General features: G+C 57.5%; 44 protein-coding genes and 1 pseudogene (1 of these 45 running past the window's edge). 30 read left to right on the top strand and 15 right to left on the bottom strand.

Annotation, left to right across the window (positions count from 1 at the left end):
- Positions 1–1,465 carry the 5' portion of a GumC family protein gene (locus ACR0D6_RS20665; RefSeq protein ID WP_480766924.1) on the bottom strand. Its footprint begins 77 nt before the window's first position, so 1,465 of the gene's 1,542 nt are visible here — the first part of the coding sequence; it begins with the start codon at positions 1,463–1,465; the stop codon falls past the left edge of the window.
- 1 nt (position 1,466) lies between these two features.
- Positions 1,467–2,324: an AAA family ATPase gene (locus tag ACR0D6_RS20660; RefSeq protein ID WP_170656572.1), complete on the bottom strand. Its 858-nt coding sequence runs from the start codon at positions 2,322–2,324 to the stop codon at positions 1,467–1,469.
- A 668-nt stretch (positions 2,325–2,992) separates the two neighbouring features.
- Between ACR0D6_RS20660 and ACR0D6_RS20655 the strand changes: the two genes are divergently transcribed.
- The 6 genes from ACR0D6_RS20655 (at position 2,993) to ACR0D6_RS20630 (ending at position 11,565) form a co-directional block, all read left to right on the top strand.
- On the top strand, positions 2,993–3,682 hold the full coding sequence (locus ACR0D6_RS20655) for a sugar transferase (protein ID WP_480732061.1): 690 nt from the start codon (positions 2,993–2,995) through the stop codon (positions 3,680–3,682).
- A gap of 72 nt (positions 3,683–3,754) precedes the next feature.
- Positions 3,755–6,205 (top strand): tetratricopeptide repeat protein, encoded by a 2,451-nt coding sequence (locus ACR0D6_RS20650; protein ID WP_480766923.1) that lies wholly within the window; start codon positions 3,755–3,757, stop codon positions 6,203–6,205.
- Positions 6,206–6,303: 98 nt separating this feature from the next.
- A complete protein-coding gene (locus ACR0D6_RS20645) occupies positions 6,304–6,936 on the top strand; it encodes a polysaccharide biosynthesis/export family protein (RefSeq protein WP_480732056.1) in 633 nt (210 codons plus the stop codon).
- A 67-nt stretch (positions 6,937–7,003) separates the two neighbouring features.
- Positions 7,004–8,506, top strand: coding sequence for a hypothetical protein (locus ACR0D6_RS20640; RefSeq protein ID WP_480766922.1), 1,503 nt, complete (start codon positions 7,004–7,006; stop codon positions 8,504–8,506).
- A gap of 164 nt (positions 8,507–8,670) precedes the next feature.
- Entirely contained in the window at positions 8,671–10,272 is a 1,602-nt protein-coding gene (gene xrtD, locus ACR0D6_RS20635; RefSeq protein ID WP_480766921.1) for a VPLPA-CTERM-specific exosortase XrtD, read from the top strand.
- A gap of 189 nt (positions 10,273–10,461) precedes the next feature.
- Positions 10,462–11,565: an acyltransferase family protein gene (locus ACR0D6_RS20630; RefSeq protein ID WP_480732050.1), complete on the top strand. Its 1,104-nt coding sequence runs from the start codon at positions 10,462–10,464 to the stop codon at positions 11,563–11,565.
- A 12-nt stretch (positions 11,566–11,577) separates the two neighbouring features.
- On the opposite strand, the gene ACR0D6_RS20625 is transcribed toward ACR0D6_RS20630, so the two are convergent.
- Together ACR0D6_RS20625 and ACR0D6_RS20620 are read right to left on the bottom strand one after the other, a co-directional pair.
- Positions 11,578–12,834 (bottom strand): glycosyltransferase family 4 protein, encoded by a 1,257-nt coding sequence (locus ACR0D6_RS20625; RefSeq protein ID WP_480766920.1) that lies wholly within the window; start codon positions 12,832–12,834, stop codon positions 11,578–11,580.
- Positions 12,821–14,083 carry a nucleotide sugar dehydrogenase gene (locus tag ACR0D6_RS20620; RefSeq protein ID WP_480766919.1) on the bottom strand — a complete coding sequence of 421 codons (1,263 nt, stop codon included), beginning with the start codon at positions 14,081–14,083 and terminating at the stop codon, positions 12,821–12,823. Before ACR0D6_RS20620 ends, ACR0D6_RS20625 begins: the two co-directional genes overlap by 14 nt.
- 333 nt (positions 14,084–14,416) lie before the next feature.
- Between ACR0D6_RS20620 and ACR0D6_RS20615 the strand changes: the two genes are divergently transcribed.
- Positions 14,417–15,967: an oligosaccharide flippase family protein gene (locus ACR0D6_RS20615; RefSeq protein ID WP_170656584.1), complete on the top strand. Its 1,551-nt coding sequence runs from the start codon at positions 14,417–14,419 to the stop codon at positions 15,965–15,967.
- Between the two features lie 2 nt (positions 15,968–15,969).
- Here ACR0D6_RS20615 and ACR0D6_RS20610 read toward each other — a convergent pair whose 3' ends face one another.
- Positions 15,970–17,136, bottom strand: coding sequence for a DegT/DnrJ/EryC1/StrS family aminotransferase (locus tag ACR0D6_RS20610; protein ID WP_480766918.1), 1,167 nt, complete (start codon positions 17,134–17,136; stop codon positions 15,970–15,972).
- 199 nt (positions 17,137–17,335) lie between these two features.
- On the opposite strand from ACR0D6_RS20610, the gene ACR0D6_RS20605 reads away from it, so the two are divergent.
- Complete coding sequence (locus ACR0D6_RS20605; RefSeq protein WP_480766917.1) at positions 17,336–18,589, top strand: PepSY-associated TM helix domain-containing protein; 1,254 nt, start codon at positions 17,336–17,338, stop codon at positions 18,587–18,589.
- A 75-nt stretch (positions 18,590–18,664) separates the two neighbouring features.
- On the opposite strand, the gene ACR0D6_RS20600 is transcribed toward ACR0D6_RS20605, so the two are convergent.
- The gene (locus ACR0D6_RS20600) at positions 18,665–20,098 is read right to left on the bottom strand and encodes a lipopolysaccharide biosynthesis protein (protein ID WP_480732039.1); all 1,434 of its coding nucleotides are present in this window, start codon (positions 20,096–20,098) and stop codon (positions 18,665–18,667) included.
- A 278-nt stretch (positions 20,099–20,376) separates the two neighbouring features.
- On the opposite strand from ACR0D6_RS20600, the gene ACR0D6_RS20595 reads away from it, so the two are divergent.
- From ACR0D6_RS20595 to ACR0D6_RS20575, 5 genes are all read left to right on the top strand, one after another.
- On the top strand, positions 20,377–21,303 hold the full coding sequence (locus ACR0D6_RS20595; protein WP_170656592.1) for a glycosyltransferase family 2 protein: 927 nt from the start codon (positions 20,377–20,379) through the stop codon (positions 21,301–21,303).
- A 45-nt stretch (positions 21,304–21,348) separates the two neighbouring features.
- Positions 21,349–22,791, top strand: a complete 1,443-nt coding sequence (locus ACR0D6_RS20590) for a protoporphyrinogen/coproporphyrinogen oxidase (protein ID WP_480766916.1) — start codon at positions 21,349–21,351, stop codon at positions 22,789–22,791.
- A gap of 3 nt (positions 22,792–22,794) precedes the next feature.
- The gene (locus ACR0D6_RS20585; protein WP_480766915.1) at positions 22,795–23,538 is read left to right on the top strand and encodes a polysaccharide deacetylase family protein; all 744 of its coding nucleotides are present in this window, start codon (positions 22,795–22,797) and stop codon (positions 23,536–23,538) included.
- Between the two features lie 94 nt (positions 23,539–23,632).
- Positions 23,633–24,604, top strand: coding sequence for an NAD-dependent epimerase/dehydratase family protein (locus ACR0D6_RS20580; protein ID WP_170656598.1), 972 nt, complete (start codon positions 23,633–23,635; stop codon positions 24,602–24,604).
- Between the two features lie 34 nt (positions 24,605–24,638).
- Positions 24,639–26,168 (top strand): GMC oxidoreductase, encoded by a 1,530-nt coding sequence (locus ACR0D6_RS20575; RefSeq protein ID WP_480766914.1) that lies wholly within the window; start codon positions 24,639–24,641, stop codon positions 26,166–26,168.
- A 15-nt stretch (positions 26,169–26,183) separates the two neighbouring features.
- On the opposite strand, the gene ACR0D6_RS20570 is transcribed toward ACR0D6_RS20575, so the two are convergent.
- Positions 26,184–27,296 (bottom strand): formylglycine-generating enzyme family protein, encoded by a 1,113-nt coding sequence (locus ACR0D6_RS20570; protein ID WP_480766913.1) that lies wholly within the window; start codon positions 27,294–27,296, stop codon positions 26,184–26,186.
- A gap of 41 nt (positions 27,297–27,337) precedes the next feature.
- Positions 27,338–28,582 (bottom strand): glycosyltransferase family 4 protein, encoded by a 1,245-nt coding sequence (locus ACR0D6_RS20565; RefSeq protein ID WP_480766912.1) that lies wholly within the window; start codon positions 28,580–28,582, stop codon positions 27,338–27,340.
- Between the two features lie 240 nt (positions 28,583–28,822).
- Here ACR0D6_RS20565 and ACR0D6_RS20560 point away from each other — a divergent pair, with 240 nt between their 5' ends.
- Positions 28,823–29,965 carry a glycosyltransferase family 4 protein gene (locus tag ACR0D6_RS20560; RefSeq protein WP_480766911.1) on the top strand — a complete coding sequence of 381 codons (1,143 nt, stop codon included), beginning with the start codon at positions 28,823–28,825 and terminating at the stop codon, positions 29,963–29,965.
- 9 nt (positions 29,966–29,974) lie between these two features.
- On the opposite strand, the gene ACR0D6_RS20555 is transcribed toward ACR0D6_RS20560, so the two are convergent.
- Together ACR0D6_RS20555 and ACR0D6_RS20550 are read right to left on the bottom strand one after the other, a co-directional pair.
- Entirely contained in the window at positions 29,975–30,895 is a 921-nt protein-coding gene (locus ACR0D6_RS20555; RefSeq protein WP_170656608.1) for a glycosyltransferase family protein, read from the bottom strand.
- Positions 30,892–31,947 (bottom strand): Gfo/Idh/MocA family protein, encoded by a 1,056-nt coding sequence (locus ACR0D6_RS20550; RefSeq protein ID WP_480766910.1) that lies wholly within the window; start codon positions 31,945–31,947, stop codon positions 30,892–30,894. Before ACR0D6_RS20550 ends, ACR0D6_RS20555 begins: the two co-directional genes overlap by 4 nt.
- 162 nt (positions 31,948–32,109) lie before the next feature.
- Between ACR0D6_RS20550 and ACR0D6_RS20545 the strand changes: the two genes are divergently transcribed.
- The 4 genes from ACR0D6_RS20545 to ACR0D6_RS20530 all read left to right on the top strand — a co-directional run bounded on the left by ACR0D6_RS20545 (position 32,110) and on the right by ACR0D6_RS20530 (position 37,199).
- On the top strand, positions 32,110–33,195 hold the full coding sequence (locus tag ACR0D6_RS20545; protein ID WP_480766909.1) for an NAD-dependent epimerase/dehydratase family protein: 1,086 nt from the start codon (positions 32,110–32,112) through the stop codon (positions 33,193–33,195).
- Positions 33,196–33,241: 46 nt separating this feature from the next.
- Positions 33,242–34,417 (top strand): glycosyltransferase family 4 protein, encoded by a 1,176-nt coding sequence (locus tag ACR0D6_RS20540; protein WP_480766908.1) that lies wholly within the window; start codon positions 33,242–33,244, stop codon positions 34,415–34,417.
- Positions 34,418–34,637: 220 nt separating this feature from the next.
- A complete protein-coding gene (locus ACR0D6_RS20535) occupies positions 34,638–36,002 on the top strand; it encodes a nucleotide sugar dehydrogenase (protein WP_480766907.1) in 1,365 nt (454 codons plus the stop codon).
- A gap of 99 nt (positions 36,003–36,101) precedes the next feature.
- The gene (locus ACR0D6_RS20530; protein WP_480766906.1) at positions 36,102–37,199 is read left to right on the top strand and encodes a UbiA family prenyltransferase; all 1,098 of its coding nucleotides are present in this window, start codon (positions 36,102–36,104) and stop codon (positions 37,197–37,199) included.
- A gap of 15 nt (positions 37,200–37,214) precedes the next feature.
- Here the strand turns inward: ACR0D6_RS20530 and ACR0D6_RS20525 are convergent, their stop codons facing one another.
- Positions 37,215–38,222, bottom strand: a complete 1,008-nt coding sequence (locus ACR0D6_RS20525; RefSeq protein WP_170656620.1) for a replication initiator protein A — start codon at positions 38,220–38,222, stop codon at positions 37,215–37,217.
- Between the two features lie 401 nt (positions 38,223–38,623).
- Between ACR0D6_RS20525 and ACR0D6_RS20520 the strand changes: the two genes are divergently transcribed.
- The 3 genes from ACR0D6_RS20520 (at position 38,624) to ACR0D6_RS20510 (ending at position 42,968) form a co-directional block, all read left to right on the top strand.
- Complete coding sequence (locus tag ACR0D6_RS20520; protein ID WP_480766905.1) at positions 38,624–40,036, top strand: AAA family ATPase; 1,413 nt, start codon at positions 38,624–38,626, stop codon at positions 40,034–40,036.
- Positions 40,037–40,091: 55 nt separating this feature from the next.
- Positions 40,092–41,015: a ParB/RepB/Spo0J family partition protein gene (locus ACR0D6_RS20515; RefSeq protein WP_480766904.1), complete on the top strand. Its 924-nt coding sequence runs from the start codon at positions 40,092–40,094 to the stop codon at positions 41,013–41,015.
- Between the two features lie 540 nt (positions 41,016–41,555).
- Positions 41,556–42,968, top strand: coding sequence for a hypothetical protein (locus ACR0D6_RS20510; protein ID WP_480766903.1), 1,413 nt, complete (start codon positions 41,556–41,558; stop codon positions 42,966–42,968).
- On the opposite strand, the pseudogene ACR0D6_RS20505 reads toward ACR0D6_RS20510, so the two are convergent.
- Positions 42,956–43,108, bottom strand: a pseudogene (locus ACR0D6_RS20505) (transposase); the annotation flags it as partial. The gene ACR0D6_RS20510 and the pseudogene ACR0D6_RS20505 overlap by 13 nt on opposite strands.
- A 186-nt stretch (positions 43,109–43,294) precedes the next feature.
- Here ACR0D6_RS20505 and rfbC point away from each other — a divergent pair.
- The 4 genes from rfbC to rfbA are packed head-to-tail and all read left to right on the top strand — an operon-like array spanning position 43,295 to position 46,609.
- Positions 43,295–43,855 (top strand): dTDP-4-dehydrorhamnose 3,5-epimerase, encoded by a 561-nt coding sequence (gene rfbC / locus ACR0D6_RS20500; RefSeq protein WP_480766902.1) that lies wholly within the window; start codon positions 43,295–43,297, stop codon positions 43,853–43,855.
- Positions 43,852–44,892 carry a dTDP-glucose 4,6-dehydratase gene (rfbB, locus tag ACR0D6_RS20495; RefSeq protein ID WP_480766901.1) on the top strand — a complete coding sequence of 347 codons (1,041 nt, stop codon included), beginning with the start codon at positions 43,852–43,854 and terminating at the stop codon, positions 44,890–44,892. The genes rfbC and rfbB overlap by 4 nt, the downstream gene beginning before the upstream one ends.
- A complete protein-coding gene (gene rfbD / locus ACR0D6_RS20490) occupies positions 44,889–45,740 on the top strand; it encodes a dTDP-4-dehydrorhamnose reductase (RefSeq protein WP_480766900.1) in 852 nt (283 codons plus the stop codon). The genes rfbB and rfbD overlap by 4 nt, the downstream gene beginning before the upstream one ends.
- A complete protein-coding gene (gene rfbA / locus ACR0D6_RS20485; protein ID WP_480731999.1) occupies positions 45,737–46,609 on the top strand; it encodes a glucose-1-phosphate thymidylyltransferase RfbA in 873 nt (290 codons plus the stop codon). The genes rfbD and rfbA overlap by 4 nt, the downstream gene beginning before the upstream one ends.
- A gap of 213 nt (positions 46,610–46,822) precedes the next feature.
- Here rfbA and ACR0D6_RS20480 read toward each other — a convergent pair whose 3' ends face one another.
- A complete protein-coding gene (locus ACR0D6_RS20480) occupies positions 46,823–48,316 on the bottom strand; it encodes an NAD(P)/FAD-dependent oxidoreductase (RefSeq protein ID WP_480766899.1) in 1,494 nt (497 codons plus the stop codon).
- Positions 48,317–49,064: 748 nt separating this feature from the next.
- Here ACR0D6_RS20480 and ACR0D6_RS20475 point away from each other — a divergent pair.
- From ACR0D6_RS20475 to ACR0D6_RS20460, 4 genes are read left to right on the top strand one after another with little or no spacing between them, the layout of a single operon-like run.
- Positions 49,065–50,036, top strand: a complete 972-nt coding sequence (locus ACR0D6_RS20475; protein WP_480766898.1) for a glycosyltransferase family 2 protein — start codon at positions 49,065–49,067, stop codon at positions 50,034–50,036.
- Positions 50,033–51,250, top strand: coding sequence for a GNAT family N-acetyltransferase (locus ACR0D6_RS20470; RefSeq protein ID WP_170656638.1), 1,218 nt, complete (start codon positions 50,033–50,035; stop codon positions 51,248–51,250). The genes ACR0D6_RS20475 and ACR0D6_RS20470 overlap by 4 nt, the downstream gene beginning before the upstream one ends.
- A complete protein-coding gene (locus ACR0D6_RS20465) occupies positions 51,247–52,290 on the top strand; it encodes a lipid II:glycine glycyltransferase FemX (RefSeq protein ID WP_480766897.1) in 1,044 nt (347 codons plus the stop codon). Before ACR0D6_RS20470 ends, ACR0D6_RS20465 begins: the two co-directional genes overlap by 4 nt.
- On the top strand, positions 52,287–52,967 hold the full coding sequence (locus tag ACR0D6_RS20460) for a polysaccharide deacetylase family protein (RefSeq protein WP_480766896.1): 681 nt from the start codon (positions 52,287–52,289) through the stop codon (positions 52,965–52,967). Before ACR0D6_RS20465 ends, ACR0D6_RS20460 begins: the two co-directional genes overlap by 4 nt.
- Here the strand turns inward: ACR0D6_RS20460 and ACR0D6_RS20455 are convergent.
- Entirely contained in the window at positions 52,957–54,321 is a 1,365-nt protein-coding gene (locus ACR0D6_RS20455; protein WP_480766895.1) for an O-antigen ligase family protein, read from the bottom strand. The genes ACR0D6_RS20460 and ACR0D6_RS20455 overlap by 11 nt on opposite strands.
- Positions 54,322–54,434: 113 nt before the next feature.
- Entirely contained in the window at positions 54,435–55,706 is a 1,272-nt protein-coding gene (locus ACR0D6_RS20450) for a right-handed parallel beta-helix repeat-containing protein (protein ID WP_480766894.1), read from the bottom strand.
- Between the two features lie 500 nt (positions 55,707–56,206).
- On the opposite strand from ACR0D6_RS20450, the gene ACR0D6_RS20445 reads away from it, so the two are divergent.
- The coding region (locus ACR0D6_RS20445; protein WP_480766893.1) for a right-handed parallel beta-helix repeat-containing protein at positions 56,207–57,671 on the top strand (1,465 nt) is incomplete at its 3' end.

The raw sequence follows: 57,671 nt of genomic DNA, 5'->3' as shown, positions 1-57,671 counted from the left end.
AGACCCCTGCGGGAACACCAATCAGAATTGCCAAAATAACCAGAACCCAGATAAGCCGGTACCGTATTTTCTCACCTCGGGAGCGCACATAAGGGATGGTTGCGATTGGCCAGACCTCAAGCTTGTTGATCAGGTCTTCCGGCCGGCGCGCGGACCGGTTCAGGAGTTCCAGCAAAACGACAAGCCCCAGCCCCAGCATGATGCCAAAAGCTGTTCCTCCGCCAGCAATCATCAGGCGATTGGGTTTGGAGGGCTCGGTTGGCGCGGACGGATGTTCGATCACGGAGATGCGCTGTCCCTGGGACGTCACTTCGATCCGTTCTCCGGTCGAGGCTTCCGCCAGGCGGGCGATGGCGGCATTATACTGGGACTGGATGTTATCATGGTCGCGCTGCAGCTCTGCAAGCGTGATCGCATTGGCCGGTGTCTGGTCGATTGTCAGCGTCAGTTCTCCAAGACGCTCTTCAATCACGACCCTTTGATCCTGAAGCGATGCAATCTGTGAATCGATTTGGGCCAGTTGAATGTCGAGAGCCGAGTTACCCGTCTGCGCATCCGGTTGCGTGGGATTGGCCGCCTGCTCAGCAGCAACGATCTCTTCCAGTTTTGCGATCCGGGCGCGCAGCAATCTGATTTGCGGATTGTTCTCAGAATAGATGACACGTTGATTGTCGAGCTGCGTCTGCAACTGACTCAGCTGTTGCTGCGCCGGGGTCAGGTTTTGCTGGGCGACACCGACAACCTGCCCGGTCGAACTATAGATCTTTACAAGCTTTTCCCGTTGCCCCTGGAGCGCAAATATCTGCTGGTCCGTTTGTTCGAGATTGGTCTGCATTGCCCCCTGCTGCGCCAGCCGGAACTGAAGACTGTCAGGCAATGCGCCCGAGTTCTTGTTCTTGAACTCGAGAATCCGGGCGCTGCGCTTGTCGAGTTCGTCGTTCAGGCGATCCACTTCCTGCTCGAAGAATTCAAGCGTATCCGAGGCCCGCTCCTTACGATAAGACACGTCAAGTTTCTGGATTTCGGTCAGATATTCGTTCAATACACCGGCCGCAATCTGACCGGTCCTGGCTTCATAGCTGATCGTCATCAAATTGGCCTGGTTGAGGCCAGTGCTGATCCAGATGGATGTTTTGGCACGCAATGCATCCACGATCTGATCCGGGCTTGCCTCGGACTGATCCTGCAGCACGTCGAACTTGCGGGAAATGTCCAGAAGAACCGGTCGGGTCAGTAGGCGCTGCTCGACGATCTGAAGCTGTTCCGCTGCGGGTGTCGTCACGGTACTGGCCGCCAGATTGCCCGGAATCTGAGGGGATTCAACGATCAGCCGCATTTGCGAAACATAGGTGGGCGGCAAGGTCATTGCGACGATGATCGAAACCGCCGACACGATCATGGCCACGATGAGGAAATACGGAAAGCGCCTCAGAAAAATGGAAATGTAATAGCGAACCGGGCCCATCTCAGACTGTCAGCTCCTTCTCAAGGGAATTCCCACCAAAGAATACACCGTCGTTGATCACTTGATTGACGACCTCTTCGTCCACTTTCTCCGCCTCATTTGTCCAGGCATAGAGCAGGGCAAAATCGCAGAACTGATTCACGAGGCGCGGCACACCATGAGTCCGGTGAAAAATCAGCTTGCAGGCTTCCTCGGTGAACTCCTCGCCTGAACCACCGGCAATCTTCATCCTGTGACTAATATAGTGCTCGACCGAAACCTCATCCATCCGCTCCAGATGAAAACTTGCGGCTACCCTTTGTGTCAGCTGACGCATCTTGGGGTCCAGAACCAGATCCCGCAACTCGGGCTGACCCACCAGAACAAGCTGGATCAACTCATCCGTGTTGGAGTTGATGTTGGTCAGCATGCGGACTTCTTCCAGACCCTCGACGGTCAGGTTCTGCGCCTCATCAAAGATCAGGACCACCCGCCGCCCTTCGGCATATTCCGAAATAAGAAAATCCTGCAGCGCCTGGAACATCTGCACATAGGTTGCATCTTTTTCGATCGGCAGGCCCAGGGCATGCAGCACCCATTGCAGCAACTCTCCGCGTCCGCCCTGAGCATTCGAGATCAGTCCGACCGTGATCGAGTTTTCCATGTCACTGAGGAGGTGCTGGATCAGGGTTGTTTTCCCGGCGCCGATCTCTCCGGTCAGGACCGTGATCGGCGCGCAGCTCATGATGCCGAACTGCAGGATCGAGTAGCCGCGCTTGTGAAGGGGCGACCAATACATGAACCCCGGATCCGGCAGCAGCGTGAACGGCCGCCGGTCGAGCCCGAAGAAATCTAAATAGAATCCATCGCTGGAAGCCATGGCGCCACGGTCGCCTTCCGCTTTGTCAAAATTAATCCTGGTTTCCCGGAGATTACCCAAACTTGCACCCTGAACCACCAGCAAATCCTTACACAATGCAGAGATATCACACGAACCAACAAATACTTGGCTCTTATTCTGCCACAACATCAAGGCGGCAGGCATCACTAATTTCCTTAGGCGATACATTGGCCTCGCTGGTGCCCCAATTGAAACAGTTTTCCACAATTGTTTCCCTGAATCGCCCCAAAAAGCCGGGATACTATGATTGGAGGTGGTCGACGATTCTCAATGTCCTGCCACTCCCGATTTGCCCCTCTCACAGCATCAAAACCAAGAAAGCCGCCTTATTGCGCCGAAATGTTGCACAATCACGCTGATTTCATCCTGTTTCCGACACAGCCGCCTTGTACTGAAAGTGCTTTGTGCAACCATCATTTCATGGGCTTAAGACGCGCTGAGGGGTGATTAATGTTTTGCAAGCCAGTGGGAATTTGTTAACAATTAACAAAAGGAGGCTTGCCGAGCATGGAATACGGGCAGAGTCTGAAATAGACATAAAAATATAATAGATTTTGTATAAAATTTTGAGGCTTAGTGCTGAGTGTAAGTGGTCTCTGGGTGTGTAGGTGGTTCGTGAGTATTTGTGTGTGTTGGGGGTTTGTATAGTGACAAGTCATTCAAAAGAGGTTGCCAACGCTGGCGTTGGCTACTCTAAAATTCCTGCGATGCCGACCTCGGCGCACTATCCGGGGTTTTACAAAAGCATGGGAAAACGCATCCTCGATATTGTGTTCGTCCTTGTTTCGGCGCCGATCGCCGTGCCGCTGGTGCTGATCTTTGCCACGCTGCTTGCCTGTCAGGGTGCGACCCCGTTCTACCGGCAGCAACGGGTCGGTAAGAACGGCAAGATTTTCAACCTGCTCAAACTGCGCACCATGGTGAATGACGCCGAGGCGGTTCTTGAAAAGCATCTGGCGGACAATCCCGAGGCCCGGGAAGAGTGGAACCGCAACCAGAAGCTTCGCAATGATCCGCGCGTCATCAAACTGGGTTCGTTTCTGCGCAAGTCTTCGATGGATGAACTGCCGCAATTCTGGAACGTTCTTGTCGGTGAGATGTCCATGATTGGTCCCCGCCCGATGATGGTGAACCAGCAGAAGCTGTATCCCAGCAAGCTCTACTATGCCATGCGCCCGGGCATCTCGGGGTTGTGGCAGGTTTCCAGACGCAACAACTCTTCATTTGCCGAACGTGCGCACCACGATATCGAGTATTGGAAGAACATGTCGTTTGGCACCGATCTTTCCATTCTGACCCGGACCATCTTTGTCGTTTTGCGCGGCACCGGCTGTTGAGGCCGAGGTTCGCTCCGGGCGTATCCGGCCAGCCGCGAACCTTTCGTGACTGATTTTTGCGGGAGTGCAGCAATGAGCAGAACCGGGATTTCCATCGGTAAGCGTCTGACAGCTGCCCTTTTCGCTGCGACCCTGTTTCTGAGCGCCTGCGACTCGGCCGAGGAGCGGGCAGAGGCGCATTTCCAGGCGGGGATGGCCCATCTGGAGCAGGGGGATGTCGAGCGCGCGCTGGTCGAGTTCAGGAATGTCTTCAAGCTGAATGGCCGGCACAAAGAGGCTCGCCTGACCTTTGCTCGGCTGGAGCGTGAGCGCGGCAATATCCCGATTGCCTATGGTCAGTACCTGCGGCTGGTCGAACAATTCCCGGATAATTTCGAAAGTCAGTTCGCCCTGGCCGAAATGGCGCTGGAAGTGGGCAATTGGGAGGACGTGAGGCGCCATGGTATCGCCGCTGCCGAGCTGGAGCCCGAAAATATCGAAGTCCAGTCCATCAACAACACTTTGGCTTACACCGATGCGGTTCGGGATGGCAGCGCTGCGGGTACGGACTTTGCCGTGCATACTGCGCGCGAACTGATCAAGGAACGCCCGGATCTGATGACCGCGCGCAATATCGTGATCGACTCCCTGGTCCGCAAACAGGATTGGTACGATGTGCTGGACGAGGTCGATGCGGCTCTGGTCGTTGCCCCGAAACAGGACAATCTTTATGCGATCCGGATTCGGGCGCTGCAGGAACTGAACAAGCCTGCAGAAATCGAAAAACAACTCAGAAGTATGATGCTGATCTACCCCGACGACCGGGGTGTAGAGCAGATGCTGGTTCAGCACTATATCGATCGGGACAATCTGGATGCCGCCGAGGCGGTGCTGCGGGAGGAAGTGGTTCCTCAGGCCGAAGACTATCACCCGGCGCAGCGACTGGTTGCGTTCCTGAATGAATATCGCAGCCCGCAGGCAGCGATTTCCGAAATGGACGCGATTATCGCGCAGGGCGGACCGAACACCCCGAAGCTCAAGACGATACGGGCAACGCTGAAATTTCATTCGGGTGATGAGAAGACTGCGCTTGCCGAGATGAAAGAGCTGGTGGGAAATTCCGAACGCACCACTCAGACCCGTGAAATTGAGGTGGAATTCGCCCGGATGCTGTTTCAGGCCGGCAAGTCCGAGGAAGGCCGCGCCCTGATCGAGAAGATCCTCTCGGAGGACGCCACACAGGTGGATGCACTCAAGTTCAAGGCGGCATGGCTGATCGAAGAGGATAATACCGGTGACGCCATCGCCCTGCTACGTGAAGCACTTGGCGAGGCTCCGCGGGATCCGCAACTGATGACCCTGATGGCCGGCGCGCACGAGCGCAATGGCGACCGGGAGCTCATGGGTGAAATGCTGGCGCTTGCGGCGGAAACATCTCAGGGCGCGACAGTAGAGTCGCTGAGTTATGCCCAATATCTGATTGCGGAGGGCGATCTCAAAATCGCCGAAAGCGTTCTGATCAATGCCCTCCGTCGAAACTCGGACAACCGGGAACTTCTGCCGCTGCTGGGGCAAATCTATCTGAGAATGCAGGATTGGGGGCGCCTTGAGGCCGTGCTGAACTCGCTCAGCGATCTGGACGAAGCGGAGGCGCAGCGTGTTTCCAAGGAACTCAGGGCTCAAATGCTGTCAGCTCAGAACCGGTCGGATGACCTGACGGACTTCCTGAACGAATTGGCGGACGATCCCGAATTTGGCCTTCCAGCCGATATCGCGCTCATCCGTTCGATGCTGGCGCAGGGCGATGCACAAGGCGCCTTCGGGCGTCTCGACCAGAAGCTTGCGGAAAACCCCGGTTCACTGCCACTGCAATTCGTGAAAGCGCGTGCGCTGACCAGTGAAAGCAAGCTTGATGAAGCTAGGGGGCTTTATCGCAAAATCCTTGCGGATTATCCGGACACGGCACAGGTCTGGGTTGCGCTTCATACGCTGGAAACCCGCCACGGCAAGCCGGAAGATGCCAGGGCCGTGCTGTCTGAGGCATTGAATGAACTACCTCAGAGTCCGGAAGTGCTGATGCTTCTTGCGGCAACTCATGAACGCGACGGGGATCTGGATCAGGCAATCGCCGTTTATGAGAAGCTCTACCCGCTCAGCAACCACTCGTTGGTCGTGGCCAACAATCTGGCAAGCCTTCTGACAACCCACCGCAGTGACGATGAAAGCCTGCAGCGCGCCCAAATCCTAGCGCGGCGCCTGCGCGGTACACGTATTCCCGCGTTTCAGGATACATATGGCTGGATCGCCTATCGGGTCGGCAACTACGACGAGGCGCTCATCTATCTCGAGCCTGCAGCGCGCGCCTTCCCCGATCAGCCGCTGGTTCTGTATCATCTGGGCAAGGCCTATGCCGCCCTTGACCGAAACGAAGATGCCCTGCGCACATATCAGGCGGCCCAGGCCCTTGGGCATTTTCCGGATGTCACATCTGCGCTTGAGGATGAAATTGAACGGCTGCGCACAATAAGTGACACCGGCCAATAAGCGTGCCGGTGAATCCGCTGCATTTCTGCCGCAGCCTGCAACCGACGAGACTCCTGTGGATTGTTTCGTGAATTTGAAAAAGGCATAAGGGGGAAAAAGTGAAAGATTTGAACATGCGGACAGTTATCGGATCATTTATCGCTCTCATCATCTCTATGATGATTTCAACGGGTGTTTCTGCACAAAGCTCCTCATATCAGATACAGCCAGGTGATGCGCTTCAGATTGAGGTCCTTGAAGATCCGACTCTGAACCGGACCGTTCTGGTTCTGCCGGACGGATCAATCAGCTTTCCGCTTGTCGGCGCGGTGCGTGCCGCAGGCCAGTCGGTGAACGGGTTGAAGAACTCGCTGACGTCCGCGCTTTCGAGCAATTTCAATACACCGCCGACCGTATTTGTCTCGATTGCATCGCTGGCGCCACCGCCGCTGAACCAGGGGACTGTTCCAACGGGCCCAACGATCGACATCTTCGTGACTGGCGAAGTCGGTTTGCCAGGCAAACTCCTTTCCAGCAAGGGAACAACCATTCTTCAGGCTCTGGCCGAGGCCGGGGGACTAACAAGATTCGCGGCCCGCAAACGTATCGAACTGCGGCGGGCAGACAAAAAAACAGGCGTGATGACCAAGTTTATCTATAACTATGATGGCACGGGCAACAGTATTAGTGGTGGCACAGTACTCAAGACCGGAGACGTTATTGTAGTGCCAGCACGCCGCTTGTTCGAATAGGGGCTAACAGGTGGGGAAAATTGGGAAAAGGCTGTCCTTTGCTCTGGCAAGCGGGGCAGCCTGCGTCATGTCATTTGCGCCGGCAGCCGGACAGCAAACGTCCAATCAACAGACTACTGGCCAGCAGACTACCGGTCAACAAACGCCCAACCAACTGACATCCAATCAGCAAACACCCAGCCAGCAGCTGATCAGGCAAAGGGCATTGCAAAACCCGGCGCGAAGGCTGGCCCTGCCTGCCGGACAGCAACTTGGGACCGGCGAGGGGCTGAGCGTCACGCTCGATTACCTGTCGACGTTCAGATATGATGACAATCTCCGGCTGACCAATCCATCACTCGGTTCAACATCGCGGTGGGAGAACCTCCTCGGTATCGGGGTCGTGAATCAAACGCCAGATTCGACCCTGACATTTGACCTCTCGGGGCTCATTCGGATTTATGACGAACCGGTGCTTGGATCGGACACGGAATTCAACGACCCGCTCACACGGTTGACCTATCTGCGCGACCGGGCCAACAGCCGCTTCAGCGGATTGCTTGAATACCGCTCAACCGATCTGAACTTCAACCGCTCACTCACAGACATCAATCAGGATGGCATTATCGATGCCGGCGATGTTGTCATTTCCAGCGGTGATCGCGCCGATGGCCGGATAAACCTGGATTGGCAAACCGGCCTCAACGATCCGCTCGGCTTTCAGCTTACATACAACCGTTACGAGCGCACCTACACAAACACGACCGATCCGGACCTGTTCGACAACGAATACGACGATTTTGCTGCAACTGTTCTGCTGCGCTTCTCTCCGGTTTTGCAGGGGAATGTGAGCCTGGGCTATATCGGCTATACGGCCGAAGATCAGGAACGGACTGACAGAAAGACGACGACTCTGTCTACGGGCATTTCGTATGATGTTTCCGCGGTTACCACGATCAATGCAGATATTGGTGTAACCCAGGTCGATGAAACGCTACGGACGTTCAATACCAATACTGTGGACGAAGATTATGTCGCGCGCTTTTCCTGGTTCAGAGAGCTTCCGGATGGTTCTGTGAATGCCCTGCTTGATCATACTTTTGGCGTCAACGGAGCCAGAACGAATGCAACGGTTGGCCGTGATTTTCAACGGCCCAACGGATCGTTCGATTTCAACATCGGTCTGACGCATGGCCCATTCGGGGAAACGACCGTTATCGGCGATCTCAACTATGTGTATACGGTCAACAGATCACAGATCACCGCGACAGCACAGCGTCGGGTAGACACCAGCACGCAAAGCCGGGAAACCCGCCAGACACTGGCCTATTTCGCTTATGACTATTTCATCAATCAGGATTCCGCCCTCTCGTTGAGCATAGATTATGTGGATCAGGAAGAAGAAGGCCCCGGCCCGACCGATCCGCTTTCACGCACAAACATCACCGCCGCTTATACCCGCGCGATCACCAAGGACTGGGCGATGACCCTCGGGTATCAATACCTGATCGATGAGCAGCGTCAGTCAGCGCAGGCAACCGGGAGTTCCATCTATTTCACGCTGGGGCGACGGCTATTCCTCAAACCCTGACGCACCCAATGATTGTTTCCCGTTTGTAGACAAAGTTATCTGTACTGCAGCACCTTTCCGGTTCGAAGTCAAAAATCCCGAGGTAACTGGCCGGAAGCTTAAGAACCCGATCATTTCGTGCATGATGAACACCGAATTTTGGCCTCGATTCGAAGGAACGGACCATGCAGGCCAGCGGCAAGGCGCTTGATACTGCCCGGATTACCCAGTCGGCCATAAATGCGGCCGGGTTGTTTTGGTTTGTCCTGCTCATGGCCGGGTCAATGCCGATTTTCTGGCTCGGGCTTGTCTCTCTGGGCGCAGCCTGGAGTACGCCCGAGTACAGCCACGGACCGCTGATCCCGGTCATCTCGCTTTATCTTTTTCTGCGCGAGCTGCGTAATTACCCCCCACCCAACCCCACTATCGATGATCGCTGGCCAGGTGTGATGGTGATCGCACTGGCACTGGTCGTCGCTGTTCTGGGCAATCTGGCGCGTATTCCGGATATCGTCACTTACGCGATGATTATCTGGACAGGTGGCCTGGTGCTGACCGTATTTGGCTGGGAACGCGGCAAATACCATCAGTTGCCGGTGCTCCATCTGATCTTCATGCTGCCCCTGCCACAATTCGTCTATTGGAAGCTCACGATTTTCCTTCAGTGGGTTTCGTCGGAGCTTGGGGTCTGGTTCGTGCAGATGGCTGGCGTCTCGGTTTTCATCGAAGGCAACATCATCGATCTGGGGGTCTACAAATTGCAGGTGGCCGAGGCCTGCTCCGGGTTGCGCTACCTGTTCCCGATCCTGAGTTTCTCATATCTTTTTGCTCTGCTTTACCGCGGCCCTGTCTGGCACAAGGTGGTTCTTCTGGTCTCGGCTGCTCCGCTGACCATTCTGATGAACTCCATCCGCATCGGCGTTATCGGTGTTCTGGTTAACTATAACGGCATAGAGCAGGCCGAAGGATTCCTGCATTTCTTCGAGGGCTGGATCATCTTCCTGCTTTGCGTGTTCGTTCTGTTCCTGATGGCGATCGGATTGCAGCGACTTGCCCCCAATCCGCAGCCTTTTACTGAGGCGATCGATCTGGATGTCGAAGGGCTTGGCGCCATCGCTCTGCGCGTCCTGAGAATCCGTGCCTCGGTGGCTCTGGCGGCTGCGGCGCTTTTGACCCTCGCTGTCTCTGTCACCTGGATGCTGCGGCCTGCCTCTGAAGTGCAGCCCATCGAACGCGATCCCTTCGTTCTTTACCCACGCCAGCTTGGTGACTGGTCCGGATCGACCGCCAGCCTGGATCCCGAGGTTGCACAGACCCTTGGTGCCAGCGATTACCTTAATGCCAGCTATATCGACACCGGTTCCGGCGATTTCGTGAATATGTTCGTGGCCTTCTACGACAAACAGACCGATGGGGAGGGTATTCATTCGCCCGAGGTCTGCCTGCCAGTTGGTGGCTGGGAAATCTTCAGTCTTGAGCCCTACGAGGTCAATCCGGGCAACACCCCTTATGGCAGTTTCACCGTCAATCGCGCGGTGATCCAGAAAGAACTGTCAAAGCAGTTGGTCTATTACTGGTTCGAACAGCGCGGCAAACGCATGGTCAACGACTTCCGCGCCAAGATGAGCGTTATTCAGGACGGCTTTACCATGGGCCGTACCGATGGGGCGCTGGTGCGTTTTGTCACTCCGATCCTGGCCGGTGAGACCGAGGCGGATGCGGATGCACGGCTGCAGCGGTTCATGGAACCAAGCCTCAACCGCCTGCCGCGTTTCGTACCGTTCTGATGTAGGCGACAATGATTTAACGAAGGGAAATTTGGAGACGTTTCCCAATTCAATCACAAGGTTGTTTCCGCAACCTCCGGCAAAGTTTCAAGATATTTGGAGTAATGATTTCATGGATATTGTATCAATAAGCTGCCTGCCGATAAGCGCATGTTACACGAATACTGCAGTCAGCCCGGGAAAACGGAAATGAAAGAACAGGTTGCGAGTGTGTGTCCCGAAAAAACGGCGCCTCGCATCGCGGATCGGTCAGAGGGGCGGGACAACAACTTCAATCTGATCCGTATTTGGGCGGCTATTCTCGTTCTCGTGTCGCATGCCTATCCGCTAAGCTGGGGCGCTGAATTCGGGCAACCTTTTGAATCCGTACTGCACGGGCTTTCGCTCGGCATAATCTGTGTGTGGGCTTTCTTTGCGATCTCGGGGTTTTTCATTACGCGCAGTTTTGATCGGAAACCGTCCGCAACGGCATTTCTGACTGCCCGGGCCCTGCGGTTATTTCCCGCGCTCGCCATGGTGACCATGATCACCATTCTGATCGCCGGATTTCTTCTGACACAGGCACCCCCTTCCGTTTTCTGGGCCGAGGCGGGCGACTATTTCATCCGCAACATGCTGTTGTTCAAGCTGCAATATACCTTGCCCGGCGTATTCGAAGCCAACCCCTACGGGGCCGCGATCAACGGCTCGCTCTGGTCACTCTCATACGAAGTCACCTGTTATGTCGGCGTTTTGATATGCGGCCTTCTGGGGTTTCTCGGACACAAGAAGATCTTTGCCGTATTGGTAGTGCTGTTTCTGTGTTTCTATACACTGGTCGTCGCTTTTATCGACGTGAACCCACGGATTGAGGTACTCACACGGCTTGGACTGCCCTTTCTTTCGGGAATGGTGCTTTATATCTGGCGTCACCATATTCCCTTGTCCTGGGCATTGTTGACCGGGCTGACCGCACTGGCTTTCGCGGCTTGGTTCACACCGTTGTTCCTGCCGGTTTTTGCCGTCAGCCTATCTTATGCAGTATTCTTTTTCGGCTATGCCAGAGTTCCGCTGCTTTTGAATTACAACAAGCTGGGCGACTATTCTTACGGGGTCTATATCTACGCCTTCCCGATCCAGCAGCTGGTGGCACAATCAGGCGTGACGACGCCTGTCATAAATATGGCGATTTCACTGCCCTTTACCCTGCTCTGTGCAGTGCTTTCCTGGCATTTCATCGAGGCCCCGGCCATGAAGCTCCGGCGCCGGAAGAAAGCACCGGGGCATATTGAAACCAAACAAGCCGCCGAGTAGCGGGTCAGGGTTTTACCCCTTCCAGATCCGCTTATATGCCGCGATCAGGGCAGGCACCTGGTGGGGCCAGGCCATCTCGGACTCGACACGGGCGCGGCCATAGCGGCCCATTTCGGCACGTTGCCCCTCATCCGCCAAAAGTTTGGCGATCTTGTCGGCCATATCCACCGGATCGTTGGCCTTTGCATAAAGCGAGGCTTCCTGCGCCGAGAACCGGCCCTCTGTCACGTCGAACTGCACGATGGGCTTTTCGAACGCCATGTATTCGAGGATCTTGTTCATGGTGGACTTGTCGTTCATCTCGTTCACCCGGTCCGGGTTCACGCAGACATCTGCGGTCGACAGGATCTCGAACAGATCATGATCCGGCGCGCGACCGGTGAAGGTGACGAAATCCGAAAGCCCCATTTCTTCGGATTGCTGTTGCAGCTTGTCCAGACTGGGACCGCCGCCCACAAGGCAGAACTGGATATCCTCGCGTCCCTGGGCCTGCACCAGATGCGCCACGGATTCCAGCAGCAGGTCGATGCCTTCCTGATCGCCCATCACGCCGACATAGCCCACCATATACTTGCGACCGTTGCGCCAATCGGGGTTCGGGGGCAGATGCTGCAGGCGGCTGAGGTCCGGACCCGAGCGGACGACAAAGACATCCTCGGGCGCCATGCCGCCGCGTTCGATGGCGATCTTGCGATAGCTTTCATTGGTGGCAATCGACACCCGGGCCGAGGCGAAGGTCAACCGCTCGAACGTCTTCATCAGCTTCCAGAAGAAGCCGCGCTTGTCGAACTTGGCCTCATAAAGCTCGGGGTTGATGTCGTGGTGGTCAAACAGGTAGCGCACGCCGAACAACTTGAAGGGCAGCGCCACCAGAAAGATCAGATCGGGCGGGTTGCAGCCATGGATGACGTGAAAACCGCGCGTCATCTTGATCCGCAACGCCAGCCAGCTTTCCCAGAACAGCGCCGCGCCATATTCCAACAGATATCCCAGCGCACCACTGGCATCCAGCGGCAGAGGATGGCGATAGACCTTGATGCCTTCATCCTCCCACACGCGTTCCTCATGCCCCTTACCGGTGGGGCAGATGACCGAGACCAGCGCGCCGGCGGCGGCCAGCGTCCGCGCCTCCATCCAGACACGGCGGTCGAAGGGTACGGGCAGGTTTTCGACCACGATCAGAACCTTCAGCCCTTTCAGGGGCTGGCTCTGGCGCAACTCATCAAACGTGATCGGCTGAACGGCGGGCGGTGGGCTAGTCATATTCATAGGTTCGCACCACCTCTGTATTACCGAGGTTCAACTCGTTCACGATACGGTTTGATCCGATCACCAAATCCCAGGGTCCGGCCTCGGCCGTGGCACGATCCACCAGCAGGCTGCCCATCGTCGGCAAATGGGTAAAGGCATAGCCCAGATTCTGCCCCCGCAGGTCGGCTGGCCGGACTGCCGGATCATAGACCGACAACGCATACCCGCCTTCCAACAACCGCCGGGCGATATCAACATTCGGGCTTTCGCGCAGATCATCGGTTCCGGCCTTGAAGGCCAGCCCCGCCATCAGCACCCTGCCTCCTTCGGGCAGCCGGGCCATGATGTCCTGCGCCTGATAGGTCTTGTGCGCCTGATTGGTGTGCAACAGGCTGTCGATCAGATGCGTATGTGCCCCAACCTCGCCCGCGATATGCTGCAGCGCGCGCACATCCTTGGGCAGGCACGATCCCCCAAAAGCCCCCCCCGGGCGCGTGTAATAGGGCGAGATGTTGAGCTTGGTATCGGAAACGAAAATCTCGTGCATGGTTTTGGCCGACACCCCCATCTGGTGACAGATACGGCCGATCTCATTGGCAAAGGCCACCTTTACCGCGTGCCAGGTATTATCCACGAACTTAGTAATCTCGGCCTCTTCGTAGGCCGTATAAAAGACCGGAGCATCCAGACCTTCGTGCAGGGCATCCATCACGTCGGACCGGTTGCCGTCCCTGGTCCCCACCACGATCTTGGGCGGGTTGAAGAAATCATCAACTGCCGACACTTCGCGCAGGAATTCCGGGTTATACACGATCTCCACCGCGTGTGTGGCCCTGTCCCCCAGATAACTGTTGAAAATCGGTTCGACCAATTGACGGACGGTGCCGGGCCGGAAGGTCGACCGGTATGCCACCGTCAGCGGCCGCACCCGGTCGGGCGACACGGTTTCGGCAATTTGGCGGGTCACCTCGGCTACGAAACTCATGTTATGCGACCCGTCAGTGGAACTGGGCGTGCCCACACAGACAATGGCCAGGTCAACATCCGAAAGGTCAGGGATTTCGACCACAGCCCGGATCAGACCTTTGGCAAGCGCCGCCGTCAGCAGTTCGTCCACCTTTGGTTCCTTGATCGGCGGATGGCCGGAATTGATCTCGGCGACCTTGTCGGCATTCACATCGATGCCGATCACCTCATGTCCTTCACGGGCCAGACAACAGGCCGCCGTGAACCCCACATACCCCAATCCGAAAATCGCGATTTTCATACTCTCACACCGTCTTAAATACTGGCTACCACAGCCCGATTGTTTCCGAATTGAATACAGGACAGCACATACTTGATATCCTTACGCGTTTAGAGGTCAATTCTGTCCTGGATTGGACATCTTTCTTGAAATGTCGCGCTGCCTTCTGACACTGAGTGAAAAACATGCAATCTTGTCACAAAATGAATGTTGCTCTTTGGACTGACTACCAGCGACTTACCTTTATTGCCACAATGGCAAATCTTTAAGTGCGGGAAACTTTTTTTCAGGAGTAATCAGGAAACACTAGAGCGCTAATTTGTAGTTTGTTGCGAATGTGGAAAGTTTGAAAATTTGAAACGCTCTGTTGAATCTGGGCCGGACACTCATTCCGGCACACCCGACCGCGGCACCGCCCTCACCAAGGGGGCCGCGACCCTGTTCGCCTCAGGTGTCTTCAGTCAGATTCTGGGTCTTGTAACACTTGCCGTGACCGCGCGGCTGCTGACGCCGACGGATTTTGGCGTCATCGCCTATTTCATAATCGTTGCCGCGTTTCTGGAAATTATCCAGCGCGCTGTATCGATGATCCTGATCCGCCAGCCCAACATAACCGACGACCACCTGAACACGGTGTTCACCATGCAACTGCTGCTTGGAGTTTCCGCAGCAGTTCTGATCTGGGCCAGCGGCCCGTTGATGGAGTTCTTCGGCCTGGCAGAGCTGACCTCGCTCATTCCGGCGCTGTGCGTCATCGCCATTGTGAGCTCCGTCAAAAGCACACGTTTCCCCCTGCTGGAACGGAATCTGCGCTTTGGTTTCGTGGCGGGCGAAGAAACGATCAGCAGGATGGCATATACACTTCTGGCGGTTGGCCTTGCCTGGCTCTGGCGCGATTTCTGGGCCATCGTAGTGGCCAGCATCATCACCCAGGTGATCCGGGTGATCTGGAGCTTTTCCGTTGCCCCCATGCGGCCCAGGCTGACACTGAAATGCTGGCATGACTGCATCAATGTATCGTCATGGTCACTGGGTGTTCAGATCACGCAATTCCTGATCAACAACATGCCCCAGATCATCATCGGAGGTACGCTGGGTCTTGCGGATGCGGGTATTTTCAGAATTGGCTATCGCATCGTAACCCTGTTCACCAGCCAGATCATCGGGCCATTGGAACGGGTGATCTATCCCGGCCTTGCCAGCGCCGCCAGGACCATGGGCACCGACCGGCAGGCTTTTGAACAGGCCAATGCCATTCTGCTGGGCATCATCGTCCCGGCCAGTGTCGGCATGGCTCTGGTTGCAAACCACCTGATCGTTGTCGTTGCCGGTTTCGAATGGCTGGCAGCATCGCAAGTCATCTGGGTATTGGCCCCACTGAAAGCAATGGAAACGCTGCAGGCCAATGTCCGTTCCGCAAGCTATGTGCAGGGCGATACAAAACGCCTGTTCCTGCGCAACAGCATCCTTCTGGTTGTCACGATCCTATTCATGCTTCTGGGGTCGAACCATGGCTTCCTGGGCGCGATCCTCGGCTCTGGCGCCGGCAGCCTGTTTGGGATTGGGCTGGCGCTTGTCATGGCCAGAGATTTTGGAACCGGAGGATTTCTGACGCCTATCCTGGTGGCCTGGCGCACCTTTGTATCCACCTTTGTCATGCTGGCCGCAGTCCTGTTTGTCAGCAGCGCCTACGGCAGTGTCGACGCCGTGGGCTGGGCTTATGAAACGGTGGATGATCTGCCCCTGTTGCGTATCAGATTCTCGGTCAAGGTGCTGGTCGGCGTTTGCGCCTATGTCGGAACGCACCTTCTGCTCTGGCGCCTTTCCGGGAAGCCGAAAGGCTTTGAGAGCCTGGCACTGGAGCTTGCATCCAAAATCAGATCCAAAGCTGCGAAAGCGCTCTGATCTCAGGCCGAAAGCTCTTGGCTCAGTTCGGATACGATATAGTCGATATGCGCTTCGGACAGATGTTGGTGCAGCGGCAGAGACAGGACATCATTCTTGAGCGCCATTGCCTCGTCCTGACCTGTCCAGTCGAGATTGCGATTGAATCCTGCCCACCAGGGTGTTGCATCGATCCCCTTCTTTTGCAGCCCTTGCACAACCCGGTCGCGCCCGGCCACCAGGACCGGCACGTTCAACGGGCAGGTCGTGGGCGCAAGCTCCGGTACAAGCATGCGCGCACCGGCCACACCATCAAGAATATCCCGATAGCGCCGCCAGTTTGCCTGCCTTGATGCAATGGTTTTGGAAACGGAAAATGCCCGCAACGGACGGGCCGCGAACGCGCTCATCCCGGCATCGCGCAGGGCCGGGTCAAAATAGTAATGCCCCGGGATATCCTCCAGCGGACCATCTGAGGAAGGCGGTTCAACCGCCACCTGATCTCTGCCGCGCAGCGCCTGCAGTACCCCCCTTGCACGTTTTGGCCCCAGCACATTCGCCAACCCGGCGCGCGCCAGCGCTTTGGCAACCGTCTTGCGCGGGGCGGGCTGCGAAAACGGATGGGTGGTGTTTAAATCCGGCGCATTGATCACCAGTGCTCCGCCCCCCAACACAGGCACGAATTTGTAGAAACAGAACACCGCGACATCACCCGTATGACCTTCGGCCGGGGTGGCGCCACTCAGAAGGCTGAGAGCGCAGTCCTCGATCAGCCGTAACCCGTACCGGTCGCACAGCGTACGCAACTCTGCCAGCAAAGGCTGGATCACACCAAAATAATGCGTCACATAAATCGCCCGTGTCCGCTCTGTTATTAGCGGCGCGATCCGGTCAGGATTGGCAATCAGGTCTTCAGCAACCGGATAAAGCCGGACCGAAACACCCGCATCGATCAACGGATCAAGCTCCGATCCGCAGTTATAGGCCGGAGCAAGGACCTCGTCTCCGGATTGCAGTTCCAGCAAATCGCATGCTGCCCGGATCGCCACACGGGTATTATAGCTCCAGGAGACGGATCGCCCTCTGAACAGCGCGGTATACCCACCGGCAGCATCCCGGCGGAACAGATTGGAGAACTGCATCTGCGGATCACCGCAATAAAGCGCGTTTTGACGTGTATCGGCGGTCATGCCTGCTCTTCTGTTTCAGTGGCTCCAGCGAATCCGGCTTTCGCCTCAATGCCTGCGATCAATAAATCCGCCATCATGATAGGGGTGCAAAAGAGCATATTGTAATCTCAACCGTGCAAAAAAGCATTTCAGTCGCATTGCCTATCAGGCGTCAATCTCATTTAGTGTTCAGGAAGCTCATTAGCTACCAGTCATTCATATGAACCGAAAAATCCGCAACCGGCTATTCACATTTCACACATGGCTTGGCCTGCACCTGTCAATCTTTTTTGCCTTCATGTTTCTGACAGGCACATTGCTCGTTTTTGGCAATGAGCTGGAATCGATTGCCCGACCGGCGGTTTGGACCACCATCTCTCAAAAGGAACGTACCGCCAGCTTTGGCATGATCTATGACAGTATCAAAAAGGCGCATCCCGACAGCACAATCCTTGCCATTGAAAAGCGCCCTGCCCCCTGGTTCGTGGATCGGACCTACAGCCGCACGGAGCGGGGAAAAAATGTAAGCTATTGGACGGACCCCAAAACCGGGGATGTTGTTCAAGAGACCGCCGATACAAATTTCCGCAACATTCTGCGCGATCTCCACGATACGTTTCTGACAACGAAACGACCCGTCTATCTCCTGATTTGTGCCTCATCCGTTCTGCTTCTGTTTCAGGCCGTAAGCGGCCTCATCACTTACCGGCGCTTCTGGAAAGGCCTCTTTCGCTGGCCAAACCGCTCAGGTGGACTCAGGCCCTGGGCCGGTGGCACTCACCGGCTTTTGGCGGTCTGGGCAGTACCACTGCTGGTCATAACTGCGATAACCAGTTTCTATTTCCTGCTGTTTGACCTGGGGTTTGATGGCACGACACCAAAACCCCTCCCCCCCGCAGACCGCGAAACCGCTCTGCCGGGAGGCTTCAATTCAGCGACCATTGATGCCGCCGAAGAAAAGGCCCGTGCCGCACTTCCGGATTTCAAGCCGGCGGTCCTGATCATTCCCGGCCATAAATACGGCAGTCTCAATTTTGTCGGCCATCAGGCCGGGTTTTCGGAATTCAGTGGCGCGAGCACAGTATCCATTGATCCTGGAACCCTCGAAATTCTTGGGGCCTTCACGCCGGATGACTCTGGTGGAATGGCGCGCTGGCTGCACTTGATGGAAGTGCTGCATTTCGGCACATGGGGCGGGACATTTTCAAAAGTGATTTGGTTTCTTCTGGGTCTCACGGCCTTTGGCGTCGCCTGCAGCGGTGCACTGATATTTGCCGCCAAGCTGACCCCGAACGCCACAAATTTTGGCCCGGTCAGGCGCATCTGGCGTGGGATGGGGCTGCTTCGATGGGCATATCTGGTGTTGTTGCTGGGCATCCTGATCGTTGCCTATATGCGCTTCAGCCCCGCATCTTATGCAAATGTGGAACCCGGGCCGCCTGATGCCTTCAGCCCGGACATACAGGCCACCTAGTGAATCCCGGCAACACGAAGAGCACAATTTCCACCTGACCGGAACCTGATGCACCAGCCCGGTAATCCGATCCGTTCATGTCTGCCCGGCCAGCACTTTGAGCAGGGTAAACCTGCTTCGCATGAGCAAAAACGCAAGCGCGGTGTAGATTGCCACCCCGGCCAGCGTCCCGGCAATCAGCAACGTGATTTGCGGCCAACCGTTCAGGACCCGCACACATCCCAGAACGCCCACCACCATGATCCCTGCCGTTGCCAGCGGTAAGGCGTGAAGCGAGACGAGGCTCAGAACCGGTTGCCCCGAGATGGCAGCCAGATTGGCGAATTTGAACGGCCATACGATGAGAAACGCCGCCACAAAACCGGCTGTCACAACCGTCAGCCCATACGGCGCGGCAAGGGTGATCGCCGCAGCAGCCAGCGCCACCTCGATCCAGGAAAGCAATGCCAGCCGCCCGGCCTGTCCCGCGGCCAGGCAAAAGGTCTGCTGCACCTTCTCGACGCACAGATACATACCAAAGACCGACATCAGACTCAGGACCGGGGCCGCCGGAGCCCATTTCTGACCGAAAAGCAGCACCAGCGCCGGTTCCGACAGAACCGCAAGCCCGGCAAAGGCCGGGAAAGCCACGAACCCGGTCAGGCGCATGACATCAAAAAGCAGCTCCACTGCCTGCCCCCCGCCTCGTGCCACTGCCCCAAAGGCGGGCTGTGCAACGGTACGCAAAGGTGTGATCATGAGGAACGAAGCAATCTCGACCACTCGCCATGCGATCGAATAGTACCCGGCCTGCACCGGCCCCAGCATCGCGCCGATAACCACTGCGGGCGATTGTACCGCAGCCAGTTCAGCGGCGCGCAATCCGATGATCCGGTGACTGAAATGCAAAATGTCGCGCATATGCTCCCGCGACACACGAAGGGCTGGCCGCCAGGACACTGCGCCCCAGGCCATTATGATATTCGTGGCAGTCATCGCTAGCCGCTGACCGACCAGGCTCCAGACACCGTAACCCGCCAGTGCCATGCCAATTCCGACGACCCCGCCAATGGCCGCCCCCAGTGCTGCGCGCAGCGCCAGAACACGAAATCGCATCTCACGCCGCAGGATCGCCACCGGCACGGCCGTCAGCGAAATCATCAGCACTGTCGGCGACAAACCGATCAGCAGCTGACCCGCAAGTTCTTCTTCGTAGAACACCGAAACCGGCCCTGCACCCAGATACAGCAGTACGGTCAGAACGGCCCCCAGCAGCGCCAGCAGCCAGAACACCGAATTCAACCGCTCGGACGACAACTCCTCATGAGTCAGCAATATCTCGGAGATGGATTCACGCACCAGAAATTCGGAAAACAACACAAAGGCGGCCGCCATCGCCAGCAGGCCAAAAGCTTCGACCCCCAGAAGCCGGGCGAGAATGGCGAAAATGATGAAATTGAACGCCTGCTCGACCCAGATCCCGGCAGACATCCAGGCAACCCCGCTGGTGAAATTCTGCCGCCCTGACATCGGCCCTCTTCCTATAACCTTTTCCATCCGCATCCGGCTGTTTGCCGGGTGATAACGGTCTCAATACGTTCGCACCTGCTGTATGCAGTGTGAACAAGTACAAAACTTGACGTCGAAACGGTCGAATTTGGTCAAATTTATTGACTATGTTCAGTCTGTGCGTGTTCGAATACTATACAAGTACAGGGAATTACCCCCGTAGCGGTCCTTATGCCACACATGTCATGCGGGTGGGCACGGGACAGGATATATTGAGTGAATAAAGGGTTTCTATTTTCATGAACAAAGTCGCAGAGCGGATCGACGCGGGCAGTGCCGCGACCGATGAGCCAACTATGGCGAATACAACAGGCATGAGCCTGAGCGTGGTCATCCCCGCCTATAACGAAGAAAACGCCGTCCGCCATACTGTCGAAGATGTGCGCAGCCATCTCGAGCCGCTGGGTATTCCATACGAGATCATCGTGGTGGACGATGCCAGTCAGGACAACACCCGCGCCGAGGCCGAAGCCAGCGGCGCCACCGTCACATTCAACGATGTCAATTCCGGATATGGTGCCAGCCTCAAGCGCGGCGTGCGGATGGCGCAGTATGAATATGTGGCGATCCTTGATGCCGACAGCACCTATCCCGCGCGGTACCTGCCGGGCATGCTGGCCATGTGCCGCGATCAGGATATGGTGGTGGGTGACCGGGGCGCCGCGATGAAGAACGTGCCGCTGTTGCGGAAACCGGCCAAGAAATTCCTGTTCGCCTTTGCCTCGTTCCTGGCCGAGCGCAAGATCAACGACCTCAATTCCGGCCTGCGCGTCTTTCGCAAATCCGAGCTGATCCCGTTCCTGCCGCTGCTGCCGCAGAACTTTTCCTTCACCACCACGATCACGCTGTGCATGACCTCGAACGGCAAGCGGATGATCTATACGCCGATCGAATACGGCAAGCGGGTGGGAAAATCGAAAATCCGGCCGATCGACTTTCTGAACTTCATCATCCTGATCCTGCGCATCAGCACTTTGTTCAATCCGCTCCGGGTCTTTATCCCGCTGGGGTTGGCGTTTTTCGCTCTGGGCTTTTTCAAGACAGTTTATGACCTGACTCAGTGGAACCTCAGTGAAACCGCTGTGTTCTCGTTCCTTGCGGCGATCATGATCTGGTCGCTGGGACTGATCGCCGACATGATCTCGCGTCTGCATCTCAGACCCTGACCGGACATGACACATACATTCCGAGCCAGCAAAGGAACTGCGCACGTGACGGACGTTTCCCAATCCGATGGCAGCGGCGGCAAGCCTGACATTATCATTCTGGGCGCCGGTCCCGCCGGACTGGCCGCCGCCCATGCCCTTGCCGGTCAGGCCAAGGTGACCGTGATCGAACGCGCCCCCATTGCGGGCGGCAATTCGGCCTCATTCCCGGTTGAAGGCGTGATCTGCGACTATGGCTCGCACCGGTTTCATCCGGCAGCAGAACCCGAGGTTCTGGCCGATGTGAAAGCCCTGCTGGGTGACGATCTGCTGCTGCGTCCGCGCCATGGGCGCATCCGGCTGGGTGGCAAGTGGATTCACTTCCCGCTGAAACTGACCGATGCGCTGATGCGCCTGCCCAAGCCCTTTGCCGCGTCGCTGATCGGGGACATGGTGCTGAAACCTTTCCGCAAGAAAAATCAGGGGGCAGAGACATTCTCGACCGTGCTTTATGACGGGCTGGGACCGACGATTTCGGACAATTTCTATTTTCCCTACGTGCGCAAGCTTTGGGGGCTGGATCCGGACAAGCTGGCGGTCAAGCTGGCAGAACGCCGGGTCGGCAGCGGATCGGTCGGCAAGATCCTGATGAAGATGCTGCGCCTGTTGCCGGGGTTGCGTAGTGAGACCGCCGGGCGATTTTTCTATCCGCGCAAAGGGTTCGGGCAAATCTCGGACGCGATGCAGGAGAGTGCACGCGCATCCGGTGTTGAATTCCTGTTCAACACCGAGATCACCGGGATCGACCGGGACGGCGACCGCATCACCGGCCTGACGATCCGCGAAGGCGAAAACGAACGGCAACTGACCGGCGACCTGATCCTGTCGACCATTCCACTGACCGGGCTGACACGCCTGATCGACGCGCCTCCGCCCGAGGTGGTCGAGGCCGCCCGCGCGATCCGGTTCCGGGGCATGATCCTGCTGTATCTGGTGCTTGAGACCGACCAGTTCACCGAGTTCGACGCGCATTATTTTCCGGAACTGTCGATCCCGATCAGCCGCATGTCGGAACCCAAGAACTATAACGCCAGTGGCGAGCCAAAGGGTGTCACTGTGCTGTGCGCCGAATTGCCCTGTGATCCGGATGAAAAGTGGTGGTCCATGTCCGACGAGGAGCTGGGGCAGGAGTTCACCAAATGGCTGGGCCAGCTGGGTCTGCCGGTTACTGTGCCGGTGCGCCGCTGCGAAACCCGGCGGCTGAGCCACGCCTATCCAGTTTACGATGTGGGTTACGAGGCGCGGTTCGATACGGTGGACCAGTGGCTCTCAGATCTGGACGGATTGCTCGTATTTGGACGACAGGGCCTGTTCGCCCATGACAATACCCATCACGCCTTTGCCATGGCCTATGGGGCGGCAGATTGCATTGATGACAAGGGCCAGGTCGACCGCGCGAAATGGCACAATTATCGCGAGGTCTTCGCCACCCATGTGGTGGAAGACTGACCCATGCCCGACTGGCAGGCCGATATCCTGATGTATCACTCGATCTCGGATGCGCCGGGGCCGACCTCGATCGCGCCTGACATCTTTGCCGCACAAATGCAGGCACTGGCCGCGTCCGGTCTGCCGGTAGTGACGCCGGACGCTCTGGCCAATCCGCCCGACCGCCGCGTGGTCATCATCAGTTTCGATGACGGATTTGCCGATTTCGCCGATACCGCCTGGCCCATCCTACGCGATCACGGGTTCTGCCCGATTGTCTATCTGCCCTCGGGCCTGATGGGCGCTGCGGACAGCTGGACCGGGGGCAACACTCCGCCCCGTCCCCTGATGGATTGGGACAGAGTCGCAGCACTGGCCGGTGAAGGGGTCTGTTTTGGCGCGCACAGTATCAGCCATTCCGATCTTTCCACGCTGGATCCGGAAACGCTGGAGGAGGAAGTGACCGGATCGGGGCAGGACATTGCCGCGCGGCTTGGCCAACCGATCCGACATTTCGCGCCCCCATACGGTGCATCGAACAACAGCGTACTCAGGCAGATCGCGCAGCATTACGACACCTCAGTCGGCACAAGGCTGGGTGTGGCCGGACCGGGGGATGACATCCACGATCTGCCCCGGCTTGAGATGTTCTATTTCACCGACATCGCCCGCTGGCGGGCTCATCTTGCCGGGCGGGGCAGCCCATATCTTACGACCCGCAAAATAATGCGGAACGTCCGTGCAATGGTGCGGGGAAAATCATGGTGAGCAAATTCTTTTCTGCCCGTAGCTATGGCCGGACACATGGGCAGACGCGTAAAATCCGGCAAATTGGTTCTCAAAAAGTGACTGGTACAAACACATGCATATTCTGGTTACCGGCGGCGCCGGGTTCATCGGCTCTCATCTGACGGAACGGCTGATCAGCGAAGGTCATCGGGTCACGATCCTCGATGATCTTTCGACCGGGCTCATGTCCAATCTTGCCACTGTGGCGGATCATCCGGAGTTCACCTTTGTCAAAGGCAGCATTCTTGACCGGCAACTGGTCGCCGAGTTGGTGCGCCCCGCCGATGTCGTCTTTCATCTGGCCGCAGCCGTTGGCGTCAAGCTGATCATGGACGAACCCAGCCGATCAATCCTGACCAATGTGGCAGGAACCGAAAACGTGCTGGATGCTGCGCTGGTGAACAACACGCACACCTTCATCGCCTCAAGCTCTGAGGTCTATGGCAAGAGCACGAATTTCCCGTTTCAGGAAGAAGGCGACCTGACTATTGGCGCCACGCGCAACCTGCGCTGGTCCTATGCCTGCGCCAAGACACTGGACGAGTTTCTGGCGCTGGCGCATGCGCGGGAATCCGGCCTGCCGGTCACGGTTCTGCGGTTCTTCAACACCACAGGCCCCCGACAGACGGGGCGCTATGGCATGGTGCTGCCAAACTTTGTGAAGGCCGCGCTGGAGGGCGCCCCACTGATGGTTCATGGCACCGGAGAACAGTCGCGCTGTTTCGGCCATGTGGCCGATGTGGTCGAAGCCATGTGTCGGCTGATGATCCTGCCGGACGCGCGCGGCGACGTCTTCAATGTCGGAACGGATCAGGAGGTCACGATCCGCGCCCTGGCGGAACAGGTCATCCGGACGACCGGCTCTGCCTCGGAAATCCAATGCGTTCCCTATGACACGGTTTATCCCGAAGGGTTCGAGGATATGCAGCGCCGCCTGCCCGATGTCTCGAAACTGGAGCGTGTCACCGGGTTTCGCCCGATGCGTTCGCTGCAGCAGATCATTGATGACATTGTCGTCGAAATGAAACGTCCGGTCTCCGCATGAACGGACAGACGCCGATCCAGACAGGTAGCGCGCCGTGACCGATCTGGTGATCGGGTCCGGCCCGTCCGGGGTCTCGGTGGCCACTGCCCTTCTGGACCGTGGCCGTCAGGTTCTGATGCTGGACGGCGGCCGCAAGCTTGAAACCGCAGCGCAGGAGCGCCGCGATCATCTGGCAGCCTTGGACCCGGACGACTGGTCCGCCGCCGATCAGCAAAGCTGGCAGGCGCCACAGTTCGATACACCGCCCGGACAGGTACGCAGGTTCGGTTCGGATTTTGCCATGGTGCCGGGTGAAAAGACGCTGGTTTCGACCCAAGGGATCGGCTTGCGCGCCTCACATGCCGAAGGCGGGCTGTCCAACCTCTGGGGCTCGGCCGTATTGCCGAACCGTGCCGCCGATATCACCGACTGGCCATTTGGTATCGAGGATCTGGCACCACATTACCGGGCGGTCGCGAAATTTCTGCCCGTGAGTGGCCAGGTGGACGAACTACAGACCCTGTTCCCCGCCTTTTCGATGCAGGAAAGAGTGCCACTGGCCCCATCGCCACAGGCCGAGCGAATGCTGGATCAACTGAGCCGCCACAAAACCGGGCTTGCAGATCTGCACACCCGCGCAGGCGCGGCGCGATTGGCCGTCGATCCCGGCTGCCGGTATTGTGGCCAATGCCTGCACGGCTGCCCGTGGGGGCATATATATTCCGCCAGACAAACCCTCGGCGATCTGCGGCATCACGCTGCCTTCCGCCATCGCGCCGGTCTTGCCTGCAGGTTCGAGGAACACGGTGACCACGTGACAGTGCTGCTGGACAGCGGTGAAACCTTGCGGGCTGATCGTATCTTCATTGCCGCCGGTGTTCTGGAAACGGCGCGTCTGCTTCTGACATCATCTCCGGACCCCACGGCAAGTTTGCGGCTGCAGGACAGTCAGCATTTCTTTCTGCCCAGCCTGCACCGCTGGCGCGCACCACGCCGCGTCGACCAGAGGCCCTATCACACCTTGCCGCAGATTTTCATCGAACTGGATGATCCGGACATTTCACCAAACCTCGTGCATGCCCAAGTCTATACATGGAACGAATTCTACGCCCATGATCTGATCAGCAGTTACGGTGCCAGATTACCGGGTTCTGCCCCCTTGTGGAGGATGCTGGCCCGGCGGCTGATCGTGGCGCAGGCCTTTCTGCATTCGGCACACTCGGCCCGGATCGACCTGACACTGTCCACTGATGGGCGGCTTGCACCAACGGTGATAGACAATGACGAAACCGAAAAGGTTATCGGGTTGGCCACATCCCGGCTTTCACAGGTTTTGAAACTGGCGGGGCTTTCGCCACTCAGCTTCGCCCGCCGTCCGGGTGATGCGGGGTCTAGCTTTCACGTGGGTGGGTCGGTTCCGATGGCCAGAAAACCCGGTTCGGGACAGGCCGATATTCTGGGGCGCCCCAAGGGTTTGTCGCGGGTGCATCTTGTCGACGCCTCAAGCCTGCCCAGTATTCCGGCAACGACCATCACATTCTCGGTCATGGCCAACGCCCATCGCATCGGCACGCTGGCCCCCTGACACCGAAGCCTGCCGTCAGTCCAGTTCGCGGACGATCCGGATCGCATGTCCGTAGTCGCGGTTGTTGTAATGCGGATCAACACGATATCCTGATCGGCTTTGCCAGGCAGATGAAGCCGCTTCACCACCACGAAGGGTTCGGAATTCGCACACCTCCCGGGAATTAGGAGAGCCGTCGCGCTTTGCGGAAGTATGGTACGCCTCGTAACAATCCTCGACCCACTCGAAGCCGTTTCCGTGCATGTCATACAGGCCGAAACCATTGGGCGGGTGCATTCCAACCGGCGCCGGGCGGCGTTCGGTCCATATGGACGAGCAGTTGACGCAAACGGCATTGTTGTTTCCCACGTCATTTCCCCACGGAAAGCGCGTTACCGTCCTGGCCCGGGCGGCATATTCCCATTCAGCGTCTGCCGGCAAACGATAGGTGTGCCCCGTCTTCGCGCTGAGATAGTCGACATAGGCCTTTGCATCACGCCATTCGACAATCGTCATGGGCTGCTCATCACGATAATCCGCCTCCAGATCGGGAAAGTACGGATCCCGTCCGGTTATCGCCAGCCATTCTGGATCTGCCTGAGCCTGCCGCCATTGCCCATAAGTGATCTCGTACCGGGAAAACGCTAATGCCTGGGGTATGCGGACCAACCGCCGCGGACCTTCCTGATTGGCAAACTTGAGGTTCTGCCGAAGCGGCGGAAACTCAAACAGGTGCATATAGCGCCCTTCTTCGAAAACCGGCGTACCGAGCAGAAAATAGCCATGAGGAACCTCGACCATTTCAGGGCAGTCTGCGCAATCCTGAAAAACGCGGCCCGCTACAACCAGTTCATCACCGGGCTGGCGCAAGGGCAGAAACTGAGACGTTACAAAAAGCGCCACGCGCTTGATACGTGAAAGATCCGGCTCGGGCAGGGTTTCATGCTTTTCGGTTGCCCTCATGACGGAATCGAGATCACGCAAAGCCGCATTGGCAATCAGCGTCGTTGCGATCGCGCCAAGCACCAATATTGCGATAATCGAAAGGCCCAGAAACACTATCCAGAGCAACCGCAACGCCCGACGTGCAATGCGCCAAAACAACGAGTGCCTGATCGCTTCGCCGCCCGAAGCGCTGTGAGACACCATAGGAAGCCCCCCCAGGTTTCCATGGCACTATACCTTATTTTCTACCTAAACCCAAACTCGAACGCTCCTGCTTCCAGCGACCGGGCCAGTGACCGGTCCCCTTTTGCATGCGCTGCTCGGGCCAGCGCGGCGCCATAAGATTGAAGCACCGAGGGCTCGTGCCAGATATCGATGAATGCCTTGCGCGCGGCAGCTCCCTGCCCTGCGCGGCGATCCGGCTGGTGCTGCAGATCGCGCATCGCCGCAATCAGATCCTCTTCGGTTTCAAAAAGCGATCCGCCCCCTGCCCGCTCGACAATCTCGGGGAATGGACCCAACCGACGGGCAATCACCGGCGTTCCCAGACGGAAGCTTTCGATCAGGATAATGCCGAAGGTTTCATAACAGACCGACGGCACGATCAGCCCGATGGCGCCCCGGTAATAGGCGTTGAGTTCCTCAAGCGTCTTGCGACCCAGAAATTTGATCCGGTCATTGCCCGCAGCCTGTTTTTTCAGCTCATCCGCATAGTCGCCATCACCAAGTATAAGCAGATCGGCATCGGGATAGCGGTCAAAGGCCGGGAACACGTCCTGCAGCCCTTTGATCTTTTCCAAACGCCCGACAAACAGGAAATAGGGGCGCTCATGCGCTGCCGGTTCCGGCAATGCGTCCTGGTCGATATCGGGCAGGAAATACGGCAGCACCTGCATGTCCTGACGCAGGCCGAATTCACGGTGTTTGGCGCGGCTGAATTCGCTTTTGGCGATAATAAGATCCATATGATCCAGCGCCCGGTCCAGCGCGCCGGTGTAACGCCACAGCTGCGGTGGGCGCCTGTAGCTCAGCACACAGCGCAGGCATTGGCGCTCGTCGCACAGCTCGCGCCCGTGCCGCCACAGAACATGGGTGGGGCAGACCAGCCAGTGCTCATGCGCCTCATAGACCTTCAGCCCCTCGCCCATCGGCAACAGACCCGGTCCGCCGATCAGGGATGTGTTGTTGTGCCAGATGATATCCGGCTGCCGTTCGGCCAGTATTTCGCGGATGTGGCCGGCATGAACAACCGGGCGGCCAAGCTGCTGGGTCAGCAGGTTCGACATCATGCCATTGCGGCTGCGCAGCCCGATCCGCCGCACCCCGTCGGGGTCGCCCTCGGGCTGAGGTTTGCCGCCAAGGATCAGATAGCTGTCCTCGTCATGCACCACCGTCACATCGTGTCCCCGCGCCACCAGCGCCCGAGCCATGCGCTGAATCCCCACGGCGTCACCTCCAAAGGAATAGGGCGGGTAAAATGTGGTGAACATCAAAATGCGCAACGACTGCATGCGAAATATACCAGATTACCAATGACTTTCCGGTATGAAACACGATCCGGGCAACAATCGAAAGGCACAAGCCGTGCGATTGCCCGGATCGCACCCGGTGTTGCGGACATGCTGCAAATACATGCGGGCTGGCACAGGCCGTGACCACAGCATGTGCAAATGCGGCGCACATGCTATGATCGGGAAATAGTTCAGAAATTTGGCCCGAAACCACTTCAGATGCAGACCGATCCCCCCCGAGAACCCCTTCATGTCGTCGAAATGGGCACCCAGTTCGGCATGGGTGGCATCACCCGCCATATCCTTGGTCTGAGCGACTGGCTGCAGGCGCGAAACCATCGCGTCACACTGGCGGGAACGGCCGATATCTGGGCGGGGCCTGACCGGCAATCGGGGTTTCTGGACCTGCCGACCCGCTATGTCGCGGGCGACGGGGGCAGCATCGCCAACCGGCTGCGCCATACGGCGAGCGCAGCCTTGCGGCTGCGGCGTTGGCTGGCGGAGAACCCGGTCGACCTGATCCATTGCCATGAATCCGCGCCCGCGCTGGTCGCCAATCTGGCCCGCACCGGGCGGCGTATTCCGGTGGCTGTCACCTATCACGGGTCCGAGCCCGAGCGGATCGCCGCATTCGGCCGGATTGCCGCAAAATGCGATCTGGTGATCACCCCCAGCCACCGCTCGGCCGAGGATCTGGCCACCATCGGCAATGTGCCTCAGGACAAGCTGAAGGTCATCGGGCTGGGTGTCACTCCTCCGCCCGAAGACAGCCCAGAAGAGATCGCAAGGCTACGCACCGACCTGCTTGGAGATGGCGACAGGGTGATCGTCACGCTGGCCCGCCTGCTGCCGCAGAAAGGGATCGACATCCTGATCGACTGCGTCGCGCGGATGAAAGAGACCCATCCCGGTTACCGTTTCATCGTCGCAGGAGACGGACCGGACGAGGCGCAGCTGCATGCGCTGGCGCAGGAAAAGGGCCTCGGCAAGCACCTGCGTTTCATTGGCCGCACGGACAAACCGATCCGGCATTTGCGCGCGGCTGACCTGTTCCTGCTGACCTCGCGGTGGGAGGCGCTGCCCTTTACCATCGCCGAGGCGTTTCAGGCCGGAACCCCCGCCGTGGCCACCGCCTGCTCGGGCGTGGTCGAACTGATCGACGACAGTGTCGGCGCGGTTGTCCCCATCGGCGATATCGACGCGATCTGCGCAGCCGTTGCGGATGTCCTGTCAGACGAGGACCGCCGCCGCGCCCTTGCGGAAAATGCCCTGAAACGCAGCCAGGAAGACCGGTTCGATCCGGATTGGGTGCACCGCCAGTTCGAAAAGACCTATTACGATCTGGCTGACCGCCAAGGGTGACACCGCCTATCAGGGGCGTTTGGTGATGTAGCCCCAGACCTCGCCCAGCGTCCATGCCGTTGACAGCAGCATGACATAAGGCAACGTCTTGAGATATCGCATGCCCCGCCCCTTGCTGGCCTGCAGCTTGTAGTGACGCACCCAGAGCAGCGGCGGGATCAGCGGCCCCGCCAGGATCAGCATCAGGCGTTTTGCGTTGCTTTGATTGCGCACCCGGATCTCACCAAACAGACGGCCCCAGTCGAACCGCTCGGGCAGCAATTCCCGAAAGGTTGCCTTGGGGCGATGGTGATGTACGACCACCTCGTTCGACAGCCACAATTCCTCGCCCTGTTCGATCAGGTGCCAGTGCACGATCGGCTCGTGATAGCGGTCTTTCCACAGGTGCTGCGTCTCATCCAGCGCCTTGCGGCTGTAGGTCAGGTTCACATCCGAAACCCAGTCGGCAGGGCCGGTTTCAAACGGTCGCCCGTAACGACCGAAATCGGTGACGTAAAAGGCCCAGTTCAGCGGGCTGACCGGCTCCATGCATTCAATCGCGCCGCCGATCACGTTCTTGCCGGTTTCCGCATACAGCCGCACGATGGTGCGCGCCCAGTCCGATTGCGGTAGGCCCCGATCTTCAAGAATGCCGATGATATCACCCGTGGCCGCGGCCAGCCCGGCCGAGCGGCGGCGATCATAAAGCTCGTGCTTGCCCGCCTCGGACGTGATCGGGCGGATAGGGTTGATCACGCCAAGGTCCAGAAACCGCACCTCGGGGTAGTCATCGGCGTATTGGGCCACATCCGCGACGCTGGCGTCATAGGGAATGATCACATCCAGCGGCGGCGGGTCGTCAAAACTGCGCACCGCTTCGAGGAAATCCCGCACATAGCTGCCGCCTTGCACGATGGTCAGAACGATGGAAAGGGTTGGATCGCTGCTCATCGGATTTTCATGTCCCCTAGATTGTCCAGTTCAACCGGCTGTCCGCTGCGCGAACTTTCCGGCACGGCGGCGGCGATCTCGACCGCGCGCAGACCGGCATGACCATCGGCGCAGTTCAGGCCGGTCTCGCCCCGGGTCAGCCGGATGAAATCGGCCAATTCCTCGCCAAAGGACAGGATGGCGGTCGTCTTCCAGGATTTCAGTTTTTCGCGCACCATGATTTCCGGATAGAATTTGCGCACCCGCTTGGGTGCTCCACCCGGCTTGTCCATGGTGATGACAAGGTTCTGCATCGGCGCATAGGCCCCGCGCACCATACCGTGCGATCCGTAAACCTCGATCACACTCTGATAGCCTTTCCAGTCATTCCAGCAGGCCTGATAGATCGCCGCGATGCCGTCGGGGTTCTTGAAGATCGCCATTGCGTTGTCTTCCGACCCCGGCACATTCCAGACCGTGTTGCTGGTCACCCCATAAACGCTGGTGATTTCGCCCAGAATGAAGCGCGCCATATCGGTCATGTGGATGCCCACATCCCACAGGGCGCCACCCCCGGAAAACTCGGCCTTGTATTCCCAGTCGTGGGTGAAATGCCCCAGACCGTCATGGCCGCCATAGATGCGGACATGATCGATCTCTCCGATCTCACCGGATGTCGCGACTTCTTTCACATGGGCAAAGGAAGGGTAGTAACGCATGTTGAACCCTGCCCCCAAAGCCTTGCCCGCCTTTTCCGCCGCCGCAACGATCCGCCTTGCTCCTTCTACTGTCGGAGCCAGTGGTTTTTCGGTCAGCACATGCAGCCCTTCGTCAAAGGCACGCAGGCACAGCGGTTCACGTACATGCGCGGGGGTCGAGATCACCACCGCATCCATCGGCGTGGCAAAAAACCGGTCGAGATCGGTAAAGGCCGGCGCGCCGTCCGCCACAGCCACGGCGCGATGAAACTCCAGATCCAGAACCGCCGCCAATTCGGCGTCAGGAGACTCGAGAATGTTCTGAACCCGCATCTGGCCGATCTTTCCGGCCGCCCCGATCACACCGATCTTCATTCAATTCCTCATTAACAATCGCGGGCGCGCAACAGGGCTACACCCGGCATCTCTAACAATAATTCACCTTCAAGCGGAGTAGCATAGGCTGTGCCCCTGCGCTAGGTTTCTCAAAGACAACGCATCGCCGGGGACCGTGGATTTGACGAAGGACAAGAGACCGTGACAGCCGCCGGACCGGACAATCTCAGCGGCAAGGCCGTCTTCGTGACCGGAGCTACAGGTTTTGTCGGCAAGCGGCTTGTTCCAGCCCTTCTTGAGGCTGGCGCCAGGGTCACCGCATTGCTGCGCAGCCGTCACGGGGCGCAGGCGCTTGAAGCGATGGGAGTGCGTGTCATAACCGGTTCGCTTGACGACGGGGTCGCCATGGAATCCGCCCTGCACGGGCAGGAGGTTCTGTTTCATCTTGCCTATGACATGCGTGCACCAGCCGCCGGCAACCTTGCCGCTTTTGACGTACTCAGAACGGCAGCGGATGCCGCAGGGATCGGGCGGATCATCCATATCAGTTCCATCGTCGTCTATGACGGCTGGCCGCAGGATGACCTGACCGAGGACAGCCCCCTGTCCGGGACCGGGGGTACGCCGTACCGGCAGGCCAAAATGGCCATGGAACAGGCTCTAATACAGGGGAATTGCCCGGTTGCGATTCTGCAGCCAACGCTGGTTTACGGCCCCGGAAGCATGCTCTGGACTGATCGGCTGGCCGACTGGATGGCGGCGGGTAGCGTGGTTCTGCCGGACCCTGAAGGGCTGTGCAACGCAGTTTTCGTCGACGATCTGGTTCAGGCCATGCTGTGTGCGGCACGGCTGGAAAATCTGGGGCAGGAGCGGTTCATTATCTCAGGCGCTGACCCCTTTGCCTGGTCGGATCTGCTGGCCGGTTACGGCGATATCATGGGCCGGGGCTCGGTGCGTCACATCCCGCTTGCAACGCTAGAGGCCGGGTTGCCGCCTGAGGAGCAGGGCGAAGTGCCCGATACACCTCCGCTGGCCGCCCGGATCAGCGCCGCTGCGCGAACCTGGATCGGCAGGGAAAGGTTTGAAAAATTGGTGCGCGCGGTGAAACGGCGGCTGCCTGCGCAGGGCGAAGTATATCCTGATCGTTACATGCTGGAGCTGTTCTCGACCCGGGGGCACTGCCGGATCGATCACGCCCGCGCCCGGCTGGGCTATGCGCCCGTTCATGACCTTGAGGCAGGGCTGGCCGCCACCCGCGCCTATCTTGAGTCCAAGTTTGGAAAATAATTACCCTTTATAATAAGTTACCATTCAATTTCAGGGACGAGTAAATTTGATCCATATCGCCGTTGACGCAACACCTTGGGACAATGAACGCGGCTTTGGCCGGTTCACACGTAATCTGATCACCGCTCTGGCGGCTCGCGATAGCGGTTTTCGCTACACGCTTCTGTTCGATCAGGAACCGGCGCGGCCGGTGCCGGATGGGGTGGAAACCCTTGTTGCAGGATCTGAATTGTCGATGTCCGAGGCCTCATCGGGGGCCAGGGCCCGGGGCGGGGCTGACCTGCTGACGATGGCCAAATCGGCACGGCGGATTGACTGCGATGCCTTCTTTTATCCGGCGGTTTATTCCTATTTTCCCCTGCCCGCCCGGCGCCCCACGGTGGTGTGTTATCACGACACCATCCCCGAACGCTTTCCCGACCTCATCTTTCCCAAACGCCTGAATTTCCGGCTGTGGCAGGCGAAATGCTGGCTAGCCAAGATGCAGGCAACCCGGGTGATGACGATATCGGACGCCTCGGCAGATGATCTGACACGCATCCTGCGCATTCCCCGTGACAAGATCGACATCATCACCGAAGGGGCCGAACCCGTCTTTCGGCCCATCCACGAAAATTCGGCTCTAACACAGGTCAGAAAGGCCTATGGCATTCCGCCTGATGCACCGCTTCTGGTCTATCTGGGCGGCTTCAACCGGCACAAGAACGTGCTGCGCCTGATCGAAGCCATGCCGGACATTCTTGCACAGGTGCCGCAGGCGCGTCTGGCCATTGTCGGGCGCACGACCGGGGCGCGGTTCTGGGACAATATCGAAGACCTCAAGGCCAGCGCCGCTGCCGATGCGGCCCGCTCGGAAAGCATCGTGTTCACCGGTGAAATCGACGATCCGGATCTGGCCGCCCTGCTGAATACCGCGGATGCGCTGGTCTTTCCCTCGCTTTGGGAAGGGTTCGGCCTGCCCGCACTCGAGGCAATGTCCTGCGGCACACCCGTCCTGTCCTCGGATCGCGGCAGCCTGCCCGAAGTGGTGGGTGCTGGCGGGCTTTACTTCGACCCGCTGTCCAGTCAGGCACTGGCTGCTCAGGCCATCCGCCTGCTGACCGAACCTCATCTGCAAACCGACTTGTCACAAAAGGCGTTGATGCAGGCTTCGGGCTTTAGCTGGGACAAGGGCGCGGCACTGGCTGAGGAGTCATTCCGGCGTGCACTGCACGCAAAATAGCGAAAAATCGGCCTGTTCATTTTTTTCGAGTAACCCTGAACAATTCCACCTGCCGCTCATAATTGAGCCCTTTTCGGAAACACAGTACTGCGGTCTCGAACAGGGCTGACAAATTTGTTGGATTCGCACCCGTTCCGCCCTATCCGTGGAAAGGACCGGAATTTCCGGAGGCCGCGACGCCAATTGATTTCAGTCTGACTTTGTACGATCAGGATAGATTATGAACCTCGAGATCTCGCACCATCAGTCCCTCAAACAGCTTATCGCGGCACGCGACGCGCGCGTCGCTGTGGTGGGGTTGGGTTATGTCGGCCTGCCTCTGGCGCTGACCGCCTATGACGAAGGGTTCGACACGACCGGGGTCGACCTCAACCCCGACCGGGTTGCCCGGATCAATCAGGGTGATCAGGTCATATCCTATCTCGCATCCGACCGGATCGCGCAGGCGGTGAACAGCGGACGTTTCCGCGCCACCGAAGACAGCGCTGCACTGGCAGAGGCCGATATCGTGCTGATCTGCGTGCCGACCCCGCTGACGGACGCACAGGACCCGGATATGCGCTTTGTCGCCGCCGCCGCCCAAACCATTGCCCAACATCTGCGCCCCGGTCAGTTGGTGGTACTGGAAAGCAGTGTCTGGCCCGGCGCCACAACCACCCTGGTGCAACCGATCCTCGAAGCGGGGGGCCTGCGCGCAGGAACCGATTTCTTCCTTGGATTCTCGCCCGAGCGCGAAGATCCGGGCAACGACAAGTTCGACACGCACAGCATTCCCAAGGTGGTGGGCGCGGACGACCCTCTGTCCCTGCAACTGATCGAGGATTTCTACCGCGCCATCGTTACCAGTGCGGTTCCGGTCAGCTCGGCCGCCACTGCCGAAGCGGTGAAGCTGGTGGAAAACAGCTTTCGCACGGTCAATATCGCCCTGGTCAACGAGTTGAAAACAGCACTCGATGCGATGGGCGTGGATGTCTGGGAGGTGATCGAGGCGGCAGCAACCAAACCCTTTGGCTTCATGCCTTTCTACCCTGGCCCCGGTATCGGAGGCGCCTGCATTCCGGTTTCGCCCGCCTATCTGGCCTGGCGCGCCGCTGATGCGGGATCCGACACGCCGATCATCAATCTGGCGCGGACAAGCAATGATGCCGTGCCCAATGCCCTTGCCACGAGGATTGCCGAAGAACTGGCGGCACGCGGCAGCGCCACGGACGCAGAGCAACCGTTGGCCGGACAGCGAATTCTGTTGATGGGCATCGCCTATAAACGCGATGTCGAGGACACCCGCCGCAGCCCGGCACTGGTGCTGCTGGACGAGCTGGAAAGACTGGGTGCCGAAGTCGACTATCACGATCCGTATTTTCCCCGCCTGCCGGAAGGCGGCGAGTATCCCCAGCTTGCAGGCCGGATGTCGGTATCGCTGACCGCAGAAAACCTGAAACACTATGCGGCAGTGGCTGTCATCACAGATCACAGCGCCCCGGATTATGATCTTGTCGCACGCGAGGCGGCGGTGATCTTTGATACACGCAATGTCTTCGAAAAAGCCGGGATCGCGGTGACAGGTGGGCGGCTCGTGAAGGTCTGAGAATGCCGATCACGCTCCCTGCACAGGGCAATCCGCAATTCCGGCCTGAAAAGCCGGTTCACCGTCAGGGATGTGCAAGTCAAACAAAGAACCTTTGTGATGAGTGACAAGCCGGAAAAAATTTTCGTCGATCTGGACGGAACGCTGGTCAGAACGGATCTTTTTGTCGAAGCCATCCTGCAGTTTCTCAGGAAAAACCCACTCAATATCTTTCCGTTCATTCTGTGGCTGCGCCGTGGCATTCCGTATACCAAAACACGGATCGCACAGCATGTTGATATTGCGGCCGAAGCGCTGCCGTACGAAATCCCGCTTCTTGAATATCTGAAACAGGAAAAGCAGCATGGCCGGAGCCTTATCCTCGCAACGGCTGCACATCGCATATATGCCGATAAGGTCGCCTGTTATCTGGGCATGTTCGACGCTGTTCTGGCGACCGATGAAAACCGCAATCTGAAAGGAACTAAAAAGCTGGAGGCCATCCGCGAGATGGCTGGCAATGACGCATTCGCCTATGCGGGCGACAGTAAGGCCGACACCCCCATCTGGGCAGTTGCATCTTCAGGCCTGTACATCAACGCCCCTACACAGGCGGTGGCGGCTGCGGAAGTTTCCGGAACTGCGGAAAAGGTCATCGTTTCGCGCCCGCCTCTGTGGCGGTCCTTCCTCAGATCGATGCGACCACATCGATATATCCGGAATCTCCTGATTTTTGTGCCGCTTTTCACCTCTCAGGATTCTTCGATCCTCTCAGTGGTGCCGACGACCCTTTTGGCCTTCCTCTGCTTCAGCCTCTGTGCGTCCGGCGTGTATTTTCTGATCGACCTGCTGAACCTTCCTGCCGACCGGCAACATGCGGGTAAACGACATCAGCCGCTGACCTCGGGAGATCTGCCTCTGTACAACGGGGTAGCTGGTGCCATCACCTTGCTCGCGCTGGCCTTTATTCTTTCGTCGGTGCTTTTGCCATTTGCTTTCACAGCCATACTTGCCGCTTATGTTTTTCTGGCTCAGGCCTGCTCCTTCTGGCTGAAACACAACGCAGCGGCGGGTGTTGTTGCGCAGGCCGCGCTTTGGACGGTACGGATCATTGCCGGAGCTGCCGCCATAAGTACGGCCCTGCCCCTCTGGGTTCCGTTTTTTTCCGTGCTCGCATTTACCGGCCTCGGATTCCTCGGGCGATACAGGTCAAGATGACCCTGTCTGAACACCCTATCCCTTCCCCGCAACCCGCTTGGTGACATAGCCCAGAAAGGCCCGGCGCGGGTTTCTGATTGCGGGCCTGCCTGACGTGGCCCAATAGGCCAGCCAGTCCGCCTCGAGCGCATAGACGTCCCATCCGGGTGCCATCCCCCGGGCCTCATCCAGCGTCTCCGGCGGCAGGGTCGGTCTGTCGGTTCCTTCCACCACCTGTCCGCGGCGTGTGAAGCGGATCAGATCACCGGGGTCCTCGGTCATCTCGTAATCGGGCAGATGATCTGCTGCGATCATGTCCCGGATCATCTTGCGGAACACCCGCCGGGGCGAGGCCGAACCCGACTTCTTCAGCAACACCTCGACCGAGACCCGCCATTCGGGTTGCCGCCCGCAATGTTTGCGCGCCAGTTCGTAGATCCGCCGCTCCAGCGGCTTGCGCAGACGGAAATAGTCGCGGCTGAGTGTCAGAACCGACTTGGCCAGAACCGCGCGATACAGCCAGTCCGACAGTTTCACACTGACGCTGACCATTCGGCCCGCCCGCGTATGGCGGACAATCTCCCAGCTTTCGATCAGTCCGAAACCGGTTGTCGTCTCGGTCTCGCCTGTAACGATATTGGTGGTGATCCGGGTCCCCGCCAGCCGCTCGAACGCCTCACGCAGGCGCTTGTAGCCATCACCACTGGTCTCGCGATTGGTGGCCACCAGCAGATCATGCGCCTTCAGATGCAGCACACGGCTGACGGCACGACCCGCATTGATCGCAGACATCAACTGACTGATGCAGAAGATCAGGATGTCCTTGTCGTGGATCGTCGCAAGACCGCGCACCGACGGCGTCACCGTGATCTCGACCCCGTTATGTTCGTAATTGAGAATCCGCCGGTCCGGCCGGGTCGAGAGCGAAAACATCGGATGCTCCATCGACCCCATATCGGTCTTGGGCAGCGCATCGAAGATATCGCATACAAAAAAATCGCCCGTTGGATGCCGGTCAGGCAACAACGCCCCTGACCCGCTCATACTGCCCTGCCCATATGTCCTGCCCGAATCTTCGTTCGTGGTTTTATTGACGCTTACCGTAAAGTTATCCACAGGCAGCGTAAAGCCGCCGGATCGTGGGATCAGAGTCAGTACAACGTGGGATCAGAGTCACCTTATCGTGGGTTCGGAATCGCACGCAACAATAGAAATGCCAGAATACCATTTATTATCAGCGCGTTATGACTGTATTGTTTTCCCCGTAACTAATATAATAACTGAATCTTAACCGAATATTTTTTTGTCCCACTCCGTAAAACCATCTACCAAGCGCCCTTATCCTGCTATTTTGCTTAGAAAATTCGATTTTGTCCGCATAATGCTTTCATATGCCACCTTTTGTGATATATTGACGAAAAGGCAGCATATAGGCGGTATTTTCCATGCGGGCAGGCACGCCGGAGGGGCTTCCTCCGTATTTCAATATTGATCCGGATTTGGCATATGCCGAGTTGGGAAACCCCACCGGAACACATGACTTTTCCGATATTGCGGATGCCTGTGCCCGGGGCCGTTCAGATCTTGCAAGTCGCGGGTTGGAGGAAGACGGGCAAAAAAAGCTTCGGCTGTTTTCGACCTGGGAAATTACCAAATATCTGATCCCCGTTGCGCCTGCCCATTTCCGCCGGGTGTTGAAGGGCAACCCCGACCTGCCGCAAGGGCGATCGGAAACCGAAGGCGGCGCCAAGTGGTTCACGCTGGATGAGGTGCTGCGCCTGCGTCTGCATTTCGCCTCGGAAGGCTCCAAGGCCAAGGAGTATCGTCCCTACCGCCCCAAGGGGCTGCCGGCCAAGATCGTCTCGGTGGCAAACTTCAAGGGTGGCGTCGGCAAGACGTCAACCTGTGCCCATCTGGCCATGTCCGCGGCCTTGGACGGCTACAAGGTACTGGTCATCGATCTGGACAGCCAGGGGTCGATGACCTCAATCTTTGGCGGCAAGGTAACGGATGAATGGCAGACCGTCTTTCCTCTGCTCGCCCGCCACTATGCCACCCATTTGCGCCGTGACAATCAGGGACGGCTTGACCGGGGCGAGGCCCCCCACCCGATCGATGACACGCTGTCGGATGCCCTGAAGGTGCGCAGCGGTGAGCTGATCCAGACGACGCATTGGCCGAATATCGATCTGATCGGCGCCCAGCTGAACCTGTATTGGGCCGAGTTCCAGATTCCGGTCTGGCGTATGCAGGGCCGCAGTTGGAAGCTGTGGGATGCGCTGACCGACACGTTGGAGGAAGATGGCGTATTGGACGAATACGACATCGTCTTCATCGATACACCGCCTGCGCTGGGGTATCTGACGATCAACGGGCTGGCGGCCTCGGACATCCTACTGGTGCCCATGGGCGCATCCTTTCTGGAGTTTGATTCCACCGGCCGGTTCTTCGACATGCTGCATTCGACCTTCCAGTCCATCGAAGAGGGTGAGAACATGGCCGCCCGCGCGTTGGGACGGCCTGAGATGGCCTTTCAGTGGGATGCGGTGCGCACGGTCATCACCCGCTATGACGGCAGCCAGCAGGCGGAACTGGCCGGGCTGATGCAGGCCTATCTGGGCCGCACCCTGTCGCCGCACTGGCAGGGCTACACGGCGCTGATCGGGCAGGCGGGCGAGCAGGTCAACGGCATCTACGAGGCGGATTATCGCGATTTCAACCGCGAGACCTATGTGCGCGGGCGGGAAACCTTTGACGCCACCTATGCCTCGTTCAAGAAGCTGCTGATCGGGGTTTGGCGGGGCGAAGAACTGGCCCAGCAGGCTGAGGCGGCCGGAACCCCCGAGCTGATGCTGTAATGAGATGATGTTTCGCGCGCGAAACACTTTGACTGTTTTGGGACAGGCCCGACCAATGCCTGATCCGCGCGAGAGTAGGAGGCAGGTTGCGGGTGCCACTGCTGCTCAGGCCGCTCTTGAAGAACTGACCGAAGAATTCCGTGCGGCCCGGGCTGAAGGGCGGATGGTGCAGGATTTGCCGCTTGCGGAGGTGGAGGAAACCTATCTGGTCCGTGACCGGATGGCGGTGGATGACGCGGAAATGACAGCGCTCAAGGAAAGTCTGAAGGCCCGCGGACAACAAACTCCGATCGAGGTCGTGGCGCTGGAGGAAGGGCGTTATGGTTTGATCTCGGGCTGGCGCCGCCTGACGGCACTGAAGGTACTGGCAGAGGAAACCGGTGAGGCGCGTTTCGAAACGGTTCGCGCGTTTCTCAGGCAGCCTCAAAGTGCTTCGGATGCCTATGTTGCAATGGTGGAGGAAAACGAGATACGCGTCGGGCTGAGCTACTATGAGCGCGCGCGAATTGTGGCTCGGGCGGTAGAGCAGGGTGTTTATCCGGACGAAACCGCAGCCTTGCGCGGGCTGTTTGCTTCGGCCAGTCGGGCAAAACGGTCAAAGATTGGCTCGTTCATTTCAATCTATCAGGCATTGGACAGCAATCTGCGATTTGCCTCGGCCATTCCCGAAAGGCTGGGTCTGTCTATAGCCAAGGCTGTAAAAGATGATCCAAAGGCTATTTCTAAACTGTCCGGACTGCTGGCCGCCGATCCAGCTCGCACGCCGGACACCGAGATTCAGATTTTGACACATGCGATACAGTCCCCGGAGAAGAGCACCGGGAAAACATCAAAGGTCGTTGCACCACAGCCTGAGGCGATCGGGGGCATTCACCTGAAGCGGAGCCGAAATGGTGCGCAACTCATATTGTCTGGCGACGGGGTTTCTGATGTATTTCTTGTCGAGTTGCGGGGCTGGCTGAAATCCCGGGCGGGATAGCGTTTCGCGTGCGAAACGGTAGCGGTATTCGTGGGATACATTTCTTGCCGATAAAAAGCAGTTTATTATCAATATAGTGGCTTGGTTATTGCGCGTAAGCGCCTGATTATGCCCACTACCTTTCACATCTGTGGATTTATTCATTATACCCAATAAGTACCGCTTATCAGGAATAATAATGCAGCCTTACGACTGACCAGTAGAACGCGGTGCGAGAGCGTCTGACAAAACGCCGCGCGATTTCCGGTTGAGGCGGCAAAGTCTGGCAATTCCGAGAACGACTGATCCCCCCCGTCGTCAATGCGTCGCCTGCCAATGAAGATTGCGTGCCAGGATGCTTGGAACATGTAGATCGCGGCGCACGTGAACAGGAGATCACCACGCGCCAATTTGCGAAACTTGATCGATGCGCAATCATGCAACAACATGGGGGTATTGCGAATGCTTTAGGCGGTGTCAGGTGCCTGGGTTACAGAGAAGCGTCTTATTGTGAACGATAAACCTCAAAGCACCCAGGTGGAATCTGTCAGGATTCGGCTCTTGAAAGTTACCTTGCCTCTGATCGTGCTGGCGATGGCATTCCTGTCTTTCAATTTTAATTTCTACAGGATCACCTGGGATTCGACACTCTACAAACACGATATGGGGTCCGAGCAGCTGGTTCTGGATGGCATGCTGAATGCTGCGGCGAATGAGGGGCCCGTTGTGCTGGGGCGCTATACCCGCCCGGAAATCGACCAGCAATGGCCGCATGCCAGAGAACTTTATCAGGACGAAAACCGGACCGGAGAATTCTATCACTACACGTCACAGCTGGGCCTGCAGGTGAAGTTTTTCAGTGCGCTCGACGAAAGGTTCGGATTTCCACTGGAAGTGCTCAGTTCAATGACAGCCTTTTTCATGAGTGTCGTTGTAATGCTTTTTTTTATCGGGATTAGAAGGCTGTATTCAACTGCACATGCAGCCGCATTTTGCGTGCCGCTGGTGTTCAGCCCTTGGCCGGTTGTGTTCTCGCGGCATCTCTATTGGGTTGAATTTACCTGGTTTGTGCCCGCGCTGGTTTCGTTGTTCTTCGCTCGTCGTGCACTGGTGTCACCGGGTGGGCTGATCATGTTGGGTGGAGGGCTGTTCTGTGCTTTTACCATCAGATTTCTGTGTGGTTACGAATACATAACCACAATCACACTTGCAGCAATGGTTCCGTTGACAATGGTATGGGCGCGCAGCACTGCAGGACTGCGGAATTTGATCCTGTCTATGGGCGTCTGCGGGGTGGCCTCTGTTTCGGCTTTTGTTCTGTCGGTTGGCATCCACGCTCGATCATTGGGCCCAAGCCTGACTGATGGCTTAGGGCAGATTGCGACTGTGGCCAGAAAACGAACGATTTCCGAATTGCCTGCCGAAACCATCGAAGAGATCTGTAGTCAGGGTGAAAAGGAAAATCGTAACAAATGCGAGTACGAACTTGAAACCTCTCTCGTGCGTAATCCGGTCGTGGTCGTCGCACGATATTTTGTGATGCCGCGCGCATTTCCCTGGGTGGAACATGTGCGTCACCATCCAGAAGATCTGCGGCGATTGCGAGAGTTGCGGACAAACCTCTCGCTGCCGGCGGTGATCGAGACAGCCCGGACCATAAGCCCCGCAAGTTATGCGCGGCTTGGTCTGCGTGCGCTCGAAACGTTGTTTTTGCCGGTGTTGACCCTGACGTGCCTCGGTTACGCATTGCGGCGTAGGGACAGATTGTCAGCAGCGTTTGTGATGTCGCTTATTGCGCCTGTGTCGTGGTACATTCTGGCCAAGGGCCATTCTGACGTTCACTACTACCTGAACCATGTCCTTTGGTATCTGCTCTTTGTTCCGCTCGCGTTCATGTTCTTACTCGACAGTGTGATTGGTCGTCACCATCGGGTGACGAAGGAAGCACCTGGGCTCAGAACTCATAGCCAGTAAATGACGAGGGCTGCCAACGCGATTGCCGACATGAAGACCTTCGGGCATCTGTCATATTGGGTTGCGCCGCGCCGCCAGTTTTTCAGTCTTCCGAACATGATCTCAATGCGGTTACGTTGTTTGTAACGTCGCTTATTATTTGAGATTGGTTTCCATCGTGAATGACATGGAATGACGGCAAGAAAGCAGGTGCCCTGCACATTCTTCGTATAGTCACTGGGATTGTCGCCTTGGCGACAACATGTTCTGCGGCATTCGCACCTCGTTCATGACAGGCTGATATTCAATTGCTATGAACATGTTGTGTTAACACGGGTTTTGAGTACATGCAGATTGAGAAGACCGCCTTGCCGGGTGTCCTGATACTGACACCAAAGCGGTTCGGTGATGTACGCGGTTTTTTTTCCGAAACCTGGAACCGCAAGGTCCTGGCCTCATATGGGATCGAATTGGATTTCGTGCAGGACAATCATTCGGTTTCGGCCAACACCGGTACCCTTCGTGGCTTGCATTTTCAGTCGCCGCCCCATGCGCAGGACAAGCTGGTGCGCTGTGGGCGAGGGGCATTGTTCGATGTCGTTGTCGATATCCGCAGGGGCTCACCCACATATGGGCAATGGCTGGGCGTGGAGCTGACGGCGGAAAACGGAAAGCAGCTTTTGGTACCCAAAGGCTTTCTGCACGGCTTTGTCACGCGGGAGCCGGGCACCGAAATCTGCTATAAATGCACTGACTATTATGCGCCCGATTGCGATGGGGCGGTGCACTGGGGCAGCTGCGGCATCGACTGGGGGCTGACCGGGGAACCGGTGTTGTCCGACAAGGACAGGGCCGCGCCCGCGTTGGCGGATTTCGACAGCCCGTTTCAGTGGGAGGATGCGCCGTGAAGCTTTTGGTGACAGGGGGCGCAGGCTTTATCGGATCGGCCGTGGTGCGGCGGGCGATCCGGGACGGGCATCAGGTGGTCAATCTGGATGCGCTGACTTATGCAGCTTGCCTCGACAATGTGGCTGAGGTGGCGGATGACGCGAATTACACCTTTTTAGAGGCTGATATTCGGAACCGCAAAGCCATGGATCAGGCGCTGGCAGAGCATGCCCCGGACGCGATCATGCATCTGGCGGCAGAAAGCCATGTGGACCGGTCGATCGACGGGCCCGGTGCCTTTATCGAAACCAATGTCACCGGAACCTACACGCTGCTTGAAGCGGCCAGGGGATACTGGGAAGGCCGGGGAAGGCCGGACGGTTTCCGGTTTCACCATATTTCGACCGATGAGGTCTATGGCTCGCTGGGTGCGACCGGTCAGTTCACCGAAGAGACCCCTTATGATCCCCGCTCGCCCTATTCCGCCAGCAAGGCGGCCAGCGACCATCTGGTGCGCGCCTGGTTCGAAACCTATGGGCTGCCGGTGGTGCTGACGAACTGTTCCAACAATTACGGGCCGTATCATTTTCCGGAAAAGCTGATCCCGGTGATCATTCTGAACGCTCTGGCGGGTAAGCCGCTGCCGATCTATGGGGATGGGTCCAATGTCAGAGACTGGCTATACGTGGAAGATCACGCCGAAGCATTGCTGCTGGTGGTTGAGAAAGGCCAGATCGGGCGGAGCTATAATATCGGTGGCGAAAACGAGTGTACCAATCTGCAGTTGGTGCAGATGTTGTGCGGTATTCTCGACCGCCTGCGCCCCGGCCCGGCGCCTTATGCCGATCTGATCACCTTTGTCGCCGACCGTCCCGGCCATGATGCGCGCTATGCCATCGATCCGACCCGCATCCGGCAAGAGCTTGGGTGGCGTCCCTCTGTCAGTGTCGAAGAGGGGTTGGAAAGAACCGTGCAGTGGTATCTGGACAATGAAAGCTGGTGGCGTGCGCTGCAGAACCGCGAAGGCGTCGGCAAGCGGTTGGGTGTGAAGGTATGACCATCCTTGTCTTTGGTAAAACCGGACAGGTTGCGCGGGAACTGGCGGGTTTTGCAGGGGTGACGTGCCTTGACCGTTCCCAAGCTGATCTTGAACGACCCGCAGCCTGTGCCGAGGCCATTCGCGCCGCCGCGCCACAGATGGTGATCAACGCCGCGGCCTATACCGCCGTGGACCGGGCCGAGGAAGAAGAGGCGCTGGCAACCGTGATCAACGCGGATGCACCCACTGCGATGGCCCGGGAATGCGCCGCCATGGATATCCCGTTCGTTTCTGTCTCGACGGATTACGTGTTCAATGGATCGGGAGAGGTCCCATGGAAACCCTCCGATCCCACCGGGCCGCTGGGTGCCTATGGGCGCTCGAAACTGGCTGGTGAGCAGGGGATCGTCCGGGCCGGAGGAACCTATGGCATTCTGCGCACCTCCTGGGTGGTGTCAGCCCATGGCAACAACTTCGTCAAAACGATGCGGCGGCTGGGGGCCGAGCGTGACCAGCTGTCGATTGTGGCCGACCAGATCGGGGGCCCGACCCCGGCGCGGGACATCGCGGTGGCCTGTCTGTCGATGGCGCGGCAATTGGCCGAGGAAGCGGACAAAGCGGGTATCTATCACTTCTCAGGCGCGCCGGATGTCAGTTGGGCCGGGTTTGCCCGCGCGATTTTTGCCGAGTTAGAGACTGATTGCGACGTGACAGATATCCCGTCCGGCGATTACCCGACGCCCGCGCGACGGCCGTTGAATTCCCGCCTTGATTGTACCTCACTGGAAACAACTTTTGGCATTACCCGTCCGGATTGGCGGCAAGGTTTGAGTGATATTTTAAAAGAGTTGGAAAACGCACCATGATGACACGCAAAGGCATTATACTGGCAGGGGGATCCGGCACCCGGCTGTATCCGATCACGATGGCCGTCTCAAAGCAGCTGTTGCCGCTTTATGACAAGCCGATGATCTATTACCCGCTGACGGTGCTGATGCTGGCTGGCATACGGGACATCTGTGTGATCACCACCCCACAGGATCAGGATCAGTTTATACGTACGCTGGGGGATGGCAGCCAGTGGGGGATAAACCTCACCTATGTCGTGCAGCCCAGTCCCGACGGGCTGGCGCAGGCCTTTGTTCTGGCCGAGGAGTTTCTGGCGGGTGCACCATCTGCGCTGGTTTTGGGCGACAACATCTTTTTTGGACATGGCCTGCCGAAACTGCTTGCTGCAGCCAATGCGCATGACACCGGAGGAACGGTTTTCGGTTATCACGTGGCTGATCCAAAACGCTATGGCGTGGTCGCCTTCGACGAGGGTGGACGGGCACGCGAAATCATAGAGAAACCATCCACACCTCCCTCGAATTATGCGGTCACCGGATTGTATTTCCTCGATGGGACCGCGCCGGAACGCGCCAGAAAGGTCAAACCATCACCGCGCGGAGAACTGGAAATCACCGACCTGCTGCAAATGTATCTGGAAGAGGGTGAGCTCAGGGTCGAAACCATGGGGCGCGGTTATGCCTGGCTGGACACCGGAACCCATGCCAGCCTGCTGGATGCGGGCAATTTCGTGCGCACGCTCGAGGAACGTCAGGGGTTGCAGACGGGATGTCCCGAAGAGATCGCGTGGCAACTGGGCTGGATCAACGAGGAGCAGCTGCGCCAGCGGGCAGAGATGTTCGCCAAAAACGAATACGGGGCCTATTTGGACGGGTTGTTGACGTGAAGGGCAGCGGTAGCCAGGGCTGAAACTGACCGCGCCCCTCCTCGGCAGAGGTCCAAACAGTACTGTTTAGACTCTTTGTCTGGGGTGCAGGCATGCATTTTCGCCCCTCTGATGGGACTCTTCCCGCCGATCATACATGCAAGCAAAAAATCGAAAAGAAATGCCTTCCGGGCGTTACTCGGCATTCATCCGAATACGCCTGGAAGGTGGCCCTTATTCGAGTACGACGTTTTTATCGAAGCGCTCTTTCGATGCTTTCTTTTTTTCAGGCTTGGCTTCGAATTCCTCATGATAGGACCGTTCGACATTAACGTCCCAAATGTCGTTTTCCTCGCCCAGGATATTGCGGGCGGCATACATCGCCGACAGCATTGAATGGTCCTGATTGTTGTAGCGGTGCAGGCCATTGCGACCAACGGTCTGGAAGTTTTCTAGTGTCTTCAGCCAGTCGCTGACAGTATCCAGAGCTTCTTTGTATTCACTGTCATAGACTGGATACGCCTTGGGCTGCCTGATCACAGCGCAGTCGACGACATCGGTAGCCTTGGCCAGATTAAGCTTTTCCAGTTCTTCGCTGGCAAGCTTCTTGAGTTCCGCATCGGACGAAGACCAAAGCCCATCCCCCTTCTGACAGAAATACTCCATCCCGATCGAGGACGTATTCTGATCGGGCAGCATTTCCTTGGACCAGGCGCGGAAGTTCTGGATGCGACCAACCTTGACCATCGGGCTGTGGATGTAGATCCAGTTGTCTGGGAACGGGTCGGCATGATCCAGTATCAGCGTCACGATCAGGAAGTCGCGGTACCTCAGGCGATTGGCCGCCTCAACAACTTCTGGCGGGGGCGGTGGATCAAAGGCGTGAATCAGATCGCGCACCGCCATTGAATTGATAAATTGCTCTCCTTCGACACGTTCGACCGTCTTGCTTTGAGCGTCGTCTTCGTTCCACCGGCGGACGTCGATCGAGGTTACCCGGTTGCCGTCCCGGTTCACCTTCACGACTTCCGAGCGCATCTGTACGGTGCCGCCTTTTTCTTCGATCAGATCGCGGGTTTTTTCCCACATCATGCCTGGGCCAAGACGCGGATACTGGAACTCTTCAATCAGGCTGGCGGTGTCATTGGCGCCAGAGATCGCGTTCCAGACTGCCTTGGGCAAGGACAGGTTCTTGATCCGCTGCGCCGCCCAGTCGGCACGGATTTCGGAAGGTGGGATGCCCCAGACCTTTTGCGTGTAGCTGTGAAAGAAATGCATGTAGAGCCGTCCGCCAAAGCGGTTGATGACCCATTCTTCGAACGTATCTTCCTGCTTTTTGGGCCGCAGCTTCCATTTGATGTAGCTGCCGACGATCTTATAGGTCTCGTAAGGCCCGATATTCCCAAGCGCGTTGAAGATGCGCAGCGGGTAATCATAGAACTTACCCCGATAGAAGATGCGGCTGAGGCGCGGCACGGTGATGAAATCGTCACCCATAATCTCGTGCCACATCTTTTCGACTTCGCGCACCTTGGTAAAAAACCGGTGCCCGCCGATGTCGAAGCGATAGCCCTTGTGGGTTTCGGTCCGCGAAATGCCGCCGACCAGATCCGAGCCCTCAAAAACTTGTGGGACATGTTTGTCGCTTAGCTTCTGAAGTTCATAAGCTGCGGTTAAACCAGCGGGGCCGCCACCGATAATGACGACTGGAACAGTATCTTGTTTCAAATGACCTACACCCATACTCAAAACCAAACCTTAGCATCAGGCTACAGGAGATTACCTTCGATTCACAACAGAATCCTGATGAGCCGCACAAATACAGCCCCCGTTCTTCCGGGGTATCCCGGGGGTATAGCAGGAAGAAGGTACCGGGGCTGGTCAGCTGTCACCACAAGTGATGGCTGGGCGGCAGGTGCCATGGCGCTTTCCCCTTCTTCCCGGCCATACTGGCACGATCAGGGGAGGCAGGTCCGGCCATCAGATTGCGGGTTCGTGATTTAAGCGATTGAAACATATACTATATTCCAACCCTCAGACAATTGGAGGGTTTGCCGTTCAGGACGGATCGACCGCTGGCAGAAACCGCTCTGTACTTCTGTAATGATCTCGTCGACCGGGGAGGAGGCTGGCGGGAAATGCATGCGTCATCGCGATGGAGTGCCTCGCGCAGTTTGTTTCAACAATCTGCCATCTTCATGCATATTGTCCTCGTGCCGTGGGGGTGTGAAGCACCCGGAAGCGGTGACTCATGATGTGTCAGTCAGTTGACGGATCGCATTCGTTCGCAATGCCACCTTGTCTTTCCAAGGCTCTCGCCGCCAAACTATTACCTCAATGTATTGGTTATATACTTTGACTTTTGCGGCTGCTTTTTGACAACTGTGGCCATCAGATGATTACAGCCAGCGTGTTCAGAAAGTGAATCAGTGGCTGAGTATTTAGATATGTAAGTGGTTAACGAGAACAGGGTGCTATGGCTGCATCACCGCACAGTACAAATACCGAATATGCCGTTTCCATTGTGATCGTGAACTGGAACACGCGGGACATTCTTCGGGATTGCCTGAAATCCATTGCGCACGAGACGCAGCTGCCGCACGAGGTCATCGTCGTGGACAACGCCTCGAACGACGGTTCGGCAGATCTTGTCCGTGACGAATTTCCCGACGTCCGGCTGATTGCTAACGATACCAATCGGGGATTTGCCGCCGCCAACAATCAGGGCCTGAGAATCGCGCAAGGGCAAACCCTGCTATTGCTCAACCCTGACACCATCATTCTGGACGGTGCAATCGACACGATGGTGGGCTGGCTGGAGCAGCACCCCGACGTGGGCTGTGTCGGGTGTCAGGTCCTGGAGGATGAACACACGATCCAGCGCACCTGTTTTGCCGACCCCGGACCTACAAATCTTGCGCTGATCGAATTTGGGCTGCATCGCCTGTCCCCGCAGGGCCGGTTTCTGGGTCATGCCGAATACGGGGACTGGGATCGCAAATCCGAGCGTAAGGTCGATGTGGTGTCCGGCATGTTCATGCTGGTACCCCGTCACGTGTTCGAGGTGGTGGGTCTTCTGGACGAGGCATTCTTTGTTTATTCCGAAGAGGCCGACTGGTGCCGCCGCATCCGCGATGCCGGATGGGACTGTGTGTTTGCGCCCGTGGCGCGGATTCTGCATCTGGAAGGCGGGTCAAAAAGCACGGTGCAGATCAAATCGCGCATGTATGTGCAAAAACAGAAAAGCAAGACAATCTATGCCAGAAAACACTATGGCCGGTATGGAGAGTTGGTGGCGCGCGCCATCTTTATCAGCAGCGCAGCCCTGCGCGGGGCGGTGTTTGGCCTGATGGGTCTGCTGCGCTCCACGCCCGAGCGCAAGGCACGTTTGCGGCTGTCAGAGGCGGTGATCCGCTATCATCTGTTCGGTCAGGAGCCGAGTACATGAAAGATACGGTGTCCGCCAAATCCGGGATTGTGATCGAATGCCTTGAGGCACCGGCCCATTCGCTGGACACAAGGGCGGACTGGGACGATCTGGTCACCGCGACCGGCGCCGACATATACTTTCTGACTGATTGGCAATCAGCCTGGTGGGATCATTACGGACCCACCTTTGCCGCCAGTCGCCGTCCGGCCAGCTTTGTCTTGCGGGATGGCCCCCACCTTATAGCTGTTCTGCCTTTTTGCATCGAAACCATATGGGCGGGACCAATACCCGTGCGTGTGGCCCGGCTGGCCGGTGTGGATCCGAATTTTGCGGTGATGGGCCTACCGATTGCAGCTGGCCGTGAGGAAACTGTGCTGAAGATCGTTCTCCGGCATCTGGTGCATGATCTGAAGTGTGCAGCCATCAGCTTTTCACCGCTTTCTGACCGCGCCGCACAGCTCGGGAACCTGCGCGCTGCAGATGGGCATGGCATATCCATTCTGCGTGATCGCAGCCTGCGGGGACACACATTAATGGATTTGCCCGGGAACTTTGATGCATTCATGGGCGCGCTTTCCAAAAGCCGTCGACGTGAGGTGCGGCGGGATATCAAACGCCTGACCAGGGATGAGCCGCTGAGCAATGTCAGTTCGACCCCGGATACGGTCGACGCGATGATGGATCGCTTTATCGAGCTGCATACAAGGCAATGGCGGGCAGCAGGGAAGGGCGGACATTTTTCCGACTGGTGTGTGGCCGCAGCGTTCTATCGCGCATTGCTGCGGCAGCTGGCGCCCAGGGAGCAGGCGGCGATAGACGAGCAATGGCTGGGCCAGACACTCCTGTCGAGTCAGCTGCGTTATACGCTGGGGGATAAGGCCTATTGGTGGCTGAATGCCCGTGAAATAGACCCTGAATATGCAAAAAACGGCCTGGGCCGCGTGGGCTTGGTCGAGCGTGTAGAGGATTTGATTGGTTCGGGCATTCGTCTGATCGAAGCAGGTGCGGGGGAATACGAATACAAGCTCAGTTATGGCGGTGAACTGGTGCCATTTCACAATATAGTGCTTGCTCCTGATCGAACCCCGGCGCGGTTGCGGGCCTTGCTGCTGCTTCTGTGGGCGGATGCGCTCCATTTCTTTTATTATCGCGCGTGGTTTCTGAAGATCCGCCCCCGGCTGGGGATACGGCCCGGCAAACTCTGGACCAACTGGATACGGACACAGCTATGACCCCGCCCTTTACATTGCAGACAGTCGCAGCCGAAGACTGGCCCGGGATCAGCGCGGGGTTTCGTGATCTGACCTATGAGCAAACTCTGACCTATGCGCAGGCAGCGGCAAAACGGATCGGGGCCGAGGCGCAATTCATCACTTTGTCGGATCAGGCGGGCAAACCGGTTGCCGCGGCCTGTCTGCGCCTCAAGCGCGTGCCGGGGCTGGGGCGTGGCATCGCCTGGATCGCCGCTGGCCCCCTGATGCACCACCGGGAACAGCCCGATACGAACCCGAGCAGGCTGGATGCGGTATTTGCCACGTTGCGCGCCTATGCACAGGAAGTTGGATGTGTTCTGCGGCTTCGCCTGCCCGCCTTGCCGCTTTATGATGTGTCGGCTGCGGACCGCTCGGTGGCTGCGGCGGGGTTCCGCCCGACAGACCGGTCCCCGCCCTATCGCACAGTGGTCGTTGACCCCGATCAGGACGAAGAGATCCTGATGGGTGCCCTGCATGGAAAGTGGCGCAACCATTTGCGCAAATCTCTGAAAGCCGATTTAGAGCTTGATGTGGTGCCGATATCCGATGCAGCCGACCGGTTTCAGACGCTTTATCGGAATGTTCAGACTGCCAAAGGGTTCGAGCAACCTGACATACCTCCGGAATTCTATTATCCGCTTCGGGGGGGCGATTTTATCCATGAGGTATTGTTTGCCCGGCAGGACGGTGCAGATATCGCCGGAATGACGGTCGGAAGGGCGGGCGGTAGCGCCGTCTATCTTTTCGGGGCCACGACTGCAGTTGGCCGACGTTGCAATGCCGGCCATTTTCTGATGTGGGAATCCATTCTGCGTTGTCGGGAGCTTGGGGTGAAATGGTACGATCTTGACGGTATAGACCCTGATATCAATCCCACTGTTGCAGAATTTAAACTCCGCACCGGGGGAACGGACCTGCAGGCGGCAGGACCTTATGAGTTCCGTCCTGCCGGGTTGGTTTCATCCCTGATCAGCACCGCAGAAACGGTTCATTCCCACCTGAGGAAAGCGCGCCGATGACGGTTTTCAGGGGTATCAACTTTCATGGTATCGGAGCGCCGGAACGTCCCCTGGAAACTGGTGAGGAACCCTATTGGCTTTCGATCAGTCAGTTCGAACACGTACTCGACCAGATTGCGGCGTCCCCTGACCCCGAGAGTTTCACGATTACTTTTGATGACAGCAACCTCTCGGACCATGACATTGCCTTGCCCGCCCTTGCCGCGCGTGGGCTTCGGGCATGTTTTTTTGTTCTTACGGGGCGGATTGGGCAGGACGGGTCTCTGAATTCCGGTCATCTGCAAGCTCTGCGCGATGCCGGCATGACAATCGGTAGTCACGGGATCGATCATGTCGTCTGGCCCACTCTGGATGACGTCGCGCTCGGGCAGGAGCTGCGCGATTCGCGTCAGCAACTCGAGGAAATCTGTGGCCACCCGGTGGTCGAGGCAGGCATCCCGTTCGGTCGCTACGATGCGCGGGTGCTGCGCGCCCTTCGTGCTGAGGGTTACTCTGCCGCTTGGTCAAGTGACGGGGGGGCCTGGCGTCAGGGTGCATTCCTGCGCCCCCGGACGTCATTGCGTGGTGACATGTCGAAACAGGCGATGGATGCGATCCTTTCAGGCCGGATGCCGCCCCTGCGCCGCCTTCGGCGCGCACTGGGGATGGCCCGGCGCAACTGGACTGTTACCGGTTAGCGGACCGGACCGGGCGTCCCGGCGATGCCGGGTCCGATTGCGACCGCGGGAACCGTGTATATTGAACTGTTCTGCCCTGTGTGGATGCCTGCTTTTCCCCGCCGTCCTGCTCTGCTTGGTCATCTACGTCCAGAAACCAGATACCAGCCCCCAGAAGAAACATGAAAAAACAGTATGTGGAGTCCCACAAATGCACCGTGATGGCGGAAAGGCAAATGCCGAACAGGGAAAACAGGTACCCAAGGCGTGCATCTGCGGCCGCTCCGTTCAGCGTTTTGTTCCCGACCTGAAAAAATATGGTCACCACGGCGGCAACCAACAGAATTAGTCCGGGGAAGCCGTGCCTCAGCGCCATCAAAAGCCAGAAGTTGTCCACGGTACTCAGCGCCCACATCCAGGCGGGGCGGGTCCAGTCGTGCAGTCCGATCCCGAAAAGCGGGTTTCGCAGAATGTCGTCAGAGACAAATGTGAAAATATTGATCCGCGCCCAGGCCGTTCCCGGTGTGAGCGTGAAATGCGTTGCGAAGATCTGGAACATGTTCCGGTTCGATCCAACCTCGCCGATAAAATACAGAACGCCAAAAATACTGAGCAAGATTTTCCATCTGTTCTCGAGGAACCGGAACACCCAGTTCCATCCCATCAGCATCACCTGCAGAATGACGTTCATGAAAGCGCCTGACGACAGCGAACAGAAAACGGCACCCCCCACGATTGAGGTCAGTCCGGCCCTTTTAAAGAGTGACTTGTTCCACCCCAGAACATACCAGGTGAGCGCAAAGGCGGGCGCGCAGAACACTCCGTACAGAATGGGATGAGGCATCGTTGTCTGGGCGCGCAGCAACCCCAGCCGGGGTTCGAAGACCCATTTTTGGTAAACGCTCATCACCTTGCCGAACAGATCCAGTAGCGGGGTTCTTCCCGTAACAGCTTCGAAGGCGGCGAATGGCAGAAGAACCAGAAGGAGCAGGAAGAGCCACTTTACGAAGTGTCTGAACGACTCCATGTTCCGGATATACGTGCGGGCAATGAAATACGGGACCAGGGTTTCGATCATGAACATCCCGATGAATTGCCATGTCGGCCCAAAGCCGTGATTGACGGCCAACGTCAGACATGCCCAGAGGCAAAACCCGATAACCAGAAAATCGATTGCCCTGATCTTTCCCGCTTTCCCGCTCAGCCAGCCAAAAATTGCGGGAAACAGGAAGAGGATCAGGATCACGCGGTAGCCATTGAGCTTCAGCCCGCCCAGGAAGAAATAGAATGGCATTGCAAAGGACAAAATCAGCAATACCAGAACCAGCGGCCTTGTCGCCGGAGCGCTGGCTTTGGTTGACAAAACGGCGGTCATTCAAAATTCCTGCTCATTGTCTGGATAAATCATTCCAACTCGTAAAATTCAGCGATCAGTACATCGGCAGCGCCCAAGACTGCCAGCCGTGCTTCCCCCGCCTCCACTACCCATCATTGCGTGGGATATTTTTTTACCAGCGTTGATCCGGCATTCAGGCGGTCGATAAGACTGCCGGGACGCACGCCGTATTCATTGTAACCGTTCTTTGCTCCACGCGCGTAATAGATGAACTGGCTATCATAATAACCGCCCTGCGACGGAGTTTGATCCTGAATCATGGCATTATTGAGTACGACCCAATCCCGTTGATTTTCATAGCCCAGAATATTCGCCACGGCATTCTGTTCGATGACCACTGATGAAGAGTCTGCCGAAATGTTGATCGCAGGCACGGAATGGCCGCCAGGCACATTAATAAGAGAGTTCTTCCTGACCGAGATGTTGTCGGAACCATAGATGGAAATGCCATGGACATGCCCGTTATAGATCATGTTATTTTCAATCAGCACATTCTGATGCCGTACCTGGCGGTCGCCGATATTCTTCCCGTCTCCTCCGGCCCAGATCGTTTGGGTGAAATCCCCGCCACCCACGTCAAAGACATTGTCACGAATGGTGATGTTGGCGCTGCCGCTGTTATTGGCGCGTTGAATCTGGATCATGTCGCGGTGATCGCCGACGCCATCAGCACCACCAAAATCATGGAGATGATTATCTTTGACCAGAATATTGTCGACATTGTCGAAGACCAAACCGTCAGAGCGTATCGAATGCACGTCACTGTCAGTGATATTTATGCCGTCGGTGTTAATGACGATGACGGCCTTCCACCAGGTCAGGAACTCGGAGTTGGTGATGTCGACGTTGTCAGCGTTGAAAACCAGCAGGCCGGTCCCGAACCCGGCGCCGTCCTCGGGCGTTCCGGTGCCGCTGGCAACATCCCCGCTGAACACGGAGTTGGAGAATTTTATTTTTCGGCTGTTGCGAACGACGAAGTTGGCGAGATGGTGCGGGTCTCCTCTCTTGAAGACATAGTCGAAACGGATACCATCCAGATGAATGTTCTCGGCCCCATCAAAGATCGCAACCGTGAAACAGGCGAGGTTGGTGGGATCGGCCGAACGGATCACCACGGGCGATTGAAACGTACGGCCCAGTTTCAGAGTGCCATAGTTTCCGGGTGAAAGCAGGTAGGTTTCACCTCCACGTGCATTCTGAAGCGCGGTTGCAAGGGCCCCGGCATCAGAGATGGCCTGACCTTCGGCCTGTGTCGAGAGCCTGGGTTTGAAGTCCTGCCTCTCGCAGGGTGTCTCGGCGGCCAGGGCAGTGCTCAACAAAAGCAGTGCCGCGCCTGCAAGGGCAAGAATACGTGATCCGGGCATGACGCACCTTTCTGATCTGCGGTTCATCGAAAGCTTAGGCGAGCTGTTTTATAGTGTCTATCGCGGCGCTCTCAGGATTACGCGGATTCTCTGGTACTCCCCCTGGTACTCCCCATGGCGTCACACCACCGGTTTCCGGGCGGTTTTAATGAAGTTTTGTGGGTTTCCGTAGCGGCATCGGGCAATTCATTGCCTATGACTGACCGAGATACGCGGGGTCATGCCTGAATTACGGCAACTTCGTGGCCATTGTTGCGATCAGGGAATCAATCATCCAAACGTTACTCAACCGCTTAGGGAAGGGGAACAATTCCCGGTATCGAGTATCGTGTTTACTCGGAAATGATGGGCAGACGGGCTTAATTGTCCCGAAACAGGCACAAGTTTCCAAATATAGCCGCATTTTGGCCACTCTGTCGCCCCCGCGCGACTGTTCCCTCCGTCCTGGGTGAGCGGGATCTCGTGCGCTTTCAAGCGCTTATGAAATCTAAAGGTGTAGGATGTCTACAACGATCACAGTATCCAACGCGGCAGAGCTGAACCAGGCGCTGGCGCAAGCAACAGGCGGCGAAACAATCCTCCTTGCGGCAGGCAATTATGGGAAGTTGAGTCTCAACAATACACAGTTCTCATCGAACGTAACGATCAAGTCTGCAGATCCGAACGCGATGGCGAGCTTCTCCGAAGCTCATCTCAATGGTGCGTCGAATGTCACATTCGACACGGTCAATTTCGACTACACATTCAGCTCTGGTGACTATCACTTCCAGAACAAGTTCAGCGTTACCAACAGCTCGAATATCGCGTTCAACAACTCGAACTTCGATGGCGATTTTGCAAGCGGTACCGGAACAACCGCCGATGGTACCGGGTACGGCACCGGCCTGATGATCACCGGGTCCAGCAATATCGACATTACCAATACCGAGTTCTCGAAATGGTGGAAGGGCGCCATCGCGATTAACTCCGATGGGGTCAGTTTTGCCGGGAATGACATCCATTCGATCCGCTCGGATGGGTTGGTCTTCGACAATGTCGACAACATCCTGGTAGAGAACAATTACATTCACGATTTTGGCGGCGCTGCAGGTGCTGGCGATCACCGTGACATGATCCAGGTTCAGCGCGCCAACGGCAGCGGCAGTGACAATATCATCATCCGCGACAATGTCTTTGACATGGGGAACGGGGATTATACTCAAACCATCTGGATGGGTGGTGACGGCAAGAACATCAGCGACCCGAGTGTCATCCACCACAACGTGCTGATCGAAGGCAACGTGATCTACAACGGCCACCTGCATGGTATTTCCGTTTATGGTGCTGACGGGATCACTGTCACCAAGAACTCGGTTCTGCACGTGGATGAGAAGACGCAGACAGGCGGTATTGAAATTCCGCTCATCAATGTCTCCGGCGATTCCAAGAATGTGACGATCACTCAGAACATCACGTCGCAAATCCTGGGTGACAACGGGCAGCCTGGCTGGACCGTTGCAGACAATGTTCTGATCAAGCCTTCCGAGTATGATCAGCATTTCATCTATCAGGCGACGGCGCAGGCGGATGGCTACAACCAATATATCGTTAAGCCCGGTAGCCCGGCGGATTCGCTGAATGCGGGTTCTGACCTCGCAAGCAATATCTCGGGTTCTTACTTTGACTGGCTTATAAATACGGGCTCTTCCGGGTCTAACAATCAGTCCCAGACCAATCCCGGAACGACTCCGCCTGACACCGGAACGACTCCGCCCGACACCGGAACGACTCCGCCCGACACCGGTGAAGAGCAGCAGCCCGACACCGGCGAAGAGCAGCAGCCCGACACCGGCGAAGAGCAGCAGCCCGATACCGGCGAAGAGCAGCAGCCCGACACCGGCGAAGAGCAGCAGCCCGACACCGGCGAAGAGCAGCAGCCCGACACCGGCGAAGAGCAGCAGCCCGATACCGGCGAAGAGCAGCAGC

Source organism: Ruegeria sp. BJ6 (assembly GCF_056537885.1).
The sequence above is the reverse complement of the archived record's forward strand: the minus strand, read 5'-3'. Positions and strand labels throughout refer to the sequence as shown.

Coding starts and splice junctions, on each gene's coding strand:
- ACR0D6_RS20640 (WP_480766922.1), top strand. CDS start 7,004: ATGTCATTTGCGCCGGCAGCCGGACAGCAAACGTCCAATCAACAGACT.
- ACR0D6_RS20595 (WP_170656592.1), top strand. CDS start 20,377: ATGAACAAAGTCGCAGAGCGGATCGACGCGGGCAGTGCCGCGACCGAT.
- ACR0D6_RS20450 (WP_480766894.1), bottom strand. CDS start 55,706: ATGCCCGGATCACGTATTCTTGCCCTTGCAGGCGCGGCACTGCTTTTG.
- rfbC (WP_480766902.1), top strand. CDS start 43,295: ATGCAGATTGAGAAGACCGCCTTGCCGGGTGTCCTGATACTGACACCA.
- ACR0D6_RS20555 (WP_170656608.1), bottom strand. CDS start 30,895: ATGAGCAGCGATCCAACCCTTTCCATCGTTCTGACCATCGTGCAAGGC.
- ACR0D6_RS20565 (WP_480766912.1), bottom strand. CDS start 28,582: ATGTTCACCACATTTTACCCGCCCTATTCCTTTGGAGGTGACGCCGTG.
- rfbA (WP_480731999.1), top strand. CDS start 45,737: ATGATGACACGCAAAGGCATTATACTGGCAGGGGGATCCGGCACCCGG.
- ACR0D6_RS20550 (WP_480766910.1), bottom strand. CDS start 31,947: ATGAAGATCGGTGTGATCGGGGCGGCCGGAAAGATCGGCCAGATGCGG.
- xrtD (WP_480766921.1), top strand. CDS start 8,671: ATGCAGGCCAGCGGCAAGGCGCTTGATACTGCCCGGATTACCCAGTCG.
- ACR0D6_RS20630 (WP_480732050.1), top strand. CDS start 10,462: ATGAAAGAACAGGTTGCGAGTGTGTGTCCCGAAAAAACGGCGCCTCGC.
- rfbD (WP_480766900.1), top strand. CDS start 44,889: ATGACCATCCTTGTCTTTGGTAAAACCGGACAGGTTGCGCGGGAACTG.
- ACR0D6_RS20515 (WP_480766904.1), top strand. CDS start 40,092: ATGCCTGATCCGCGCGAGAGTAGGAGGCAGGTTGCGGGTGCCACTGCT.
- ACR0D6_RS20570 (WP_480766913.1), bottom strand. CDS start 27,296: ATGGTGTCTCACAGCGCTTCGGGCGGCGAAGCGATCAGGCACTCGTTG.
- ACR0D6_RS20620 (WP_480766919.1), bottom strand. CDS start 14,083: ATGAAAATCGCGATTTTCGGATTGGGGTATGTGGGGTTCACGGCGGCC.
- ACR0D6_RS20605 (WP_480766917.1), top strand. CDS start 17,336: ATGAACCGAAAAATCCGCAACCGGCTATTCACATTTCACACATGGCTT.
- ACR0D6_RS20525 (WP_170656620.1), bottom strand. CDS start 38,222: ATGAGCGGGTCAGGGGCGTTGTTGCCTGACCGGCATCCAACGGGCGAT.
- ACR0D6_RS20625 (WP_480766920.1), bottom strand. CDS start 12,834: ATGAATATGACTAGCCCACCGCCCGCCGTTCAGCCGATCACGTTTGAT.
- ACR0D6_RS20470 (WP_170656638.1), top strand. CDS start 50,033: ATGAAAGATACGGTGTCCGCCAAATCCGGGATTGTGATCGAATGCCTT.
- ACR0D6_RS20465 (WP_480766897.1), top strand. CDS start 51,247: ATGACCCCGCCCTTTACATTGCAGACAGTCGCAGCCGAAGACTGGCCC.
- ACR0D6_RS20530 (WP_480766906.1), top strand. CDS start 36,102: ATGAGTGACAAGCCGGAAAAAATTTTCGTCGATCTGGACGGAACGCTG.
- ACR0D6_RS20475 (WP_480766898.1), top strand. CDS start 49,065: ATGGCTGCATCACCGCACAGTACAAATACCGAATATGCCGTTTCCATT.
- ACR0D6_RS20535 (WP_480766907.1), top strand. CDS start 34,638: ATGAACCTCGAGATCTCGCACCATCAGTCCCTCAAACAGCTTATCGCG.
- ACR0D6_RS20660 (WP_170656572.1), bottom strand. CDS start 2,324: ATGGCTTCCAGCGATGGATTCTATTTAGATTTCTTCGGGCTCGACCGG.
- ACR0D6_RS20610 (WP_480766918.1), bottom strand. CDS start 17,136: ATGACCGCCGATACACGTCAAAACGCGCTTTATTGCGGTGATCCGCAG.
- ACR0D6_RS20650 (WP_480766923.1), top strand. CDS start 3,755: ATGAGCAGAACCGGGATTTCCATCGGTAAGCGTCTGACAGCTGCCCTT.
- ACR0D6_RS20460 (WP_480766896.1), top strand. CDS start 52,287: ATGACGGTTTTCAGGGGTATCAACTTTCATGGTATCGGAGCGCCGGAA.
- ACR0D6_RS20600 (WP_480732039.1), bottom strand. CDS start 20,098: ATGTCAGGGCGGCAGAATTTCACCAGCGGGGTTGCCTGGATGTCTGCC.
- ACR0D6_RS20560 (WP_480766911.1), top strand. CDS start 28,823: ATGCAGACCGATCCCCCCCGAGAACCCCTTCATGTCGTCGAAATGGGC.
- ACR0D6_RS20455 (WP_480766895.1), bottom strand. CDS start 54,321: ATGACCGCCGTTTTGTCAACCAAAGCCAGCGCTCCGGCGACAAGGCCG.
- ACR0D6_RS20580 (WP_170656598.1), top strand. CDS start 23,633: ATGCATATTCTGGTTACCGGCGGCGCCGGGTTCATCGGCTCTCATCTG.
- ACR0D6_RS20585 (WP_480766915.1), top strand. CDS start 22,795: ATGCCCGACTGGCAGGCCGATATCCTGATGTATCACTCGATCTCGGAT.
- ACR0D6_RS20520 (WP_480766905.1), top strand. CDS start 38,624: ATGCGGGCAGGCACGCCGGAGGGGCTTCCTCCGTATTTCAATATTGAT.